Annotated in this window: 54 protein-coding genes (2 of these 54 cut by a window edge); 22 read left to right on the plus strand and 32 right to left on the minus strand. The window is 60.5% G+C overall.

Translation table 11 applies throughout. The features are described from left to right. A protein-coding gene (locus tag AB4P96_RS24755) for a beta-galactosidase (RefSeq protein WP_099548574.1) crosses the window boundary here: on the minus strand, positions 1–1,455 show its 5' portion. Its footprint begins 843 nt before the window's first position; the window shows 1,455 of its 2,298 coding nt (coding positions 1–1,455); it begins with the start codon at positions 1,453–1,455; its stop codon lies beyond the left edge, outside the window. A 114-nt stretch (positions 1,456–1,569) separates the two neighbouring features. Beyond that, the gene (gene dinG, locus AB4P96_RS24760) at positions 1,570–3,714 is read right to left on the minus strand and encodes an ATP-dependent DNA helicase DinG (protein ID WP_017137192.1); all 2,145 of its coding nucleotides are present in this window, start codon (positions 3,712–3,714) and stop codon (positions 1,570–1,572) included. Positions 3,715–3,813: 99 nt separating this feature from the next. Between dinG and AB4P96_RS24765 the strand changes: the two genes are divergently transcribed. After that, positions 3,814–4,278, plus strand: a complete 465-nt coding sequence (locus tag AB4P96_RS24765; RefSeq protein WP_017137191.1) for a CopD family protein — start codon at positions 3,814–3,816, stop codon at positions 4,276–4,278. A gap of 106 nt (positions 4,279–4,384) precedes the next feature. Here the strand turns inward: AB4P96_RS24765 and AB4P96_RS24770 are convergent, their stop codons facing one another. From AB4P96_RS24770 to AB4P96_RS24780, 3 genes are all read right to left on the minus strand, one after another. Next, positions 4,385–5,143 carry a collagen-like protein gene (locus AB4P96_RS24770; protein ID WP_138453675.1) on the minus strand — a complete coding sequence of 253 codons (759 nt, stop codon included), beginning with the start codon at positions 5,141–5,143 and terminating at the stop codon, positions 4,385–4,387. After that, positions 5,136–5,429, minus strand: a complete 294-nt coding sequence (locus AB4P96_RS24775) for a DUF1145 domain-containing protein (RefSeq protein ID WP_017137189.1) — start codon at positions 5,427–5,429, stop codon at positions 5,136–5,138. Before AB4P96_RS24775 ends, AB4P96_RS24770 begins: the two co-directional genes overlap by 8 nt. A gap of 132 nt (positions 5,430–5,561) precedes the next feature. Continuing rightward, positions 5,562–6,257: an OmpA family protein gene (locus AB4P96_RS24780; RefSeq protein WP_169985412.1), complete on the minus strand. Its 696-nt coding sequence runs from the start codon at positions 6,255–6,257 to the stop codon at positions 5,562–5,564. A gap of 190 nt (positions 6,258–6,447) precedes the next feature. Here AB4P96_RS24780 and AB4P96_RS24785 point away from each other — a divergent pair, with 190 nt between their 5' ends. The 4 genes from AB4P96_RS24785 to AB4P96_RS24800 are packed head-to-tail and all read left to right on the plus strand — an operon-like array spanning position 6,448 to position 8,132. Continuing rightward, on the plus strand, positions 6,448–6,945 hold the full coding sequence (locus AB4P96_RS24785) for a DUF6231 family protein (protein ID WP_017137187.1): 498 nt from the start codon (positions 6,448–6,450) through the stop codon (positions 6,943–6,945). Positions 6,946–6,949: 4 nt separating this feature from the next. Then, positions 6,950–7,420, plus strand: a complete 471-nt coding sequence (locus AB4P96_RS24790) for a YchJ family protein (RefSeq protein ID WP_017137186.1) — start codon at positions 6,950–6,952, stop codon at positions 7,418–7,420. Between the two features lie 20 nt (positions 7,421–7,440). Beyond that, positions 7,441–7,923, plus strand: coding sequence for an LEA type 2 family protein (locus AB4P96_RS24795; RefSeq protein ID WP_017137185.1), 483 nt, complete (start codon positions 7,441–7,443; stop codon positions 7,921–7,923). Continuing rightward, positions 7,920–8,132, plus strand: a complete 213-nt coding sequence (locus AB4P96_RS24800; RefSeq protein ID WP_017137184.1) for an SEC-C metal-binding domain-containing protein — start codon at positions 7,920–7,922, stop codon at positions 8,130–8,132. Before AB4P96_RS24795 ends, AB4P96_RS24800 begins: the two co-directional genes overlap by 4 nt. Before the next feature lie 124 nt (positions 8,133–8,256). Here AB4P96_RS24800 and AB4P96_RS24805 read toward each other — a convergent pair whose 3' ends face one another. Continuing rightward, entirely contained in the window at positions 8,257–9,642 is a 1,386-nt protein-coding gene (locus AB4P96_RS24805) for an ATP-binding protein (RefSeq protein ID WP_170036482.1), read from the minus strand. Further along, positions 9,639–10,349 carry a response regulator gene (locus AB4P96_RS24810; protein ID WP_017137182.1) on the minus strand — a complete coding sequence of 237 codons (711 nt, stop codon included), beginning with the start codon at positions 10,347–10,349 and terminating at the stop codon, positions 9,639–9,641. The genes AB4P96_RS24805 and AB4P96_RS24810 overlap by 4 nt, the downstream gene beginning before the upstream one ends. A 197-nt stretch (positions 10,350–10,546) precedes the next feature. Between AB4P96_RS24810 and AB4P96_RS24815 the strand changes: the two genes are divergently transcribed. The 15 genes from AB4P96_RS24815 (at position 10,547) to pdeM (ending at position 30,082) form a co-directional block, all read left to right on the plus strand. Next, positions 10,547–12,931 carry a TonB-dependent receptor gene (locus AB4P96_RS24815; protein WP_395600185.1) on the plus strand — a complete coding sequence of 795 codons (2,385 nt, stop codon included), beginning with the start codon at positions 10,547–10,549 and terminating at the stop codon, positions 12,929–12,931. A 25-nt stretch (positions 12,932–12,956) separates the two neighbouring features. After that, complete coding sequence (locus tag AB4P96_RS24820; RefSeq protein ID WP_395600186.1) at positions 12,957–14,075, plus strand: ABC transporter substrate-binding protein; 1,119 nt, start codon at positions 12,957–12,959, stop codon at positions 14,073–14,075. Positions 14,076–14,287: 212 nt separating this feature from the next. Beyond that, a complete protein-coding gene (locus AB4P96_RS24825) occupies positions 14,288–15,346 on the plus strand; it encodes a FecCD family ABC transporter permease (protein WP_395600187.1) in 1,059 nt (352 codons plus the stop codon). Then, entirely contained in the window at positions 15,343–16,128 is a 786-nt protein-coding gene (locus AB4P96_RS24830) for an ABC transporter ATP-binding protein (protein ID WP_395600188.1), read from the plus strand. Before AB4P96_RS24825 ends, AB4P96_RS24830 begins: the two co-directional genes overlap by 4 nt. 93 nt (positions 16,129–16,221) lie before the next feature. Continuing rightward, positions 16,222–16,866, plus strand: coding sequence for a glutathione S-transferase N-terminal domain-containing protein (locus tag AB4P96_RS24835; protein ID WP_169985402.1), 645 nt, complete (start codon positions 16,222–16,224; stop codon positions 16,864–16,866). Between the two features lie 205 nt (positions 16,867–17,071). Next, complete coding sequence (locus AB4P96_RS24840) at positions 17,072–19,513, plus strand: penicillin acylase family protein (protein WP_395600189.1); 2,442 nt, start codon at positions 17,072–17,074, stop codon at positions 19,511–19,513. A gap of 235 nt (positions 19,514–19,748) precedes the next feature. Next, positions 19,749–20,753: a ligase-associated DNA damage response exonuclease gene (locus tag AB4P96_RS24845; RefSeq protein WP_017137175.1), complete on the plus strand. Its 1,005-nt coding sequence runs from the start codon at positions 19,749–19,751 to the stop codon at positions 20,751–20,753. Next, positions 20,750–22,384 carry an ATP-dependent DNA ligase gene (locus tag AB4P96_RS24850; protein ID WP_395600190.1) on the plus strand — a complete coding sequence of 545 codons (1,635 nt, stop codon included), beginning with the start codon at positions 20,750–20,752 and terminating at the stop codon, positions 22,382–22,384. The genes AB4P96_RS24845 and AB4P96_RS24850 overlap by 4 nt, the downstream gene beginning before the upstream one ends. A gap of 328 nt (positions 22,385–22,712) precedes the next feature. After that, the gene (locus AB4P96_RS24855; RefSeq protein WP_017137173.1) at positions 22,713–23,492 is read left to right on the plus strand and encodes a transporter substrate-binding domain-containing protein; all 780 of its coding nucleotides are present in this window, start codon (positions 22,713–22,715) and stop codon (positions 23,490–23,492) included. A gap of 60 nt (positions 23,493–23,552) precedes the next feature. After that, positions 23,553–24,281 (plus strand): ABC transporter permease, encoded by a 729-nt coding sequence (locus AB4P96_RS24860; RefSeq protein ID WP_017137172.1) that lies wholly within the window; start codon positions 23,553–23,555, stop codon positions 24,279–24,281. Next, entirely contained in the window at positions 24,278–24,988 is a 711-nt protein-coding gene (locus tag AB4P96_RS24865) for an ABC transporter permease (protein WP_017137171.1), read from the plus strand. Before AB4P96_RS24860 ends, AB4P96_RS24865 begins: the two co-directional genes overlap by 4 nt. A gap of 9 nt (positions 24,989–24,997) precedes the next feature. Beyond that, entirely contained in the window at positions 24,998–26,116 is a 1,119-nt protein-coding gene (locus AB4P96_RS24870; protein ID WP_138452018.1) for a succinylglutamate desuccinylase/aspartoacylase family protein, read from the plus strand. A 13-nt stretch (positions 26,117–26,129) separates the two neighbouring features. Beyond that, the gene (locus tag AB4P96_RS24875) at positions 26,130–26,894 is read left to right on the plus strand and encodes an ABC transporter ATP-binding protein (RefSeq protein ID WP_017137170.1); all 765 of its coding nucleotides are present in this window, start codon (positions 26,130–26,132) and stop codon (positions 26,892–26,894) included. 57 nt (positions 26,895–26,951) lie between these two features. Continuing rightward, positions 26,952–29,432 (plus strand): ligase-associated DNA damage response DEXH box helicase, encoded by a 2,481-nt coding sequence (locus AB4P96_RS24880; protein WP_395600191.1) that lies wholly within the window; start codon positions 26,952–26,954, stop codon positions 29,430–29,432. Next, positions 29,432–30,082: a ligase-associated DNA damage response endonuclease PdeM gene (gene pdeM / locus AB4P96_RS24885; RefSeq protein ID WP_017137168.1), complete on the plus strand. Its 651-nt coding sequence runs from the start codon at positions 29,432–29,434 to the stop codon at positions 30,080–30,082. The genes AB4P96_RS24880 and pdeM overlap by 1 nt, the downstream gene beginning before the upstream one ends. Before the next feature lie 26 nt (positions 30,083–30,108). Here the strand turns inward: pdeM and AB4P96_RS24890 are convergent, their stop codons facing one another. Continuing rightward, the gene (locus tag AB4P96_RS24890; RefSeq protein WP_017137167.1) at positions 30,109–30,309 is read right to left on the minus strand and encodes a hypothetical protein; all 201 of its coding nucleotides are present in this window, start codon (positions 30,307–30,309) and stop codon (positions 30,109–30,111) included. A 107-nt stretch (positions 30,310–30,416) separates the two neighbouring features. Beyond that, the gene (gene dcd, locus AB4P96_RS24895; RefSeq protein ID WP_017137166.1) at positions 30,417–30,983 is read right to left on the minus strand and encodes a dCTP deaminase; all 567 of its coding nucleotides are present in this window, start codon (positions 30,981–30,983) and stop codon (positions 30,417–30,419) included. A gap of 389 nt (positions 30,984–31,372) precedes the next feature. Here dcd and AB4P96_RS24900 point away from each other — a divergent pair, with 389 nt between their 5' ends. Further along, positions 31,373–31,582, plus strand: coding sequence for a cold-shock protein (locus AB4P96_RS24900; protein WP_002554837.1), 210 nt, complete (start codon positions 31,373–31,375; stop codon positions 31,580–31,582). Positions 31,583–31,817: 235 nt separating this feature from the next. On the opposite strand, the gene rpoS is transcribed toward AB4P96_RS24900, so the two are convergent. The 8 genes from rpoS to AB4P96_RS24940 form a co-directional block, all read right to left on the minus strand. Then, positions 31,818–32,828, minus strand: coding sequence for an RNA polymerase sigma factor RpoS (gene rpoS / locus AB4P96_RS24905; protein WP_017137165.1), 1,011 nt, complete (start codon positions 32,826–32,828; stop codon positions 31,818–31,820). Between the two features lie 106 nt (positions 32,829–32,934). Then, positions 32,935–33,777 carry a peptidoglycan DD-metalloendopeptidase family protein gene (locus AB4P96_RS24910; RefSeq protein WP_017137164.1) on the minus strand — a complete coding sequence of 281 codons (843 nt, stop codon included), beginning with the start codon at positions 33,775–33,777 and terminating at the stop codon, positions 32,935–32,937. Between the two features lie 209 nt (positions 33,778–33,986). After that, on the minus strand, positions 33,987–34,622 hold the full coding sequence (locus tag AB4P96_RS24915; RefSeq protein WP_169850588.1) for a protein-L-isoaspartate(D-aspartate) O-methyltransferase: 636 nt from the start codon (positions 34,620–34,622) through the stop codon (positions 33,987–33,989). Between the two features lie 41 nt (positions 34,623–34,663). Further along, positions 34,664–35,413 carry a 5'/3'-nucleotidase SurE gene (gene surE, locus AB4P96_RS24920; protein ID WP_017137163.1) on the minus strand — a complete coding sequence of 250 codons (750 nt, stop codon included), beginning with the start codon at positions 35,411–35,413 and terminating at the stop codon, positions 34,664–34,666. Continuing rightward, entirely contained in the window at positions 35,401–36,459 is a 1,059-nt protein-coding gene (gene truD / locus AB4P96_RS24925; RefSeq protein ID WP_169985389.1) for a tRNA pseudouridine(13) synthase TruD, read from the minus strand. The genes surE and truD overlap by 13 nt, the downstream gene beginning before the upstream one ends. Then, positions 36,456–36,929, minus strand: a complete 474-nt coding sequence (gene ispF, locus AB4P96_RS24930) for a 2-C-methyl-D-erythritol 2,4-cyclodiphosphate synthase (RefSeq protein ID WP_012722614.1) — start codon at positions 36,927–36,929, stop codon at positions 36,456–36,458. Before ispF ends, truD begins: the two co-directional genes overlap by 4 nt. A 54-nt stretch (positions 36,930–36,983) precedes the next feature. Further along, positions 36,984–37,829 carry an S-formylglutathione hydrolase gene (fghA, locus tag AB4P96_RS24935; protein WP_017137161.1) on the minus strand — a complete coding sequence of 282 codons (846 nt, stop codon included), beginning with the start codon at positions 37,827–37,829 and terminating at the stop codon, positions 36,984–36,986. 8 nt (positions 37,830–37,837) lie between these two features. Beyond that, positions 37,838–38,950: an S-(hydroxymethyl)glutathione dehydrogenase/class III alcohol dehydrogenase gene (locus AB4P96_RS24940; protein WP_017137160.1), complete on the minus strand. Its 1,113-nt coding sequence runs from the start codon at positions 38,948–38,950 to the stop codon at positions 37,838–37,840. Positions 38,951–39,059: 109 nt separating this feature from the next. Here AB4P96_RS24940 and AB4P96_RS24945 point away from each other — a divergent pair, with 109 nt between their 5' ends. Beyond that, positions 39,060–39,956, plus strand: coding sequence for a LysR substrate-binding domain-containing protein (locus AB4P96_RS24945; protein WP_017137159.1), 897 nt, complete (start codon positions 39,060–39,062; stop codon positions 39,954–39,956). Positions 39,957–40,068: 112 nt separating this feature from the next. On the opposite strand, the gene ispD is transcribed toward AB4P96_RS24945, so the two are convergent. The 15 genes from ispD to bamA all read right to left on the minus strand — a co-directional run. Continuing rightward, positions 40,069–40,776, minus strand: a complete 708-nt coding sequence (gene ispD / locus AB4P96_RS24950) for a 2-C-methyl-D-erythritol 4-phosphate cytidylyltransferase (RefSeq protein WP_017137158.1) — start codon at positions 40,774–40,776, stop codon at positions 40,069–40,071. Then, positions 40,773–41,051, minus strand: coding sequence for a cell division protein FtsB (ftsB, locus tag AB4P96_RS24955; RefSeq protein ID WP_017137157.1), 279 nt, complete (start codon positions 41,049–41,051; stop codon positions 40,773–40,775). Before ftsB ends, ispD begins: the two co-directional genes overlap by 4 nt. A gap of 170 nt (positions 41,052–41,221) precedes the next feature. Then, positions 41,222–42,511 (minus strand): phosphopyruvate hydratase, encoded by a 1,290-nt coding sequence (eno, locus tag AB4P96_RS24960; protein WP_017137156.1) that lies wholly within the window; start codon positions 42,509–42,511, stop codon positions 41,222–41,224. 157 nt (positions 42,512–42,668) lie between these two features. Beyond that, on the minus strand, positions 42,669–43,514 hold the full coding sequence (gene kdsA / locus AB4P96_RS24965; protein ID WP_010212442.1) for a 3-deoxy-8-phosphooctulonate synthase: 846 nt from the start codon (positions 43,512–43,514) through the stop codon (positions 42,669–42,671). Positions 43,515–43,519: 5 nt separating this feature from the next. Continuing rightward, positions 43,520–45,151 carry a CTP synthase gene (locus tag AB4P96_RS24970; RefSeq protein ID WP_078741105.1) on the minus strand — a complete coding sequence of 544 codons (1,632 nt, stop codon included), beginning with the start codon at positions 45,149–45,151 and terminating at the stop codon, positions 43,520–43,522. A 273-nt stretch (positions 45,152–45,424) separates the two neighbouring features. Continuing rightward, positions 45,425–46,744: a tRNA lysidine(34) synthetase TilS gene (tilS, locus tag AB4P96_RS24975; protein ID WP_395600192.1), complete on the minus strand. Its 1,320-nt coding sequence runs from the start codon at positions 46,742–46,744 to the stop codon at positions 45,425–45,427. Between the two features lie 190 nt (positions 46,745–46,934). Next, entirely contained in the window at positions 46,935–47,882 is a 948-nt protein-coding gene (locus AB4P96_RS24980) for an acetyl-CoA carboxylase carboxyltransferase subunit alpha (RefSeq protein ID WP_017137153.1), read from the minus strand. A gap of 129 nt (positions 47,883–48,011) precedes the next feature. Further along, positions 48,012–51,533, minus strand: a complete 3,522-nt coding sequence (gene dnaE / locus AB4P96_RS24985) for a DNA polymerase III subunit alpha (protein WP_017137152.1) — start codon at positions 51,531–51,533, stop codon at positions 48,012–48,014. Between the two features lie 77 nt (positions 51,534–51,610). Further along, complete coding sequence (rnhB, locus tag AB4P96_RS24990; RefSeq protein ID WP_017137151.1) at positions 51,611–52,243, minus strand: ribonuclease HII; 633 nt, start codon at positions 52,241–52,243, stop codon at positions 51,611–51,613. After that, positions 52,240–53,379 carry a lipid-A-disaccharide synthase gene (gene lpxB / locus AB4P96_RS24995; protein WP_099548557.1) on the minus strand — a complete coding sequence of 380 codons (1,140 nt, stop codon included), beginning with the start codon at positions 53,377–53,379 and terminating at the stop codon, positions 52,240–52,242. Before lpxB ends, rnhB begins: the two co-directional genes overlap by 4 nt. A 2-nt stretch (positions 53,380–53,381) precedes the next feature. Then, positions 53,382–54,158: an acyl-ACP--UDP-N-acetylglucosamine O-acyltransferase gene (lpxA, locus tag AB4P96_RS25000; RefSeq protein WP_017137149.1), complete on the minus strand. Its 777-nt coding sequence runs from the start codon at positions 54,156–54,158 to the stop codon at positions 53,382–53,384. Then, positions 54,155–54,595 carry a 3-hydroxyacyl-ACP dehydratase FabZ gene (fabZ, locus tag AB4P96_RS25005; RefSeq protein ID WP_003172281.1) on the minus strand — a complete coding sequence of 147 codons (441 nt, stop codon included), beginning with the start codon at positions 54,593–54,595 and terminating at the stop codon, positions 54,155–54,157. Before fabZ ends, lpxA begins: the two co-directional genes overlap by 4 nt. Before the next feature lie 111 nt (positions 54,596–54,706). Next, positions 54,707–55,762 carry a UDP-3-O-(3-hydroxymyristoyl)glucosamine N-acyltransferase gene (gene lpxD, locus AB4P96_RS25010; RefSeq protein ID WP_017137148.1) on the minus strand — a complete coding sequence of 352 codons (1,056 nt, stop codon included), beginning with the start codon at positions 55,760–55,762 and terminating at the stop codon, positions 54,707–54,709. 3 nt (positions 55,763–55,765) lie between these two features. Then, positions 55,766–56,269 carry an OmpH family outer membrane protein gene (locus AB4P96_RS25015; protein ID WP_003189173.1) on the minus strand — a complete coding sequence of 168 codons (504 nt, stop codon included), beginning with the start codon at positions 56,267–56,269 and terminating at the stop codon, positions 55,766–55,768. Between the two features lie 45 nt (positions 56,270–56,314). After that, a protein-coding gene (bamA, locus tag AB4P96_RS25020; RefSeq protein ID WP_395600193.1) for an outer membrane protein assembly factor BamA crosses the window boundary here: on the minus strand, positions 56,315–56,571 show its final stretch. 2,146 nt of this gene lie beyond the right edge of the window; only the last 257 of its 2,403 coding nucleotides appear in the window; its start codon lies beyond the right edge, outside the window; the stop codon is at positions 56,315–56,317.

Raw genomic sequence — 56,571 nt, forward strand, 5'->3', positions numbered from 1 at the left:
GCCATAGGCCAAGGCGTAACGGGATTTTGGATCATCGCCGGGGCCGGCCCAGGCCAGCTCGTTGTCGGCAAAATAGCCGATCAGCCACGGGTCATCACGGTGGTCGCGGGCGGCAATGGCCACGGCGCGTTCGGTGGCCATGGCAAAGCGCGGGTCGAACGGGTCGGGCATGCCGCCCCACCAGTCGGTGCCAGTGCTGATGCTGGCGTAGTCACCGACAATCGACAGCGGCAAGGTGTAGGGCACACGGTCGGCGCGGGCCAGGTCCTCATCACTCCAGTTGCCCACGGTGTTGAAGCCCCAGGCTTGCAGGCGGTCGAGGGTGTGGCTGACCCAGCGCTTCTGGTCGAAACCTTCGCCGCCATAAGTACGCTGCAAGTTGGCGCCGTAAAAATCGTACCAACGCCCGACATTGAAGCCGCGGCCCTGATCGGCACCGTTGCCGCCCCGGTTATCGCCACTGCCGTAGTACTTGTCGAACGGTTCGCCAGCCTTGGGCAGCGCGGCGAACATCCACTCGCGGCCGGCCACGTAGGTCTGGTTGTTGTCCGGTGCCACGGTGTTAACACCCAACGAATAGAACGGATGGCCTTGCGGCGTCACCAGGTACCAGCGGCCGTCACGCTTCTCGGTACGGAAAAAACCACTGGCGTCGAACGCCGGGCCTTTGTTCCAGCCACCGTATTGGTCCAGAGCGGATTTGTCACGCTCGGCCAGCCAGCCCTTGAGCTGTTGCTGCTCCTTGGCCGCTGCGGCTTTGAGTTGCTCGTCAGTGCTGACCTTTTCCGGCCAGCGTGCACGGGTGGACTGGCCATAAGCGTCCACCAGCTCACTGTAGACCGCCTTCAGCACCGGCTCGCTGTCCTGCACGCCAAAACGCTCAAGCAAAATGCTTTGGGCGGCATTGGGCTTGAGCATCGACAGGGTGACCGAGGCCACCTGGCTGCGGTCGATCTCGCCGGCACTGGCGGCCAGCAATACACGCTGGCCGTCCAGGGTGATCGGCATGGGCGGGCCGGCCTTCATGCCCTGGCTCAGCGGCGAGTTGGCTTGCAACGGGATCAACAGGGTCTGGGCCGGGCCGGCCGGCAGGTCGATACGGCTGACCAGAGTCTTGCCGTCGACGCTCTGTACTTTGACATAGAGGGTCAACGCCCAGTCCATGGCGCTCTGGATACGCAGGCTCATGGCGCCGGATTGCGACCAGTCCCAGCTCCCGGCCTGCGGGCTGAGCACCAGGCTCGGTTCGGCCGCCGGGTTGAAGGTGATGCGGCGCAACACCTCGCCTTCGGGGGTTTGTTCGGCGTTGTATTGCGGCAGGCTGGCGTCCTGAGTCGCCACCTTGACCACATCGGCAGGTCGGACGAAGTTGAACAGCGTTTGTTGCCCGGCAGGCGCGGCCATCAAGGGCGCAGCGAATAACAGGGCAAAAAGAGCAGGCAGCGTGCGAATCATACGAACAAGGTTCTCCCAATCGGCCGATAACTGGCCTGATGACATAAAGCGTTGGCAGTGAGATAAACCACGAAGTGGGCGACTTCGCCCACAGCAGCTTAATAAATGAGTGGCTTAAGAAATTTCGCGCCTGAACGGCGGCAAGGCATTGAGGATAGCTTTGCCATAGCGCTGCGTGACCAAGCGGCGGTCGAGCAAGGTGATGGTGCCCCGGTCTTCCTCGGTACGCAGCAAACGACCGCAGGCCTGGACCAGCTTCAAGGACGCATCCGGCACCGAGATTTCCATGAACGGGTTACCGCCCCGCGCCTCGATCCACTCGGCCAAGGCTGCCTCGACCGGGTCATCCGGTACCGAGAACGGGATCTTGGCAATCACCACGTGCTCGCAATAGGCGCCGGGCAAGTCCACGCCTTCGGCAAAACTGGCCAGGCCGAACAGCACGCTGGAATCGCCGCCATCAACCCGCGCCTTGTGTTTGTTGAGGGTTTCCTGCTTGGACAGGTTGCCCTGGATAAACACCTGTTTGCGCCAGTCACGGTCGAGGCCGTCAAACACGTCCTGCATCTGTTTACGTGACGAAAACAGTACCAGTGTGCCGCGCGAACCTTCGACCAATTCGGGCAGGTCGCGGATGATCGCCGCCGTGTGCGCGGCCGCATCCCGTGGGTCGGCCTTGAGGTCCGGTACGCGCAGCACGCCAGCATCGGCATGGTGGAACGGGCTCGGCACCACGGCCGTCACCGCTTTTTTCGGCAGCCCGGCGCGCATGCGGAAACGGTCGAAAGTGCCCAGGGCCGTCAGCGTGGCCGAGGTCACCAGGCAGCCATAAGCCACGTTCCACAGGTTGCGACGCAGCATTTCGGCGGCGAGGATGGGGCTGGCGTTAACCTCGATATCGAACAGCGCACCGCTTTCCGACAGAGTCAGCCAACGCGCCATCGGCGGGTTGTCTTCCGGGTCTTCGACGGTGAAGGCGGTCCACAGCTCCCAGTTGCCCTGGGAGCGTGACAACAGGCTGCCGAACAGTGGGTACCACTCCTCGGCCTGGTTGCTGGCGATGCCGATATTGACCTCGCCATCCATGCCTTCCTTGAGCAAGTCGGTGAGGCGTGTGAACAGGTCGGTGAGGCGTGAAAAGCCCTTCTTCAGCTCAATACCCATTTCGCGCATATGCTCGGGGATCAACCCGCCAACAAACCGATGGCGCGGCCGCTCACGGCCCTCCACGTCTTCGCCGGGTTTGAAGTCGGCGACCTGTTCACAGGCGCTGAACATGAACTGCTGCTGAGTCTTGATCTCCCGCGCCAGCTCCGGCACTTGCTCGATCAACTTGCCCAAATCGCCGGGCAGCGGATGCTGGGCCAGCAGTTTGGTGAGGTTCTTGGCAGTGGTTTCCAGCCAGTCGGCCGTGGAACGCAGGCGCGTGTAATGGGCGAAGTGGCCAATTGCCTTGTCCGGCAGGTGGTGGCCTTCGTCGAATACGTAGAGGGTGTCGCGCGGGTCCGGCAACACCGCGCCGCCGCCCAGGGCCAGGTCGGCCAGTACCATGTCGTGGTTGGTGACAATCACGTCGACCTTGCCCATGCCTTCGCGGGCCTTGTAAAAGGCGCACTGGCCGAAGTTGGGGCAATGGCGGTTGGTGCACTGGCTGTGGTCGGTGGTCAGGCGTGCCCAGTCCGAATCTTCAAGAGCGGTGGGCCAGCTGTCGCGGTCGCCGTCCCATTTATTGCCGGCCAGCTTCTCGATCATGCTGGTAAACAGCTTCTGGCTGACTTCATCCACCTCGATCTTGAAGCCTTCTTCTTCGAACAAGGAGGCAGTGGCGGTTTGCGCATGGCCTTCCTGCAGCAACACGTCGAGCTTGGACAGGCACATGTAGCGCCCACGCCCCTTGGCCAGGGCGAAAGTGAAGTTCAGACCGCTGTTGCGCATCAGGTCGGGCAGGTCTTTGTAGACGATCTGCTCTTGCAGGGCGACAGTGGCGGTGGCGATCACCAGGCGCTTGCCGGCAGCCTTGGCGGTAGGGATCGCGGCCAGGCTGTAGGCCACGGTCTTGCCGGTGCCGGTGCCGGCCTCGACAGCCACAATCGCAGGGTCGCCACTGCGCCGCCCTTCGTCGTCGGTGTCGATATCCCCGAGGACCTTGGCCACTTCGGCGATCATCAGGCGTTGGCCGTAGCGCGGTTTCAAGCTCTTGGCTTCGAGAAAACGCGAATAGGCGCCCTGGATCGTGGTTTTGAGTTCAGTGCTGATCATGGATAGTCGGGCGCAAAAAACGCTGGATAAATTTTCAGTGGTTCGGATCGGCCGCTATCATACCCCGCTAATTAATCCCGCGCAGAACGGAGTACCACAATGACCGCGTTTAGCCTCGCTTACACCCTGCATGTATTGGCCGCCCTGGTTTGGGTCGGCGGTATGTTTTTCGCCTGGATGATCCTGCGTCCCGCCGCCATGGCGGCACTTGAAGGCCCTGCCCGGCTCAAGCTGTGGGCAAATGTGTTTCAGCGTTTTTTTGTGTGGGTCTGGGTCGCGGTGCTGATTTTGCCGATCAGCGGCATCGGCCTGTTGCAACTGCGCTTCAGTGGTTTTGAGACCGCGCCGCGCTATGTGCAGGTGATGATGGGCCTGTATCTGGTGATGACGGCGCTGTTTATCCGCATCCAGGCACTGAAGTTCCCGGAACTGCGCACAGCGGTGGCGGCTGAGGATTGGCCGGCGGGCGCGGCTGCGCTGGGGCAGATCCGCAAACTGGTGGGGATTAATTTGATCGTGGGGTTGGTGGTGGTGGCGATTGCTTCGGCGCGGCCGATGTTCTGAGGTTGTCTTTCAGGGCCTCATCGCGGGCAAGCCCGGCTCCCACATATGGAATGCATTCCAACCTGTGGGAGCCGGGCTTGCCCGCGATGGCGTCAGATCAGTCGCATCAAAGCCGCTGAATAGTCACAGCACCCGCAGGCCCAGCCGGCCCCGGCTGGCCTTCCAGCCCTGGCCGGCCTTTATCGCCACCGTCGGCGCGGTACACCAGGCACCCTTTGGATTGCCCGCCTTTGCCCGGTTTGCCCGCCGTACCGGCCAAGCCACCCGGCCCGCCGTCGACCCACACTTTGATCTGCTCTGCCGGGAAGCTCTGTGGCAGCTCAACCCGCACAGTCGCCCCCGACGCGCCCGGCAGGCCGTCGCCGCCGTTATCGCCATTGGCACCACGCCCGGCGGAACCCCAGGTGCAGCCTGGGTCCACACCGTTGGCGCCATCGAGGCCGGCATAACCTTGGGCACCGGCGCCGCCACGCGCGTCCACCGACAGCTCTTCGGCGGTCAGCGCGTTAATGCGCAGCACCAGGTCACGCCCGGCCTTGGCCGGCTTTTCGTGGGTACCGGGGGCGCCGCGCGACGTGATCTGGCTGCCATGTTCCAGTTGCGCATTACGCACCTGCAATTGCAGCGCGGTATTGCCGGGGGCGATGGTGATACGCGCCTCGCGACCCAGGTGCAACTCATCCACGGTCACTTGGCTGATGGTCGCCGGCACCAGCAACGTTCCGTAGTCCGCCACATCCAGGCGCTCCAGTTGCAACACGCTGGTGCTGCTGGGCAGGCGCATCAGCGAGTTGGTTTCAACACTGACGCTCTGCGCCATAGCAATGGGGCTGACCAACAGGGCCAACAGAAAAACCTTACGCATGATTGGCCTCCTCGTTCGTTTCATTAACCGCAGCAGGCGCCGACAGGCCCCGCACATGGAACATCCCCACCAGCAGAATCTGCAAGCGGTCACGCCAAGGGTGGGCACGGTGTTTCAAGCTGCTGTTGAACAACAGCAATTCAAGCAGGTGGGTAAGCATCAACAGACTGCCGGCCAGGCTGACCAACAGGTGAAACGGATTCGTCAGCGGCCGGAACAGGTTGACCAGCACCACTACCCAGAACAACAACGTCAGAAACTTTCCCAGCCCCCAAAACACCTTCATCCCGCATGCCCCTGCCTATTATTCTTTGGGCGCACAGTACCGACTTCTGCAGGCGATTTGCCAGTGAAGGATGAAAAAACTTGCCAGGGCTCGCCGGCGATGCCCCTGCGGTGCCCGCAGGGGCAAGGGCTGTCAGCGGTTGATCTGGATTTCCACGCGACGGTTCAACGCACGCCCTTCAGCGGTTTTGTTATCGGCCACTGGGTGGCTTTCGCCAGCACCGGTCACCGAGACAAAGTTGCTGCGAGGCACACCGGAGCTGACCAGGTAATCAGTCACCGAGTGGGCGCGTTTTTCCGAGAGTTTCTGGTTGTAGGCATCTTTACCGACGCTGTCGGTATGCCCACTGACCCGCAGTTGCGCGCCTGGGGCTTCTTTTTTCAGGCGAGTGGCAATGATGTCGAGCTTGGTTTTGTCCGCTGCCGTCAACCTGGCCGAATCGAACTGGAAGTGCACATCGCGAATCACGATGGTTTCTTCCTTGACCACCACCACTTCCTCAACCACGGCGGCCGGCGGTGCGGGTGGGCAACCATTGGCATCGACCTGCACGCCTTTTGGCGTGCCAGGGCACTTGTCGCGGCTGTCCGGCACACCGTCACCATCTTCGTCGCCGTCGCCATGCACCCAGCAATAGGCGCCGGCCATGCCGCCGATCAACAGCGCGCCTGCGCCCGCATAGGCTGAACTTTCAGTGGCGCCAATGGCAGCGCCCGTCACACCACCGACTGCTGCACAGGTGGGCCAATCGGTTTTTTGCAACCCTGCGCAACCTGTCAATACTCCGGTTAGCAGAACCAAGGGTAGAGCTGTCCGCATGATGCTCATGTGATTTCTCCTGAGGGGATCGGCGGGGGCCGACAGGTGGAGTAAAGACCGCTCTTTTCATCTGCGCCAGTACGCCACACCCCCGGTTTCATTGAGGATCGCCGCATTTGTAGGACTTTTCGCTGCCGCCCGCTCTAGGCCCGCACGCTCAGCCGCGCTAGTCTCTAGGGTTCTGATGTGAGGATCTGTGATGACCGCTGGTATTTCTTCCCGTACACCCCAGCAAGCCCTGGCCGCTTTGCTCGACTTGCACCAGCCCAAACGCCTGTTGTTGTTGGGCGCCAGCCAGTTTCCGGCGCTGGAGGCGTTCCAGGCCGAGCACCCGGACACCATCGTGGCCATCGCCCCGCCCGGGCCGTTGCCGGCAGAACTGGCGGCGCAGCGTTTTGACCTGGCGCTGGTGGTCGACTGCCTGGAGCACCTGTCAAAACCGCAAGGCCTGACCTTGCTCGGCGGCATTCGCAACCTTAATAGCAGCCGCATTGCGGTGCTGGTGGACCTGGGCGCCTGCGGCTGGAAAGACACCGACTTCTTCTCCCTGGCCCTGCAAGCCGGCGAGCGTTTCCAGCGCGACGAGCAGGTACTGACACTGTTTACCTATGATCTGCTTGACTACAAACAGGTGCCCGACTGGCTCAACGCCCGTTTCTGGGCCAACCCGGAAAATTTTGGAAAGTATTGGTGGTAACCCGATGAGTACATCCATTTGCCCCTGCGGCAGCGGCAACCTGTTGGATGCCTGCTGCGGCCACTATCACGCCGGCCACCCGGCGCCGTGCGCCACCGCGCTGATGCGCTCGCGCTACAGCGCCTATGTGCTGGGCCTGGTGGACTACCTGGTGGCCACAACCTTGCCCGCGCAGCAAGCCGGCCTGGACCGCATTGCGATCAGCGCCTGGAGCGCGCAGAGCACCTGGCTGGGCCTGGAGGTGGAAAGTTCGGAAGTGTTCGGCGGCCAGCCGGAACATGCATTCGTGACCTTTACCGCACGCTGGCATGACAGCACCGGCGAACACAGCCACCGTGAGCAGTCGTCTTTCGTACAGAATGACGGGCGCTGGTACTTCATCGATCCGACGGTTGAGTTCAAGGCCGGGCGCAATGATGTATGTTTGTGCGGCAGTGGCCAAAAATTCAAGAAGTGCTGTTCCAGCTACCTCTAATCACCCACAGGGAAAACGCCATGCTTCGGATGTACAGCTTGATGCTGGCGTTGACCTTGAGTCTCAGCGGCTGCGCGTCGTGGTTTGAAGACGATGCGCCTACGCCCCACGTCGCCCTGGTGAAAGTCGAGGTGGTACGGGCCAAGCTGCTGGAGCAGAAATTCAAACTGTGGTTTCGCGTGGATAACCGCGACGACGCCGACCTCACGGTGCGCGGCCTGATCTATAAGGTCAGCCTGGGCGGTTTTGTCTTGACCGAAGGCGAGTCCAACGAATGGCTGACCATACCGCCGCGCAGTCATGGTTTTTTTCGGGTGAAGGTGCGCACCAACCTCTGGCCGAAGATCCGCGATGTGGTGCAAATGCTCAAAAACCCGACCAAACCCGTGCCCTATCGCCTGGAAGGCGAGCTGAAAACCGGATTATTCATCGGTAATGACGTGCAGGTCGCCCACAATGGCGAGATAATCCCCGGTGATTTTATTCCGGAGCGACATCGATGACTCAGCAACCCCATGTCCATGGTCCTGACTGCAACCACGATCACGATCAGCATGATCACGGCCATGATCACGACCACGGCCATGTCCACGGCCCGAACTGCGGCCACGCTCACCAGGAGCCGGTGCGCAACGCGTTGAAGGACGTGGGTCGCAACGATCCGTGCCCGTGCGGCAGTGAGAAGAAATTCAAGAAGTGCCACGGGGCGTAAACGCTCAATACGGTCAATGTGGGAGCTGGCTTGCCTGCGATGGCGGTGGGTCAGCTGACACAGGTATAACTGTCAGACCGCTATCGCAGGCAAGCCAGCTCCCACATTTGCTCAGCATTTCAGATCAGAGCTTTCTCTGGAACTGCAACACCACCTCCACCCCCCCGCCTTCCCGATTACTCAAACTCAACCGCCCCTCATGCGCCCGCGCAATCGTGTGCGCAATGCTCAGCCCCAACCCGTAACCGCCCGTGTCGGCATTGCGTGAGCCTTCGATGCGGTAAAACGGTTCCATCACCTGCTCCAGTTGCTCCTGGGGAATCCCTGGGCCACGGTCACTGATGACGATTTTCAAACTGTCCACCTGATCCTCAACCCGCACCACCACCTCTCGGCCATAACGCACCGCATTTTCCAGCAGGTTCTGCACGCAACGCTTGAGGCTGCGTGCATAGCCCGGCAGCGGTTGCCGGGCGCGACCGACAATGGTCACGCTTTCGCCCACGTCTTCAAGGTCGGCCTGCAGGCTTTGCAGCAAGGCATTGATGTCGATGTTCTGCCGCGTCTCGTTGATTTCGCCGCTGCTGACAAAATCCAGGGTGCTGGAGACCATGTGTTCCATTTCTTCCAGGTCACTGCGAAACCGCTCCTTGGTGCGCGTGTCTTCGAGCATCTCGGTGCGCAGGCGCAGGCGTGTGATCGGCGAGCGCAGGTCGTGGGAAATCGCCGCCAGAAAGCGCGTGCGCTCGGCAATATTGGCTATCAACCGTTGCTGCATCGCATTAAACGCCTGGGCGGCGCGGCGCACTTCGGTGGGGCCGTCCAACGCTAACGGCGGGCGCTGGATATCCCGGCCCAGGGCTTCGGCGGCCTTGGCCAAGGCATTGAGCGGGCGGATGGCCAGGCGCACCGCCACCAACGCGATGATCACCAGCACCAGCACGCGCAGCAAATAGATGCGCATCACGTAGTCGAACAGCAAGTCCAGCGGCGACGTGCTGGTCCAGCCCTGCTCCTCACTGGCGTCCACCTGCAACCAGCGCCCATCGGGCAGGCGCAGGTCGATCAGGAACTGCCCGATGACCGGCTTGGAACTGAGCAGGGTCGAGAGCCCGGCGCCTTGCCCTTCGCCATCAACCAGAGACAGGCGCAGCAACATCAGGGTCTGGGCAGAACCGGTTTTCTCCGTCAGCACCTGCTTGATCAGCCGCTCGGTGGGCCGGTCACTGTCGGTCAACGTGCTCGGCGTGTTGCTGGCCTGATCGCTTAAGGTCAGCTGAAAATGCGGCGTATTGAGCAGTTTGATCAACTGGTCGGCCTGCTGCGGGTCGCTGTGTACCAGGCGCACCACGTCTGCCAGGCGTGTGGCGATCAACCGCGCAGGAATCTCCAGCACCTGGCCATGCCGACGGTCGTACCAGATGCTGCTGGTCAGCGCCTGGGCCGCGAGCATGCCGCTGACCAGAATCAGCACCAGCCGCCCGAACAGCGAACGCGGCAGCAGTCTCACGACTCCAGCACCACATCATCGGCGGTCAGCATGTAACCCTCATTGCGCACGGTTTTGATCAGCCCCACCGGCAGCTGCGAGCGCAGGCGGCTGACACACACGTCGATGGAGCGGTCGAACGGCGTGCTGTCCTTGTCGAAGACATGGTTGAGCAAAAAGTCGCGACTCAACGGCCGGTTGGGGTGCTGCAACAGCAGGCGCAGCACACGGTAATCCGAGTTGCCCAGGCTCACCACCACGCCCTCGGGCGTGAGCAATTGCCGCGCCCGTGTGTCGAGTTGCCAGCCGGCAAAACGAATACTCGGTGCTTCATCCAGGCGTGCTCGATCGGGAAAGCTCTGCACCCGGCGCAACACCACCTTGATTCGCACCAGCAACTCACGCGGGTCGAACGGCTTGGGCAGGTAGTCGTCGGCGCCGATTTCCAGGCCGACGATGCGGTCGATCAACGAGCCTTTGGCGGTGAGCATCACCACCGGCGTGTTGGAACTGACGCGCAGTTCGCGGCACAGGCTCAAGCCGTCTTCGCCAGGCAGCATCAGGTCAAGCACGATCAGGTCGATCACATTCAGCGCCAGGCGGCGGCGCATTTCCTTGCCGTCGGCGGCGGTGGACACCTGAAACCCCGCGTCACTCAAGTAGTCGCAAAGCAACTGACGGATTTGCGGGTCATCATCAACGATCAGCAGGTGGTCAAGCTTGGCCATGGGCAGTCAATCCGAAAACTCAAAACGCAGGAGATAGCCGAAAGTTCATCCAGCGATACACGCAAATGTAATGGAATGTTGTGGGAAACCATAATCACGCATCAGCGATACAAAGCCAGGGTATGGCAGGCGGAATCGCTCTTTAGACTACCGAACCTAAATGAGAGTAATTGTAATTTAGACTCGGATCATCACCTATGTCATTGCCCACGCCCCAACGTCACACGCTGCACACAACCCTGGCACCGATGTTCGGTTTCCTCGCCGCCGGCAGTGTTGCGCCGACCGCCTGGGCCGATGCGCCGGCCGCCACGCCGAATGATTCGGTGGTAAGCCTGCCGCAAATCAAGGTCGACGGCCAGGAAGCCACCTCCACCTTCAAAGTCGACCGCGTGACCTCCGCCAAAATCAGCCAGCCGCTGCTCGACGCCCCGCAAAGCGTGACCATCGTGCCGCAGCAGGTGCTCAAGGAGCAGAACGCGCAGACCTTGCAGGAAGTGTTGCGCAACGTGCCCGGCATCACCTTCATGTCCGGCGAAGGCAACCTGGGCTGGGGCGATCTGTTTTCGATCCGTGGGTTTTCCTCCGAGCAAAGCCTGACCGTCGACGGCGTGCGCGACGCGGGCATGTCCACGCGCACCGACACTTTCAACCTGCAACAGGCCGAAGTGTTCAAGGGCACCGGCTCGATCGAGTCCGGCGTTTCCGCCGTGGGCGGCAGCGTCAACCTGGTGAGCAAAGAAGCGCACCTTGGCGATGCCAACAAGGTGTCCGCCGGGATCGGCACCGACAGCTACCGTCGCCTCACCGCCGACCTCAATAAACAGCTGACCGACACCACCGCCGTGCGCATCAACCTGATGAAGCACTACAACCAAGTGGCCGACCGCGACGACGTGGACTACGACCGCTGGGGCATCGCCACCTCGTTCGGCTTCGGCCTGGGCACCGACACGCGCTTTTTCGTCGACACCTTTTACCAGAAAGACACCAATACGCCGGACGGCGGCGTGCCGATCCAACGTGGCACCGACGGCCACCGCATGCCTGGCGTCAAACGCTCCGACTGGTACGGCGACTCCAGCCTTTATACCCAGGAGAACGAAACCACCTCGCTGACCGCCCGCTTCGAGCATGACTTTGACTGGCACGACGCCTACCTGCGCAACCAGACGCGCTGGGAACGCAGCGACAACTTCGCCGTGCTGTCGCCGGCACGCTTCTTCGTCGCCGATGCCAGCGGTAAAAAAACCTGCACCGGCGCCCGCTGTGCGACCTTGGGCTACACCGGCGTAGGGCCTATCAGCCAAGTGCCCGGCAGCACGGTGAATGCCTACACCGACTACGTGAACAACAGCAACACCGGCCACGGCATCCTGCGGGGCGGCGATTTTGGCCTGTCCAAGCGCTACACCATCCTGGATAACCAGACCGACTTCAGCTTCACGTTCAACACCGGCAGCCTGCAGCACGCCGTGGTCAGCGGCCTGGAGTTCTATCACGAGACCTACGGCGGCCTGAAACGCAACGCCGAAGTGCCGGCCGGCGATCTGTTCTTCAACATGAACGACCCCAGCCACAGCTTCGCCAGCACCTACGTGACCAAAGGCGAAGGCGACCCGCGCTCGGTGATCGATAACGCCGGTGTCTACGCGGGCGACACCGTCACCCTCAACGAGCAATGGCAAGTGCTCGGCTCGCTGCGCTACGACAACTGGCGCGCGCAAACCAGCCAGCGCGGCCAGGCCGACATCAGCAGCACCGACGGCGCAGTGAGCGGTCGCGTCGGCGCGGTGTACAAGCCATTGCCGAACGGCAGCATTTACGTGTCCTACAGCGAGGCGGCGCAACCGTCGGCGCTGGGCGCGTCCACCAACAACCAGATCTACGGCGCGTCCACCACCCGCAACTACAGCCCGGCCAAGTCGAAAACCTACGAGATCGGCACCAAGTGGGACATTGCCCACGACAGGCTCAATGTCACGGCGGCGATCTTCCGCACCGAACTGGACAACGCCTGGGAATACCAGGACGGCGAATCCGCCCCGGTGCGCGCCCTGCCCGCCAAGCGTGTGGACGGCATCGAACTCGGCCTGCAAGGCAACATCACCCCGCGCTGGACCGTCTACACCGGCTTCTCGGCGCTCAAAAGCACGCAGACCAAAGGTATCAATAAAGGCGCGGAAGCCAAGAACGTCCCCGACCTGACCGCCAACCTATGGACCACCTACGCCGTCACCGACGCCCTGAGCCTCAGCTACGGCGAGCAATACGTGGGCCGTCGCCGCTACAGCGACAACAAGGATGTCGGCGGTTTGAACAACAACAGCAGCTACGCCAACGGCCCGTCCGGCGTGTATGCGATCTACACCCGCGACCACGAAAAAGCCCCGGGTTACTGGCTGAGCAACCTGGCGGCGCAATACAAGGTGAACAAGGACACCACGGTCAACCTCAACCTCAACAACGTGTTCAACACGTTCTACTACAGCCAGGTTGGCGCGTCCCTTGACGGCTTCCAGCTCTACGGCATCCCAGGTGCCGGTCGCACGCTCACCGCCAGTGTCGATTATGAATTCTGATTGCCCCTCACCCGGAGTCCTTTCCATGTTCAAACCTCGTAACGTGCTTAAGCTCGGCGTGCTGTGCGCCGCGCTGGTCCTCGGCCACGCCGAAACTGCCGCTGCCCATGAAGTCACCGACGTGTTGGGCCGCAAGGTCGAGGTCAAAGACCACGTCAAACGTGTGGTGCTGGGCGAAGGCCGCTTGATTTCGGCGTTTGCCTTGCTCGACAAGGACGCGCCGTTCCAGCGCATCGTCGGCTGGCAGAACGATTTGAAGCTGCTGGACCAGCACACTTACAACGCCTATGTGGCGAAGTTTCCTACGGTCAAAGACATCCCGTTGATCGGGCAAGCGTCGGAGCAGAGTGTCAGTGCTGAGGAGATTCTCTCGCTGAAACCGGATCTGGCGGTGTTCAGCATTTCCGGCCACGGCCCGACCGAACACAGCGCGGTGGCAGACGTGCTGGCCAAAGCCGGCATCCCGGTGTTGTTCGTCGACTTTCGCATCAACCCGGTGCAAGGCACCCACACCAGCATGAACGCGCTGGGCCAGGCCTTGGGCCGTGAAGCCCAGGCCAAGGCGTTCCTGGGTTTCTATGACCAGCACATCAAGGCCATCACCGACGCCGTTGCCACCTTGCCTGCCGCCGGCCCGCGCCCGAGTGTGTTCCTCGAATTGCTCGCCGGTGCCTGGCAGGCACCGGGGCACACCACCGGCAAAAGCGGCATGGGTGAAGTGATCAAGCTGGTCGGCGGGCGCAATATCGCCGCCGAGGTGGTGCCGGGTGCGCTGGGGGATATCAGCGTTGAATACGCGCTCAAGGCCGACCCGGATGTGTACGTGGCCACCGGCAACCATAAGCCTGGGCTGATTCTCGGCGCTGGCGTGAGCACCGATGAAGCCCGTGAGGCGTTTGATCGGGTATTGGCGCGGCCGGAGTTCGCCAGCATCCGTGCCATCCGCGAGGGCAATGCCCACGGCCTGTGGCACGATTTCTACAACTCGCCGTACAACCTGCTGGCGATTGAAGTATTGGCCAAATGGGTGCATCCGGAGCTGTTCGCCAAGCTCGACCCGCAAGCGACTATGGAACAGATCAACCAACAGTTTTTGGGGATGCCGCTGCAGGGTGCTTACTGGATTGACGCCAAAACCAAGTAACCCCTAGCGCCATGCACAAATGCAGGAATGCAGGAATGCAGGAATGCAGGAATGCAGGAATGCAGGAATGCAGGAATGCAGTCAGTGTGGGAGCTGGCTTGCCTGCGATAGCGGTGTGTCAGTCACTGAATTAATCGACTGGCACACCGCAATCGCAGGCAAGCCAGCTCCCACATGTGGATGTTCATTGTTTTTAAGACCTTGTGAGCCCCATGACCACTCAAACCCTCGACCTTGCCAGCGCCACTCACGGCTATCGCCGTTTGCTGGCCCGGCGTACCTGGCTGCTGGCGCTGCTCGGCATCGCGCTGGTCTGCGCCATTCTGGTGGACCTGGCCAGCGGCCCGTCGGGCATGGGCCTGCTGGCGTTGCTCGACGGCATCCTGCATCCGTCGCACCTGAGCACCACCGACCAGGTGATCATCTGGAACGTGCGCCTGCCCTACGCGCTGATGGCGGTGCTGGTGGGTTGCGCGCTGTCGCTGGCCGGGGCCGAGATGCAGGCGATCCTCAATAACCCGCTGGCCAGCCCGTTTACGTTGGGCGTGTCGTCGGCGGCGGCCTTGGGCGCCTCGCTGGTCATCGTGTTTCCGGTGACCACGCTGTGGGTGTCGGCCAACACCGCGATTTCCATCTCGGCGTTTATCTTTGCCGCCGCCTCGGTGTTTTTGCTGCAAGCCATGTCACGCCTGCGCGGTGCGGGCGTGGAAAGCCTGGTGCTGTTCGGCATCGCACTGGTGTTCAGTTGCAACGCCGTGGTGGCTTTGCTGCAACTGGTGGCCACCGAAGACGTGCTGCAACAATTGGTGTTCTGGACCTTGGGCAGCGTGACCCGCGCCAACTGGGACAAGCTCGGCATCCTCGCCTTTGTGGTTGCCGTGGTGCTGCCGTTTTCCTTCGCCGCCGCGCCGCGCCTGACCCTGCTGCGCCTGGGCGAAGACCGCGCACAAAGCTTTGGCGTGGACGTGAAGCGCCTGCGGTTTTTCTCGTTGCTGCGCATCAGCCTGCTGTCGGCCACCGCCGTGGCGTTTGTAGGCACCATCGGCTTTATCGGCTTGGTAGGGCCGCATATCGCGCGGATTCTCGTGGGTGAAGACCAGCGTTTCCTGCTGCCGGCCAGTGCGTTGACCGGCGCGTTGCTGCTGGCGCTGTCGTCGATTGCCAGCAAACTGATCATGCCCGGCGTGATTGTGCCGGTGGGCATTGTCACCGCCTTGGTGGGCGTACCGATTTTTGTGGTGTTGGTGTTCAAGCGCGGGAGGCAGTTATGAGTGCGGGCTTATCGGTACACAACGCCACTATCCGCTACGGGCGTCGGCAGATTGTGCATGAGCTGAGCTTGCCGACCCTGCCCCACGGCAGCCTCACCGCCTTGATCGGCCCGAATGGCGCGGGTAAATCCACGCTGCTGCGGGCCATTGCCGGGCTGGAAAAGATGCAAGGCGTGGTCAGGCTGGGTGACCTCGACCTGTCGGCCATGTCGGTGGCCGAGCGAGCGCGACGCGTGACGTACATGCCGCAAAACCTGCCGCCGGGCCTGAGCCTCAGCGTGATGGAAAGCGTGATCGCCGCGCTGCGTGTGGCCAATGTGGACGGCATTCCATTGTCCAGCGAGGCCTGCCTGGGCGAAGCCTTCGAAGCGTTGCAGCGTATCGGCATCGCGCATTTGGCCGATCAGCTGCTGAGCACGTTGTCCGGCGGCCAGCGCCAATTGGTCGGCCTCGCCCAGCTGATTGCGCGTCGCCCGCAAGTGATGCTGCTCGACGAACCCACCAGCGCGCTCGACCTCAATTACCAATTAAAAGTCATGGACTGCGTGCGCGCGCTGGTGCGCGAACACAATTTGATCGCCGTGGTGGTGCTGCACGATATCAACCTGGCTGCACGCTTCGCCGACCATATTGCCGTGCTGCGCCAGGGCAGGTTGTACGCCAGCGGCGTGGCGGATGAGGTGCTCGACCCGGCGTTGTTTGCCGAGGTCTATGGCGTACAGGTGCGCATTGAGCGGTGCTCGCAGCAGTCATTGCAGGTGTTGGTCGATGGGGCGGTGTGATTGGCTTCTAAGGTTAGACGCAAATGTTTGATTGAATTATTGCCCCTTGATCATCACCTATAGAGACAGGCATTCGCTCATTTGGAGAGCTTCATGATCGACCTGTACTACTGGACCACCCCCAACGGTCACAAAGTATCGCTGTTCCTGGAAGAAGCCGGCCTGCCCTACAAGGTGCACCCGGTCAACATTGGCCAGGGCGAGCAGTTCAAGCCGGACTTCCTGAAGATCGCTCCCAACAACCGCATCCCGGCCATCGTCGATCACAGCCCGACCGACGGCGGCGCGCCGATTTCGCTGTTCGAATCCGGCGCGATCTTGCTGTACCTCGCGGAAAAAACCGGCCAATTCATTCCAAAAGACCTGCGCGGCCGCCAGGAAGCGCTGCAATGGCTGTTCTGGCAAATGGGCGGGCTGGGGCCGATGGCGGGTCAGAATCATCACTTCAGCCAATTCGCACCGGAAAAGATTCCTTACGCGATCAAGCGCTATGTGGACGAAACCGCGCGCCTGTACGGCGTGTTGGACCGACGCCTGGCGGACCGCGCGTTCGTGGCGGGTGAGGACTACAGCATCGCCGACATGGCGATCTACCCGTGGGTCGTTTCCCACAAGTGGCAGAGCCAGCGTCTGGAGGACTTCCCGCACGTGCAGCGCTGGTTCAACAGCATCAAGGAACGGCCGGCGACGGTGCGGGCGTATGAACTGGTGCAGAAAGTGAATCCGCCAAAATCCTGATCTATGTGGGAGCTGGCTTGCCTGCGATAGCATCACCTCGGTGTAACTGACACACCGAGGCGTCAGCATCGCAGGCAAGCCAGCTCCCACATTGTTCTCTACCGGTCTCAAGATCTCACGCTTAACCCAAACTCCTGCTTGCGTCGTTTCGCCGCGCTCACTAACGTAGCGCCTTTAATGACGCTACCCCCGCAGGAGCTTTGCCATGGCCTCGCCAGCCCTCTCACACTTTATCCCCCGGTTCGGCGTTGCCGCGGCAGTGGCCAGTGCTTTAAGCCTGGCCGGTTGCCAGCTCCAGAGCACCCAGGACACCCTGCCGCCGGTGGCCGGTGTGCAACCGATCAAGGGCCTGGCACAGAATGTGTCAGTGCGCCGCAATGCCCAGGGCATGCCGTTGATCGAAAGCAACACCTTCCATGACGCGCTGTTCAGCCTCGGTTATGTACATGCCAGCGACCGCATCACGCAGATGGTCACTTTGCGCCTGTTGGCCCAGGGCCGCCTGGCGGAGATGTCCGGCCCGCAAGTGCTGGATGTCGACCGTTTCATGCGCGCGGTCAACCTGAAAAAAAGCGCCGGCGAGCTGTATAACGCTTCGTCGCCGCGCCTCAAGCGCTTCTTTGAAGTGTATGCCCGTGGCGTCAACGCCTACCTGTTCCGCTACCGCGACAAGCTGCCGCCGGACCTGGCCCAGACCGGCTACAAGCCCGAGTACTGGAAGCCGGAAGATTCGGCGCTGCTGTTCTGCCTGCTGAATTTCAGCGAGTCGAGCAACCTGCAGGAAGAACTCTCGTCGCTGGTGCTGGCGCAGAAAGTCGGGGCCGACAAGCTCGCCTGGCTGACGCCGAGTGCGCCGGACGAGCCGATCCCGATGGACGAAGCCGACAAGCTCAAGGGCGTGAACCTCAGCCAGATCACCGGCCTTGCGGGGCTCGAAAGCATCGGCCAGCAGTTGAACAGCCTCAACGCACTGGCCGTCACCACCTCCAACAACTGGGCCATCGGCCCGCAACGCAGCCGCAGTGGCAAAAGCCTGTTGGCCAGCGACCTGGCGGCCCAGCCACAAGCGCCATCGCCGTGGAACTACGTGCAGATCCGTGCCCCGAAATACCAGGCGGTCGGCGTCTCGATTGCCGGTTTGCCGACCCTGCTGTCCGGCTTCAACGGCAAAGTGGCGTGGAGCATGAGCGCGGTAAAAGGCGACACCCAGGACCTGTTCCTGGAGAAGGTCAAACGCCAAGGCAGCGCGTTGTACTACGAGAACAACGGCAAATGGCTACCGGCCGTCGTGCGCAACGAAACCTACTTCGCCAAGGGCCAGCGGCCGATTCGCGAAGTGGTGTACGAAACCCGCCACGGCGCCCTGCTCAACAGCAGCCAGGCACTCACCACCGGGTTCGGCCTGGCCCTGCAAACCGCCGACCTCAAGGACGACAAGAGCCTGGACGCATTCTTCGACCTGTCCCGCGCCCAAAGCGCCGGCAAGGCCTCGGACGCAACCCGGGAAATCCGCGCCATCGCCCTCAACATGATCTTTGCCGACGCGAGCAGCATTGGCTGGCAAGTCACTGGCCGCTTCCCCAACCGTCGCGAAGGCGAAGGCCTGCTGCCCTCGCCGGGCTGGGACGCGCGCTTTGACTGGGACGGCTACGCCGACGCGATGCTGCACCCTTACGATCAGGACCCGGCCCAAGGCTGGATCGGCACGGCCAACCAGCGCACCGCGCCACGCGGTTATGGCATGCAGTTGTCCAATTCCTGGGACGCCCCGGAGCGCAGCGAGCGCCTGGCACAACTGGCCAACGCCGGCAAGCATGACAGCCGCAGCATGATCGCCATGCAGTACGACCAGACCACCACGTTTGCCGCCAAGCTCAAGACCATGTTCCAGGCGCCGGGTATGGCCCAGCCACTGAAACAGGCAATCGATGCGCTGCCGGCAACCGAAGCTGTGAAGGCACGCGAAGCGCTCAGTCGCTTGATGGCGTTTGATGGCCGCCTGGCACCGACCTCCGCAGACGCGGCGATCTATGAGTTGTTCCTGCAGGAAAGCACCAAGCAGATCTTCCTCGACGAACTCGGCCCGGAAACCAGCGCCAGCTGGAAAGCCTTTGTCAGCAACGCCAACCTGTCCTATTCCGCCAACGCCGACCACCTGCTGGGCCGCGAAGACAGCCCCTTCTGGGACGACGTGCGCACCGCGCAAAAAGAAGACAAACCGGCGATCCTCGCCCGCAGCCTTGCCGCCGCCATCACCGCTGGCGACAGCCAATTGGGTGGCGATCACAAGGCCTGGCAGTGGGGCAAACTGCACACCACCACCTGGAAAAACACCAATGGCCAGGTGATCCGCGGGCCGTTTGCCAGTGGCGGCGACCACAACACCCTGAACCCGGCGCCGTACAGCTGGGGGCAGGATTTTGTCACCACCCAAGTGCCGGCGCTGCGCATGATCGTCGACTTCAGCCAAATCGAACCGATGATGGGTCAAGGTGGCATCGGCCAATCCGGCAACCCGGCCAGCCCGAGTTATGCGAACGGCATCGATGCGTCGCTCAAGGCGCAATACCTGAGCTTCCCGATGCAGCCGCAGAACTTTGACAAGGTGTACGGGAAAACCCGCTTGACCCTCACACCCGGCAAGTAACCCGGTGATCGTTCCCACGCTCTGCGTGGGAATGCATCCTGTGACGCTCCGCGTCACGCCATCAAAATGTGGGAGCTGGCTTGCCTGCGATAACAGTGTGTCAGTCACTAATTAATCGACTGACACACCGCAATCGCAGGCAAGCCAGCTCCCACATTTGATCGCCTGCATTTAGATAGAACTTCTCAAGTCTCGCTCCCCTCATACCTGATAAGCCCACTGCCCCGGCACGCCCATGGACCTTGTCATCGCCCGCCCCGAAGGCCTCTATTGTACTGCGGGAGATTTCTACATCGACCCATGGCGCCCGGTGGACCGCGCCGTCATCACCCACGCCCATGGGGACCACGCCCGCACCGGCAACCAGCATTACCTGGCCGCCGCTCCCGGCGAAGGCATCCTGCGTTCGCGACTGGGCCAGGACATCAACCTGCAAACCCTGGCCTACGGCGAAAAACTCATCCACCACGGCGTCACCCTGAGTTTCCATCCCGCCGGGCATGTGCTCGGTTCCGCGCAGGTGCGCCTGGAATACCAGGGCGAAGTCTGGGTAGCCTCCGGCGACTACAAAGTCGAACCCGATGGCACCTGTGCGCCCTTTGAGCCGGTGCGTTGCCACACCTTTATTACTGAATCCACCTTCGGCCTGCCGATTTACCGCTGGCAACCCCAGGCGCAGATTTTTGCCGGCATCAATGATTGGTGGCAGGCCAATATCGCGGTCGGCAAAGCCAGCGTGTTGTTCTGTTATTCCTTTGGCAAAGCCCAGCGCATCCTGCATGGCATCGACGCCAGCATCGGCCCGATTCTCAGCCATGGCGCGGTGGAACCGCTGAACCGCGTGTACCGCGAGGCCGGCATCTACATCCCCGAAACCTTATATGCCGGGGACTTTAAAAAGACTGACCCATTGCTGCGTCAGGCACTGATCATTGCGCCGCCGTCCGCCGGTGGCAGCAGTTGGATCAAGCGCTTCGGCGACTACAGCGACGCCTTCGCCAGCGGCTGGATGCGCCTGCGTGGCACGCGACGGCGGCGCGGTGTGGACCGAGGCTTTGTGCTCTCGGACCACGCCGATTGGCCCGGACTGCTGTGGGCCATCGCACAGACCGGCGCCGAACGGGTGATGGTCACCCATGGTTCCGTAGGCGTTTTGGTACGCCACTTGCGGGAAAAAGGCCTGGATGCCCAGGGTTTCACCACCGAATACGGCGATGACGAAGAAGAGGCCACGGCATGAAAGCCTTCGCCGAGCTGTACGCCAACCTCGACGCCACCACCTCCAGCAACGCCAAGCTGGCCGCGCTGCAAGCCTACTTCCGCCAGGCGCCACCCGAAGATGCGGCCTGGGCGGTGTACTTCCTCTCCGGCGGGCGGCCCCGGCAATTGGTGCCGACCCGTCTGCTGCGCGACATGGCCACCGCAGCATCGGGCATAGAACCTTGGTTATTCGAAGAAAGTTACCAGTCGGTAGGCGACCTGGCCGAGACCATTTCCCTGTTGTTGCCCGAATCCTCCTATACCTCGGAAGACGGGCTTGCAGTGTGGCTGGAGGAAAAGCTGCTGCCCCTGCGTGGCCTGCCGCCGCTGGAATTGGCCGAACGCCTGCCGGCGTTATGGGCGCAGCTCGATCAGCCGAGCCTGATGGTGTGCATCAAATTGATCACCGGCAGTTTTCGTGTCGGCGTGTCCAAACTGCTGGTCACCCGCGCCCTCGCCGCCATGGCCGACCTGGACAGCAAACGTGTGGCACAACGCTTGGTGGGCTACACCGATTTGTCCAACCGGCCTACGGCCGAAGGCTACCTCAAACTGATCGCCGCCGAATCGTCCGACGAGCATGCGCAACGCGGCGGTCAGCCGTATCCGTTTTTTCTGGCCCATGGGCTGGCGCAACCGGTGGAGCAGTTCGACGCCTTGCTCGGCGCACCCGCCGACTGGCAGGTGGAATGGAAGTGGGACGGCATTCGCACGCAACTGGTCAAGCGCGACGGTCGCCTGTGGGTCTGGTCGCGCGGTGAAGAGTTGGTCACCGAGCGCTTCCCCGAACTGCACAGCCTGGTCAGCGGCCTGCCGGATGGCACGGTGATCGATGGTGAAATTGTCGTGTGGAAAGACGCGGTGCAACCCTTCGCGCTGTTGCAACAGCGCATCGGTCGCAAAACCTTGAGCAAAAAGGTCCTGGAGGATGCGCCCGTCGCGGTCCTGGCCTATGACCTGCTGGAGCATCAGGGCGACGATTGGCGCAACCACACCCAGGCCGAGCGCCGCATCCAGCTTGAGCAAGTGATCGCGCAGTGCAACCAGCCCGTGCTGTTGCCATCGCCCTTGCTGACGGGCAAGAGCTGGAAGGACCTGGCGGAGCAACGCGAAGACTCTCGCCGCCTCGGCGTGGAAGGCATGATGCTAAAAGCCCGCGATGGCCTGTACGGCGTGGGCCGCACCAAGGACATGGGCGTGTGGTGGAAGTGGAAAGTCGACCCGTTCAGTGTCGATGCCGTACTGATTTACGCCCAGCGCGGCCATGGCCGCCGCGCCAGTCTGTACAGCGACTACACCTTTGCAGTGTGGGACGGCCCGCCCGGCACTGAACGCACGCTGGTGCCATTTGCCAAGGCTTATTCAGGGCTGACTGACGAAGAAATGCGCAAGGTCGACACCATCGTGCGCAAGACCACGGTGGAAAAATTCGGCCCGGTCAGCAGCGTAACGCCGAGCATGGTGTTTGAGCTGGGGTTTGAGGGGATTGCCTTGTCCAAACGCCACAAGAGCGGGATTGCCGTACGGTTTCCCAGGATGTTGCGGTGGCGGCAGGATAAGACAGTGGAAGAAGCCGACAACCTCGGCACGTTGCAGGATTTGTTGACCTGACCCCTTCCCCCCAAACACTGCAAAACCCTGTGGGAGCCGGGCTTGCCCGCGATGGCGGTGGGTCAGCTTAGAGAGATTGGGCAGACACACCGCTATCGCGGGCAAGCCCGCTCCCGCATTTTGAATTTCATTTGCTTCAAAATGGTGCGCTGAATTTTCCATGCCCATTTTCGGGCATCTCCTACACTCACATCTCCCTTATCCCACCTTTTAAAACACTCATTCGGAACTATGGTGCAGAAATTGCTACTTGTGATCCGTCTGACACCGTTCAGTAACAGTCCTAACCGCGCCACAAGCGCTTATCTTGGTTTCCAGGGATTACATAATGAAAAAAGCATTGCTGACCCTTTCTGCACTGGCTCTGTGCATGGCTGCTGGTACCGCGCTGGCCAAGGAATACAAGGAATTGCGTTTTGGTGTCGATCCTTCCTACGCGCCATTCGAGTCCAAGGCCGCCGACGGCAGCCTCGTAGGCTTCGATATCGACCTGGGCAATGCGATCTGTGCCGAGCTGAAAGTGAAGTGCAAGTGGGTTGAAAGCGACTTCGACGGCATGATTCCAGGCCTCAACGCCAACAAGTTCGACGGTGTGATTTCCTCGATGACCGTGACCGAAGCCCGTGAAAAGGCGATCGATTTCTCCAGCGAGCTGTTCTCCGGCCCGACGTCCCTGGTGTTCAAAAAGGGCGCGAACTTCTCCACGCCTGAGTCCCTCAAGGGCAAATCCGTGGGCTACGAGCAAGGCACCATCCAGGAAGCCTACGCCAAGGCCGTGCTGGACAAAGCCGGTGTGACCACCAAGGCCTACGCCAACCAGGACCAGGTCTACGCCGACCTGACCTCAGGCCGCCTGGATGCTTCCGTACAGGACATGCTGCAAGCCGAACTGGGCTTTTTGAAGTCGCCAGCCGGCGCTGACTACGAAGTCAGCAAGGCCATCGATGACCCACTGCTGCCATCCAAAACTGCGGTCGGTATCAAAAAAGGTAACAAAGACCTCAAGGCCTTGCTCGATAAAGGTATCAAAGCGTTACACGATGATGGCACCTACGCCACCATCCAGAAGAAACACTTCGGCGACCTGAACCTCTACAGCGGTAAATAACACCCCGGCGCCCACCGGTTTGCGGTGGGCGCTTTTTTATCGCCATTAGGTCCTGAATTCATGTTTGAAGATCTTTTGCAAACCCTGGGGCTGGGTGCCTTCAGCTTGAAGGGGTTCGGCCCGCTGTTGCTGCAAGGTACGTGGATGACCGTGAAACTGTCGGTCGCCTCCCTGGCCGTCAGCGTCCTGCTGGGCCTGCTCGGCGCCAGCGCCAAACTGTCCAGCGTCAGCCTGATCCGCATCCCCGCCCAGCTCTACACCACCTTGATTCGCGGCGTGCCCGACCTGGTGCTGATGCTGCTGATTTTCTACAGCCTGCAAATCTGGCTGACCGGCTTTACCGACTTTATGGAATGGGACTACATCGAGATCGACCCATTCAGCGCCGGGGTCATCACCCTGGGCTTCATCTATGGCGCCTACTTCACCGAGACCTTTCGCGGCGCGATCCTCGCCGTGCCGCGTGGCCAGCTGGAAGCGGCGACCGCCTACGGGCTCACGCGCGGGCAGCGGTTTCGCTTCGTGACCTTCCCGCAGATGATGCGCTTTGCCTTGCCGGGCATCGGCAACAACTGGATGGTGATGCTCAAGGCCACCGCGCTGGTGTCGATCATCGGTCTGGCGGACCTGGTCAAGGCCGCGCAGGATGCGGGCAAGAGTACTTATCAGCTGTTCTATTTTCTGGTCATCGCGGCGCTGATCTACCTGCTGATCACCAGTGCATCCAACGTCGTCCTGCGCTGGCTTGAGCGCCGCTACTCCGCTGGGTCCCGGGAGGCCGTGCGATGATCGAACTTATCCAGCAATACTGGCGGCCTTTCCTTTATAGCGACGGTCAGCACATCACCGGGCTGGCGATGACCATGTGGCTGCTCAGCGCGGCGCTGGTGATCGGCTTTCTGGTCTCGATTCCGCTGTCCATCGCCCGCGTTTCGCGCAAACGCTCCATACGCTGGCCGGTGCAGTTCTACACCTACCTGTTTCGTGGCACGCCGCTGTATATCCAACTGTTGATTTGCTACACCGGCATCTACAGCATCGCCGCCGTGCGCGCGCAACCGGTGCTGGATGCGTTCTTTCGCGATGCGATGAACTGCACCATTCTGGCCTTCGCCCTCAACACCTGCGCATACACCACGGAAATTTTCGCCGGCGCGATCCGCAGCATGGCTCATGGCGAAGTCGAAGCGGCCAAGGCTTACGGCCTGAGCGGTTGGAAGCTGTATGCCTATGTGATCATGCCCTCGGCCCTACGCCGCTCGCTGCCCTACTACAGCAACGAAGTGATCCTGATGCTGCACTCGACCACGGTGGCGTTTACCGCGACGGTGCCGGACATTCTCAAGGTGGCGCGGGATGCCAACTCGGCCACCTACATGACCTTTCAATCATTCGGCATCGCCGCGCTGATCTACCTGACCGTGACCTTCGCGCTGGTCGGGCTGTTTCGTCTGGCGGAACGTCGCTGGCTGGCCTTTCTCGGGCCGAGCCACTAAGGAGTCATCATGCGTCATCAGGTGCATGAACTGATCGCGCCGGTGCCGGGCACGGCGCGGCAGGTTCACAGTTTCCACTTCGGCCCGGAACAGGCTGAAGGCAAGATCTATATCCAGTCATCACTGCATGCCGATGAGCTGCCGGGCATGCTGGTGGCCTGGCACCTGAAGCTGCGCCTGGCGGAGCTGGCGGCGGCTGGGCGCCTGCGCAGTGAGATCGTGCTGGTGCCCATCGCCAATCCGGTGGGACTTGAGCAGGTGTTGATGGACATTCCGTTGGGCCGCTACGAGCTGGAAAGCGGGCAAAATTTCAATCGCCTGTTTGTCGACCTCAGTGAGGAGGTCGGCAATCAGGTCGAAGACCTGCTGGGCGACGACCCCACGCACAACGTCGAGCTTATTCGCGACGCCCTGAGCCTGGCCCTTGCGGCGCAAACGCCTGCTACCCAGCTGCAATCCCAACGCCTGGTGTTGCAACGCCTGGCCTGCGATGCCGACATGGTGTTGGACCTGCATTGCGACTTTGAAGCCGTGGCACATCTGTACACCACCCCCGAGGCCTGGCCGCAGGTGGAGCCGCTGGCGCGCTATATCGGCTCGGAAGCCAACTTGCTGGCGACCGACTCCGGCGGGCAGTCGTTCGACGAGTGCTTCACGCTAGTGTGGTGGCAGTTGCAGCAACGCTTCGGCGAGCGCTTCCCGATCCCGATGGGCAGCTTTTCGGTGACCGTCGAACTGCGCGGCCAGGGCGACGTCAACCACGGCCTGGCGGCGCTGGATTGCCAGGCGATCATCGATTACCTGACTCACTTCGGTGCCATTAAAGGTGACGCGGCGCCCCTGCCCGAGCTGCCCTACCCGGCCACGCCGCTGGCGGGCGTGGAACCGGTGGCCACGCCGGTCGGCGGCTTGCTGGTGTTCAGCGCCCTGCCCGGTGAATACCTGGAAGCCGGGCAACTGATCGCCGAAATCATCGACCCCATTACTGACCGCGTAACGCCTGTGCACTGCAAACATGCCGGCCTGCTTTACGCCCGTTCGCTGCGGCGCATGGCCACTGCCGGCATGGTGATCAGCCATATTGCAGGCACGCAAGCCTACCGCAGCGGCTACCTACTTTCGCCTTGAGGATGCACGCCCCATGTACAAATTGACCGTTGAAGGCCTGCATAAAAGCTATGGCGACAATGAAGTGCTCAAAGGTGTCTCGCTCAAGGCCAACACCGGTGATGTGATCAGCCTGATCGGCGCCAGCGGCTCGGGCAAAAGCACCTTTTTGCGCTGCATCAACTTTCTTGAAACGCCCAACGACGGCGCCATGACCCTTGATGGCCAGCAGATCCGCATGGTCAGCGACCGCCATGGCATGCGCGTGGCCGACGACGCCGAATTGCAACGCCTGCGTACGCGGTTGGCGATGGTGTTCCAGCATTTCAACCTGTGGAGCCATATGAGCGTGCTGGAAAACATCACCATGGCGCCGCGCCGGGTACTGGGTTGCAGCAAGAAGGACGCCGAAGACCGTGCCCGTCGCTACCTGGATAAGGTCGGGCTGCCGGCACGCGTGGCCGATCAATACCCGGCGTTCCTTTCTGGTGGCCAACAGCAACGGGTGGCCATCGCCCGCGCCCTGGCCATGGAGCCGGAGGTGATGCTGTTTGACGAACCCACCTCGGCCCTCGACCCCGAACTGGTCGGCGAAGTGTTGAAAGTGATCCAGGGCCTGGCCGAGGAAGGCCGCACCATGATCATGGTCACCCACGAGATGAGCTTTGCGCGCAAGGTGTCGAACCAGGTGCTGTTCCTGCACAAGGGCCTGGTGGAAGAGCAAGGCACGCCCGAAGATGTGTTGGGCAACCCGAAGAGCGAGCGCCTGCAGCAATTTCTGAGCGGTAACTTGAAGTAAACCTTTGCGACGCCTGGAGGGTCTCTGACATAGAGCCTCCAGAGCGTCAGCTGCCGAATGGCAAAACCCCTCGATTTCGCCAAAACATGGTTTGCCACCAAGGGCTGGAAGCCGTTCGCCTTTCAAAAAGCCGTGTGGGCGGCGGTTAAAGACGGCCAATCAGGCCTGCTGCACGCCAGCACCGGCGCGGGTAAAACCTATGCGCTGTGGTTTGCCGCCCTCAACCGCTTCGCCGTCACTCGCCCGCCCGCCACCGGTAAACGCAAAGCGCCCGCTGAGCCACTGACGGTGTTGTGGATCACGCCCATGCGCGCCTTGGCCGCCGACACGGCGCGCGCCCTGGAGGCGCCACTGGCGGCACTGGAGATTCCATGGAGTGTCGGCCTGCGTACCGGCGACACCAGCAGCAGCGAACGCGCGCGCCAAACCCGGCGTCAGCCCACCGCGCTGGTGACCACGCCGGAAAGCCTGACATTGATGCTTGCGCGTGCCGACAGTGAGACCAGCCTGGCGCACCTGCGCATGGTGATCGTGGATGAGTGGCACGAACTGATCGGCAACAAGCGTGGCGTGCAACTGCAACTGGCGTTGGCGCGCTTGCGGCGCTGGCATCCGGATTTGATGGTGTGGGGGATTTCCGCGACCTTGGGCAATCAGTCTCACGCCCTTGAGGTTCTTGTCCCACAAGGCGGTGGGATCAATGTGCAGGGGCAGACGGCTAAAGAACTGAAGGTCGACACCTTGTTACCGCCGACCACCGAGCGATTTCCCTGGGCTGGCCATATCGGCTTGAAGATGCTCCCGCAAGTGGTGGCCGAAGTGGACGCCAGCAGCAGTTGCCTGGTGTTTACCAATACGCGGGCACAGTCGGAGATCTGGTACCAGGCGTTGCTGGAGGCGCGTCCGGACTGGGCGGGCGTGATTGCCCTGCACCATGGCTCGCTGTCGCGTGAAACACGCGACTGGGTGGAGCGGGCCCTGAAAGACGGCCAGCTCAAGGCCGTGGTGTGTACCTCGAGCCTGGACCTGGGTGTGGATTTCCTGCCAGTGGAGCGCGTGCTGCAAATCGGCTCGGCCAAAGGCGTGGCACGCCTGATGCAGCGCGCCGGCCGCTCTGGTCATGCGCCAGGCAGGCCATCACGGGTGACGTTGGTGCCAACCCATAGCCTGGAACTGGTGGAAGCCGCCGCCGCCCAGGACGCGATAGCGCAGCGGCGCATCGAAGCTCGCGAATCGCCCTACAAGCCATTGGATGTGCTCGTACAACACTTGGTGAGCATGGCCCTGGGCGGTGGTTTTACCCCGGATGCGCTGTTGGCGGAGGTGCGTGATGCCTGGGCTTATCGTGACCTTACTGATGCCGATTGGGCCTGGGCGCTGGGGTTTGTGCGCCATGGCGGCTTGTCGTTGACGGCCTATCCGGATTACCGCCGAGTGGAACCCGACGAGCATGGCATGTGGCGCGTGCCGGATGCACGCCTGGCGCGGCGTCATCGCATGAGCGTGGGCACTATCGTCAGCGATGCGAGTATCCAGTTGAAATTCTGGAGCAAGGGCGGCGGCGGCAAGAATCTGGGCAGTGTCGAGGAAGGTTTTATCGCCCGGCTCAAGCCTGGCGACGGTTTTTTGTTTGCAGGGCGTTTGCTGGAGTTGGTGCGAGTGGAAAACATGACCGCGTACGTACGGCGCAGCACCGCGAAAAAGGCGGCCGTGCCGCGCTGGAATGGTGGGCGCATGCCGCTATCCAATGAATTGGCGCAGGCGGTGGTCGAGCGCTTTGATGCAGCGGCCCACGGGCACTTCGATGGCCCGGAGATGCGGGCGGTGCAACCCCTGTTACAAACCCAGTTGCGCTGGTCTGGCCTGCCGACACGTGCGTACTTGCTGGCGGAAGCCCTGAAGTCGCGGGAAGGCTGGCACCTGTTTCTCTACCCGTTCGCCGGTCGCCAGGTGCATCTGGGGCTGGCGAGCCTGCTGGCGTGGAGGGTCAGCCAAGGCCAGCCGGTGACCTTTTCGATTGCGGTGAATGATTACGGGCTGGAACTATTGAGCGCTACGCCGGTGGACTGGCCGGTTGTGTTGAATCAAGCGTTGCTGAGCCCAACGAACTTACTGTTGGACGTGGCGGCCAGCTTGAATGCCGGTGAGCTGGCGCTGCGCCGCTTTCGCGAAATCGCCCGCATCGCCGGGCTGGTGTTTGCCGGTTACCCTGGCGCGCCGAAAAGCACACGGCAGGTGCAGGCTTCCAGCGGCTTGTTCTTTGAGGTGTTCAAACAATACGACCCAGAGAACCTTTTGCTGACCCAGGCCGGAGAAGAAGTCCTGCGTGATGAGTTGGATATTCGTCGGCTGGAAGAGACATTGCGTCATTTGTCGGCGCTGAAACTCGACCTGCACATGATCGAACGGCCGACGCCGCTGGCTTTTCCACTGCTGGTTGAGCGAATGCGCGAGAGCATGAGTTCGGAGAAGCTGTCCGAGCGTATTGCACGCATGGTCAAGGACCTGGAAAAAGTCGCGGATACCGGGAAACGTTGATGCATTATTCGCTGACGCTTGAGGGTGAGGAGTTGTGGCTGCTGGCGGAAAAGGCGATTTACTGGCCCGCCCGCCAGTGCCTGCTGATCGCCGATGCGCATTTTGGCAAGGCCTCGGCGTATCGCAGCCTCGGGCAACCGGTGCCGCAGGGCACCACTACCGACAACCTGCAGCGCCTGGACCGCCTGTTATCGGCCCTACCGTGCGCGCAGGTGATCTTTCTCGGTGACTTCCTGCACGGCCCGGGTTCGCACGCCAGCGGCACCCTGAGCGCCTTGAGAACCTGGCGCGAGCGCAATCACGCACTGAACCTGACCTTGATTCGCGGCAATCACGATAAACGCGCTGGCGACCCGCCTGCCGACTTGAGGATTGAAGTGGTGGCCGAGCCGCTATTGATGGGGCCATTTGCATTGCAGCATGAGCCGGATGCCCATCCCAGCCAGCATGTGCTGGCCGGGCATGTGCATCCTGTGTACCGGTTGCGCGGCAAAGGTCGGCAGAGTTTGCGTTTGCCGTGTTTCCAGATCGGCTCGAAGATCAGCTTGCTGCCGGCATTCGGAGCTTTTACCGGCGGTTACTCCGTAGAGAAAAGCGACGATCGGCAAGTATTTGTGATCGGCGATCAAGACGTATGGCCGGTGTGCTGAAGCGCCAGCCATGTCTTTTTGATAAGTCAGGCGACAGGCGCGGGAGGCGGCTCATCGGGAAGGACTGGCTCACCGGGCTCGGTGGGCTGCTGCGGCCAATCTTCGTCAGGTTGGCCAGGGATGCCACCCGCATACGCTGGGTCGGCCATCAGGGACCAGGCCAGAACACCAATCTGGTTGGGTTCAAGCCGGGCGAGTTCGGCGCTGATTCGCGGGTCGATCTTCATAAAGTACTCCTCAAGCGTGGCTCGGCGCGTTTTGCACGCACCGAGGCAGTACACCCAATAGAGTCACTTCACGCAGACTAATTCCCTTTGCGTGTAAGACCTTTCGATCAAGCGCGTGGGAGAGTAACGCCACGCTGGCCCTGATACTTGCCGGCGCGGTCTTTATAGGACACTTCACAGGCTTCGTCGGACTGCAGGAACAGCATCTGCGCCACGCCTTCGTTGGCGTAGATCTTTGCCGGCAAGGTGGTGGTGTTGGAGAACTCCAGGGTCACGTGGCCTTCCCACTCCGGCTCAAGCGGCGTCACGTTAACGATGATGCCGCAGCGCGCGTAGGTGCTTTTACCCAGGCAGATGGTCAACACGTCACGTGGAATACGGAAGAACTCCACGGTGCGCGCCAGGGCAAAGGAGTTTGGCGGAATGATGCACACGTCGCTTTTAACGTCGACGAAGCTCTTTTCGTCGAAGTTTTTCGGATCGACGATCGCCGAGTTGATGTTGGTGAACACCTTGAATTCATCGGCACAGCGTACGTCGTAGCCGTAGCTGGAAACACCGTAGGAAATCACGGGAGCCGCGCCTTCGCCACGGATCTGGCGTTCAACGAAAGGTTCGATCATGCCGTGTTCTTGCGCCATGCGGCGAATCCACTTGTCCGATTTGATGCTCATGGCGGGTGTCCTGAATAGCGAGGTGGAAAAATTCTGTTGGGCATCTTACCGGGGCTGGCCCTGGGGTTCAAAGGGCGCAGGGCATTTGTTGATGAATGTGCAGCCGTCTATAAGCGGCAGCCAGCGGGGCCGGGCCCCACATTACAGTGCCAGGCGACTGTAAATACCACCGCCAGTCACGAAAATAGAGAAACCTTCGGAAATACCATTGGCACGTCCCGGAAAAAGGGTTAAGGTGGCGCCACTGTGCTGCTTGTGTCACTGAGAATCTCTACACGATATGTTGAATTTCGATCCAACCATCTCCAAGAATTTTTCCTGCTCTTTGCACTCAGTCTCGGCCAGGGCTTTTCCTGAGTCGCAGTTAACTTTGTCCAAGGAGATACACCATGTCTAATCGCCAAACTGGTACCGTTAAGTGGTTCAACGATGAAAAAGGCTTCGGCTTCATCACTCCACAATCCGGTGACGACCTGTTCGTTCACTTCAAAGCTATCCAATCCGACGGCTTCAAAAGCCTGAAAGAAGGCCAACAGGTTTCTTTCATCGCTACCCGCGGTCAGAAAGGCATGCAAGCTGAAGAAGTTCAAGTTATCTAACTTGTACTGACTTAGTCGAAAAAACCCCGCCTTTAAAAGCGGGGTTTTTTTATGCCTGGGATTTAGTCCCGGCACCCAGGTAATACCAGGCACAAAAAAATGTGGGAGCGAGCTTTATGTGGGAGCTGGCTTGCCTGCGATACTGACACCTCGGTGTATCAGGTACACCGAGGTGATGCTATCGCAGGCAAGCCAGCTCCCACACAAGCCCGCTCCCACATTTTGTACTGCGTCTTTATTGGAACAACGACTCACTCGACAAGCCGTTCTTCTCGAGGATCTCACGCAAGCGCTTGAGGCCCTCCACCTGAATCTGCCGCACCCGCTCACGGGTCAAGCCGATCTCCAGGCCTACATCCTCCAGGGTGCTGCTCTCATGGCCGCGCAAGCCGAAACGGCGAATCACCACCTCGCGCTGCTTGTCCGTGAGTTCGGACAGCCACTGGTCAATGCTTTGGGAAAGATCATCGTCCTGCAACAGCTCACAAGGATCTGTCGGGCGATCATCTGTCAGGGTGTCCAGCAGGGTTTTATCCGAATCCGGACCCAGCGAGACATCGACCGAAGACACGCGCTCGTTCAAGCCGAGCATGCGTTTAACCTCGCCCACTGGCTTTTCCAGCAGGTTGGCGATTTCCTCAGGCGAAGGTTCATGATCGAGTTTTTGTGTCAGCTCACGTGCCGCCCGCAGGTAGACGTTGAGCTCCTTGACCACATGGATCGGCAACCGGATCGTACGGGTCTGATTCATGATCGCCCGTTCGATGGTCTGGCGAATCCACCAGGTGGCATAGGTAGAGAAGCGGAAGCCCCGCTCAGGGTCGAACTTCTCCACTGCCCGGATCAAGCCCAGGTTGCCCTCCTCGATCAGGTCCAACAGCGACAGGCCACGATTGACGTAGCGTCGGGCGATTTTCACCACCAGCCGCAAGTTACTTTCAATCATGCGCTTGCGCCCAGCCGGATCGCCCTTTTGCGACAAGCGCGCAAAATGGACTTCTTCTTCGGGAGTCAGCAAAGGGGAAAAGCCAATTTCATTGAGGTACAACTGCGTAGCGTCGAGCGCCCGCGTGTAGTCAATGTACTTGTGCTGCTTTAACGCGGTGGCGTTTTTGGATTTGGTGCGAACTGAAGGTTTAGCAGCTCCTTCATCATTCGACATCGATTCCTTTTCGGTGAGGATCTCCATTTCAAGGAGAACCTCATCGTCGATGTCAAACTCCGGCGCTTCTTTACTGAGAGCCATTGTTATAGTCCTTTGGTGAGTTCGACCTCAAGCTCAAGCGACGCCTTTATCCTTGGCAACGCTGGAGCCTGTTCCTTCTACGTGAGGGAACAGGCTGTGCAACACATCAACGACGGGGTAGGAATTGCAGCGGATCTACAGGCTTCCCTTGGCGGCGAATCTCAAAGTGCAGTTTCACCCGGTCTGTACCAGTTGACCCCATTTCGGCAATTGTCTGTCCGACTTTGACCTGCTGCCCCTCCCGAACCAACAGCCTGCGGTTATGACCGTAGGCACTGACGTAGGTATCGCTGTGTTTGATGATGACCAGCTCGCCGTAGCCCCGTAAACCACTCCCGGCGTAAACCACTGTCCCATCAGACGCAGCTAAAACAGGCTGTCCCAAATCCCCGGCGATATCAATGCCTTTATTCAAACTACCGTTTGAAGAGAATTTTCCAATCAGCACCCCGTTTGAAGGCCATCCCCAACCGGTCGGCGCCGGCCCGGCAGGTGGCAACGGCGTGGCTGCCGGCTTGCTCGCAACCGTAGGCGCAGCGGTGCCTGCAGGCCTGGTGATGATTGTGGTTTTGCTTGAGGACGAGGCCGAAGATCCGGACTTTGTCACAACTGCCGTAGATGCCGAACCGGTACGCCCATCGAAACGGATGGTTTGCCCGGGATGTATCGTATACGGCACAGGAATATTGTTACGAGCTGCGAGCGCCTTGTAATCCCAGCCGTAACGGAAGGCGATTGAGAACATCGTGTCCCCCTTTCGCACTACATATTGCCCGGTGGTGACTGTCGGTTTTTGCGGCACGGCGCTGGCACCGTTTCGGTCGACAACCCGAGCGCCGCTGGACGGAGAGCTTGAGCAACCCACCAATAAGGAACTCAAGACAAGGCCAAGCACCAGTCGCTGAAAACTTGTTTTACTCATACGCTGCGCTAGACCTGTGAGACTCACCCGCCGCTCCCTTTGTGCTGGCCGAACATGAATGCCTGTATCAGGCTTGAAATATGTCGCAAGTATAACTGGGCATTGGCTTTTTACCGGTACACGACTGAAACGAAAAATTCATCGCGTTTAAACCCGGCTTCCAATCATGTTGACTCAATAAGCCCCGCCGTAAGACACATCCCCATCAACAGAATTCACTGTTTGCAAAGAAATGATCAGGCCAGCGGGCCATTGAGCAGCGGAACGAAGCGCACAGCACCCAGTACATGCCGGGAAAAGCCTTCGTCCTCGCGAATAATGAGCATCAATTGTTGCACTTCGCCAGAGCCCACCGGGATGACCAAGCGCCCGCCAGGGGCGAGCTGATCGAGCAACGCCTGGGGCACATCGGTGGCGACCGCCGTGACGATAATGCCGTTATACGGCGCCAGCGCCGGCCAGCCTTCCCAACCGTCGCCCCAACGGAACACCACGTTGCGCAGGTTGAGCTCCACCAGGCGCTCCTTGGCGCGGTCCTGCAGGACCTTGATGCGCTCCACCGAGAACACCCGTTCCACCAGCTGCGAGAGCACGGCGGTCTGGTAACCCGAACCGGTGCCGATCTCCAGCACCTTGTCCAACGGCCCCGCCGCCAGCAGCAGTTCACTCATGCGCGCGACCATATAAGGTTGCGAGATGGTCTGGTTATGGCCGATTGGCAACGCAGTGTCTTCATAGGCACGATGCGCCAGCGCCTCATCCACGAACAGATGCCGAGGCGTGCGCCGGATGACTTCCAGCACCTGGGCGTTGGACAGGCCTTCTTCATACAGACGCTGGATCAAACGCTCGCGGGTACGCTGGGAGGTCATCCCGATACCACGACGCAACAGGTCGTCTTGTTCACGCGCCATTAACGCAACCCCTCAAGCCAGCCATCCAGACTACTGAAGGCATCACTGAAGGTGCGATCGAGCTGCAACGGGGTAATCGAAACATAACCTTGCATCACCGCATGAAAGTCGGTGCCGGGGCCGCCGTCTTCGGCATCGCCGGCGGCGGCAATCCAGTAACCTTCCTTGCCACGCGGGTCGACCACCTTCAACGGTGCTGCCGCACGAGCGCGATGGCCCAGGCGCGTCAGCTGGATGCCGCGGATATGGTCGAGGGGCAAATTGGGGATATTAACGTTGAGCACCGTGCGCGGTGGCAAGTCCAGCGAGCCGTGGGCCTCCACCAGCTTGCGGGCGAAATACGCCGCCGTCGCCAGGTTATCCAGTTGCCGTGAGGCAAACGAAAAAGCGAATGAGGTGCGCCCCAGGAAACGCCCTTCAAGGGCCGCCGCCACGGTGCCGGAATACAGCACATCATCGCCCAGGTTGGCGCCCAGGTTGATGCCCGACACCACCAGATCCGGCTCCTGGTCCAACAAGCTGTTGATTGCCAGGTGCACGCAGTCGGTGGGGGTGCCGTTCACGCTGATAAAGCCATTGGCCAGAACCTGCGGGTGCAGCGGACGGTCGAGCGTCAGCGAACTGCTGGCGCCGCTCTTGTCCTGGTCCGGGGCAACCACCACACACTCGGCGTAATCCTGCAGCGCAGCATAAAGCGCGGCAAGACCGGGTGCGGTGGCACCGTCATCGTTTGATATCAGAATACGCATGGGTTGTCCGTCGGCCCCACCGGCACCAGATCAACAAGCTCGCGCACCAACACAGTGGCGAAGCATCCGGCCGGCAGGACGAATTCCAATTGCAGAATGTCAGGACCGGGATAATGCCACGTCAACCCGCCAATGGGCAGTCGCAGAATGCGACGTTCCTGGCTCATGCCGGCGTTCACCAGCCAATCGCGCAGCTCTGGCTCGCTCGCGGCAATGGTTTGCTCAAGCGTGTGGGTCGCGCCGCCGGCCGGTGAATCACCCTCGCCCCACTGTGGGCCGGTGGGGTGCAGATCCAGAATCGCCAGGCGCGGGTCGCTGCATTCAGCCTCACCCGCCGGAAAAAAACTGCGACTGTCGGTAAACGCCAGCAGGTCACCGACCTGGGCACGTTGCCAGGAGCCGTCCGCGACCCGCGCCGCCAACACTTTGTTAAACAGAAAGCTGCGCGCGGTCGACAGCAGCCGCGAACGCACATTGCGCTGCTCGGGCAACGCCTTGCGTGCCGCCCACTCACGGGCATCCACCACGTTGCCGCCGTTATGCCCGAAACGCTGGGCACCGAAGTAGTTCGGGATGCCGTGCTGGGCGATCAGTTGCAAGCGTGCGTCGATGGCGGCGGTATCGCCGGCCAATTGCGTCAGGCGCAGGGTAAAGCCGTTGGCCGAATGCGCGCCGCGTTGCAGCTTGCGCTTGTGGCGGCCCATTTTGAGGATCTTGAGGGTGTCGTTTTCGGCCCCGCTCATGTCCGGGTCGGCCTTGCCCGGCAGTTGCACGCTGAACCACTGACGGGTCAACGCCTGACGGTCCTTGAGCCCGGCATAGCTGACGGTGCGCAAGGGCACGCCAGCAGCCTTGGCGATACGGCGCGCAGCCTCTTCGGTATTCAGGCCGCGCTTTTCTACCCACAGCCACAGGTGCTCACCGTCGCCGCTCAGGGGAATGTCCAGCACTTCGTCGACCTGGAAGTCTTCAGCCGTTGCCTTCAAAACCGCGCTGCCCAAGGCCTCGCCATAGGCACGCGGGCCCAGCAATTGCAGATCATTCATGCGCGCAGCAACAAGGCGACGGAGTGCACCGCGATGCCTTCTTCCCGGCCGGTAAACCCGAGCTTTTCGGTGGTGGTGGCTTTCACGTTGACTTGATCCAATTCAATTTGCAGGTCGGCGGCAATCAGCGCGCGCATCGATTCGATGTGGGGTGCCATTTTCGGCGCCTGGGCCACGATGGTGTTGTCGACGTTGCCGACCTTCCAGCCCTTGGCATGGATCAGGCCGACCACGTGGCGCAGCAAGACACGGCTGTCCGCGCCCTTGAAGGTCGGGTCGGTGTCTGGAAAGTGCTTGCCGATATCGCCCAACGCAGCCGCGCCGAGCAAGGCATCGCTCAAGGCATGCAGCACAACGTCGCCGTCGGAATGAGCCAGCAACCCATGGTGGTGTGCAATGCGCACGCCGCCCAAGGTGATGAAATCGCCTTCAGCGAAACGGTGCACATCGTAGCCGTGGCCAATACGCATAAAAAAACGCCCCGATTTAATTCAGGGCGTGATTCTACCTACTTTTGCCTCACATTAACCGAGCAAAGCACGACCATGATGTCGCAAATGATCTTCGATGAAGCTGGCGATAAAGAAGTAACTGTGGTCATAACCCGGCTGCAGGCGCAGTTCAAGCGGATGGTTGGCAGCCTTGGCCGCTTGCTGCAACGCCTCAGGCTTAAGCTGCACGGCAAGGAAATCGTCGCGATCGCCCTGATCCACCAGCAGCGGCAGTTTTTCCGAGGCTTCGCTGATCAGCACGCAGGCATCCCACTCGCGCCATTTGGAGCGCTCTTCGCCCAGGTAACGGGAGAAAGCTTTCTGGCCCCACGGGCAATCCATCGGATTGTTGATCGGCGAAAACGCCGACACCGATTGGTAACGCCCCGGGTTGCGCAAGGCACACACCAGCGCACCGTGACCGCCCATGGAGTGGCCGCTGATGCCGCGCTTGTCTGAAGCCGGGAAATGCGCTTCAACCAAGGCAGGCAATTCCTGCACGACATAATCATGCATCCGATAGTGCTTGGCCCACGGTTCCTGCGTGGCATTCAGGTAGAAGCCGGCACCCAGGCCAAAATCCCAGGCGTTGTCCGGGTCGCCCGGCACACCCGGCCCACGCGGGCTGGTGTCCGGCGCGACAATGATCAACCCAAGCTCGGCGGCCATGCGCTGGGCGCCGGCCTTTTGCATGAAGTTCTCATCGGTGCAGGTAAGCCCCGACAGCCAGTACAGCACTGGCAACTTGCCGCCCTGCTCCGCTTGCGGCGGCAGGTAGACGGCGAAAGTCATGTCGCAACCGAGCACATCGGAATGGTGCTTGTAGCGTTTATGCCAGCCACCGAAGCTCTTCTGGCACGACAGGTTTTCCAGGTTCATGGCCGACCTCAGAAGTGGATGACGGTACGAATGCTCTTGCCTTCATGCATCAGATCAAACGCTTTGTTGATGTCTTCCAGGCCCATGGTGTGAGTGATAAAGGTGTCCAGCGGGATTTCGCCGGTCTGGGCCATTTCCACATAGCTTGGCAATTCGGTACGACCGCGCACACCGCCGAACGCCGAACCGCGCCAGACGCGCCCCGTCACCAGTTGAAATGGGCGGGTGGAGATTTCCTGGCCGGCACCGGCCACACCGATGATGACCGACTCGCCCCAACCTTTGTGGCAGCACTCGAGGGCGGCGCGCATCAGTTGTACGTTGCCGATGCACTCGAAGGAGAAGTCCACGCCGCCGTCGGTCAAGTCGACGATCACGTCCTGGATCGGGCGGTCATAGTCTTTCGGGTTAATACAGTCGGTGGCGCCCAGTTGCTTGGCGATTTCGAACTTGGCCGGGTTGATGTCGATGGCAATGATGCGACCGGCCTTGGCTTTCACCGCGCCAATCACCGCCGACAGGCCGATGCCGCCGAGGCCGAAGATGGCCACGGTGTCGCCCGGCTTGACCTTGGCAGTGTTGATCACTGCACCAATGCCGGTGGTGACGCCGCAGCCCAGCAGGCAGACTTTTTCCAGCGGCGCTTCTTTAGGGATCTTGGCCACGGAGATTTCCGGCAACACGGTGTACTCGGAGAAGGTCGAGGTGCCCATGTAGTGGAAAATCGGCTGGCCCTTGTAGGAGAAACGCGTGGTGCCGTCGGGCATCAGGCCTTTGCCCTGGGTGGAGCGAATGGCCTGGCACAGGTTGGTCTTGCCCGACAGGCAGAATTTGCACTTGCCGCATTCCGGGGTGTACAGCGGGATCACGTGGTCGCCAACCGCTACCGAGGTCACGCCTTCGCCGATCGCTTCAACCACCGCACCGCCTTCGTGGCCGAGGATCGACGGGAAGATGCCTTCCGGGTCGGCGCCCGACAAGGTGTAGGCGTCGGTATGGCACACGCCGGACGCAACCACACGCAACAGCACCTCGCCGGCCTTGGGCATGGCGACATCCACTTCAACGATCTCAAGGGGCTTTTTAGCTTCAAAGGCTACGGCGGCGCGGGACTTGATCATCCGGGTTTCTCCAGGGAGTTAAAAACTGAGGCAGTGAGTGTAAAACATGGCTCACTGATGAATAATCCAGGCAAAAGCAAAACATTATTGCTGCACAGGGACAATCAACATGCTGGAAAACCGCTGGGAAGGCATAGATGAGTTCGTCGCCGTGGCTGAATGCAGCCAGTTCACCGCGGCGGCCGAGCGGCTTGGCGTGTCTTCATCGCATATCAGCCGGCAGGTGGCGCGCCTGGAAGAACGGCTGCAAACGCGCTTGCTGTATCGCAGTACGCGCAAGGTGACGCTCACCGAAGCTGGCCAGACCTTTCTGCAACATTGCCAGCGCTTGCAAGATGGTCGTGAAGAAGCGTTGCGCGCGGTGGGCGACCTCACCAGCGAACCCAAGGGCATGTTGCGCATGACCTGCGCGGTGGCTTACGGCGAGCGCTTCATCGTGCCGTTGGTCACGCGGTTCATGGGGCTGTACCCGCAGTTGCGCGTGGATATCGAATTGAGTAATCGCCAGTTGGACCTGGTGCACGAGGGGCTGGACCTGGCGATTCGCCTGGGGCGCTTGCAAGACTCACGCATGGTCGCCAGCCGCCTGGCACCTCGGCGCATGTACCTGTGCGCATCGCCGTCCTACTTAGCGCGGTATGGTCGGCCACATAGTTTGTCGGAATTGAGTCGGCATAACTGTCTGATCGGCAGCTCGGATATCTGGCAACTGGCTCAGGATGGCCGGGAATTTTCCCAGCGAGTGCAGGGAAACTGGCGCTGTAACAGTGGGCAGGCGGTACTGGATGCGGCGCTGCAAGGGGTTGGGTTGTGCCAACTGCCGGATTATTACGTGCTGGAACATTTGCACACTGGCGCGCTGGTGTCGTTGCTGGAGGCGCATCAGCCGCCGAATACGGCGGTGTGGGCGTTGTATCCGCAGCAGCGGCATTTGTCGCCGAAGGTCAGGAAGCTGGTGGACTTTTTGAAGGCTGGGTTGGCTGAAAGGCCGGAGTACTGTGGCTGATTATTCGGCGCCTTTACCGGCCTCATCGCGGGCAAGCCCGGCTCCCACAGGGGAATGCATTTCAAAGGTGGGAGCTGGCTTGCCTGCGATGAAGTCGACACGGTTTAACTGACTACCTGCGGTTAGCCCACCGTAACCTGAGCCATTCAAGATCCTCTGGCCGGGTCACCTTGATGTTGTCCGCACGCCCCTCGATCAAGCGCGGCGCTTGACCGGACCATTCCATGGCCGAGGCTTCATCAGTGATCACCGCATCGGCCACCAGGCTATCGGCCAAGGCACGATGCAACGCACCCAGACGAAACATCTGCGGCGTATACGCCTGCCAGATCAGGCTGCGGTCGACGGTTTCAACCACACGTCCATGTTTGTCGACGCGCTTGAGGGTGTCGCGCGCCGGCACCGCCAGCAGGCCGCCGATCGGATCATCCGCCAGTTCAGCCAGGAGTGTGTCGAGGTCATCCCGGCTCAGGTTTGGCCGCGCGGCATCGTGCACCAGCACCCAATCATCATCACTGGCGCCCAGGGCATTGAGTTGCAACAGCGCATTGAGCACCGAGCCCGAGCGCTCGTCGCCGCCTTCCGCACGCACGATGCGAGGGTCGTTGGCACACGACAGGTTTGGCCAATAGGGATCATCGACAGCAAGGCTGACCACCAGCCCCTTGAGGCCTGGATGGTCGAGAAAACAGCCAAGGCTGTGTTCCAGAATAGTGCGCCCGCCCAGTTGCAGATACTGCTTGGGACGGTCCGCAGCCATACGGGCACCGACGCCCGCGGCAGGAATCACGGCCCAGAAGGCCGGTAAATCGTTACTCATTGGGCCAACTGGTAGAGGGTTTCACCCTCCTTGACCATGCCCAACTCATGGCGAGCCCGCTCTTCAACGGTCTCCGTACCTTTTTTCAGCTCAAGCACTTCGGCATCGAGGACGCGGTTGCGCTCCAGCAGACGTTCGTTTTCGGCATGCTGGTCGGCAATCTGCTGGGTCAACTCTTTTACCTGCGCAAAGCTGCCATTACCCACCCATAGGCGGTATTGCAGGCCAGCCAGCAACAAGAGCAAGACGAGGAACAACCAATTGGGACTGCGCATCGAAATCCGGGTATCCAGTAAAAAAAGACAGCCATGCAAAACTTCTACAGCAACTGATAGCACGAAGCCTGGAAGACCCAGGCTTGTGCTTGATAGCCATCAGATTAGCGCCGAAATACACACTGTCGTGAACTTTCCGACACAATCCTTAGACTTTTACCACTTAACAATCAGCCGCGAAACTCGCTGCGACCGTTGTACTTGGCTTTACCTGCCAGTTGCTCTTCGATACGCAGCAATTGGTTGTACTTGGACACACGATCGGAACGGCACAGCGAACCGGTCTTGATCTGGCCTGCCGAAGTGCCCACAGCCAGGTCGGCAATGGTCGAATCTTCGGTTTCGCCGGAGCGGTGCGAGATCACGGCAGTGTAGCCCGCAGCCTTGGCCATCTGGATGGCTTCCAGGGTTTCGGTCAGGGTGCCGATCTGGTTGAACTTGATCAGGATCGAGTTGGCGATCTTTTTATCGATGCCTTCTTTCAGGATCTTGGTGTTGGTGACGAACAGGTCGTCGCCCACCAGCTGGATTTTCTCGCCGATCTTGTCGGTGAGGACTTTCCAGCCATCCCAGTCGGACTCGTCCAGGCCGTCTTCGATCGAGATGATCGGGTAGCGCTCGGTGAGGCCTTTGAGGTAATCAGCAAAACCTTCCGACGTAAACACGTGGCCTTCGCCGGACAGGTTGTACTTGCCGTCTTCGTAGAATTCGCTGGCCGCGCAGTCCAGGGCCAGGGTCACGTCGGTGCCCAGCTTGTAGCCAGCGTTGGCCACAGCTTCGGAGATGACTTTGAGTGCATCTTCGTTGGACGCCAGGTTCGGTGCAAAGCCACCTTCGTCACCCACCGCAGTGCTCAGGCCACGGGCCTTCAGCACAGCCTTGAGGTGATGGAAAATCTCGGTGCCCATGCGCAGGCCTTCGGAGAAGGTCTTGGCGCCAACCGGCTGCACCATGAATTCCTGGATGTCGACGTTGTTATCGGCGTGCTCGCCACCGTTGATGATGTTCATCATCGGCACCGGCATCGAGTAAACACCCGGGGTACCGTTCAGGTTGGCGATGTGTGCGTACAGCGGCAGGTCCTGGTCCTGTGCAGCCGCCTTGGCAGCGGCCAGGGACACGGCGAGGATGGCGTTGGCGCCCAGGCTGCCTTTGTTGTCGGTGCCGTCGAGCTTGATCATCGCGTGGTCCAGGGCTTTCTGGTCCAGCGGGTCTTTGCCCAGCAACAGGTCACGGATCGGGCCGTTGATGTTGGCTACAGCTTTGAGTACACCTTTGCCCAGGTAACGGCTCTTGTCGCCATCACGCAGTTCCAGCGCTTCGCGCGAACCGGTAGACGCACCGGACGGCGCGCAAGCGCTGCCGATGATGCCGTTATCGAGAAGCACGTCGGCTTCGACGGTGGGGTTGCCACGGGAGTCGAGAACTTCACGACCTTTGATGTCGACGATTTTTGCCATTGTTGTAAACACTCCAAAGTTGACGAAAACGACGCAGCTGTAGGAAATCTTTTGACCGACCGCAAGGGTGGAACAACAGGGCAGACTTGCAGGCGACAAGGCTCAGGCCCGCAGGCCTGAGCGTTTAGCGTGGGATACTTTACCGGAGAAACGCGGCTTACGCGGTCTCTACCGTCGGAAAACTCTTGACCAGTTCGTCCAACTGCTTCAACTGGGCCAAAAACGGCTCCAGCTTGTCCAGGCGCAGGGCGCAAGGGCCGTCGCACTTGGCGTTGTCCGGGTCCGGGTGAGCTTCCAGGAACAGGCCCGCCAGCGACTGGCTGATGCCCGCCTTGGCCAGGTCCAGCACCTGGGCACGTCGCCCGCCAGCAGAATCGGCGCGACCACCAGGCATTTGCAGCGCGTGGGTCACGTCGAAGAATACCGGGTATTCGAACTGTTTCATGATGCCGAAACCGAGCATGTCCACCACGAGGTTGTTGTAGCCGAAGCTCGAACCACGCTCGCAGAGGATCAACTGGTCGTTACCCGCTTCCACGCACTTGTTCAGGATGTGTTTCATTTCCTGAGGCGCGAGGAACTGGGCTTTTTTGATATTGATCACAGCGCCGGTCTTGGCCATCGCAACGACCAGATCGGTCTGGCGCGACAGGAAGGCCGGCAGCTGGATGATGTCGCACACCTCGGCGACCACGGCAGCCTGTTCAGGCTCGTGGACGTCGGTGATGATCGGCACGCCAAAGGCTTGCTTGATGTCCTGGAAGATCCGCATGCCTTCTTCAAGGCCGGGGCCACGATAGGAGGTCACGGACGAACGGTTGGCCTTGTCGAAGCTGGCCTTGAACACGTAAGGGATACCGAGTTTCTCGGTCACTTTTACGTACTCTTCACAGACCTGCATCGCCATGTCGCGGCTTTCCAGCACGTTCATGCCGCCGAACAGCACCATGGGCTTGTCGTTGGCAATCTCGATGTCGCCTACGCGAATGATCTTCTGGGCCATCAGGTTTACGCCTTCTTCTGATGTTGCGTCAGTGCTGCTTTAACGAAACCGCTGAACAACGGGTGACCATCGCGCGGCGTCGAGGTGAACTCAGGGTGGAACTGGCAGGCCACGAACCACGGATGATCCGGCGCCTCGACCACTTCAACCAGCTTGCCATCACCGGAGCGACCGGAGATTTTCAGGCCGGCTTCTTTGATCTGCGGCAGCAGGTTGTTGTTCACTTCGTAGCGGTGACGGTGACGCTCGACGATCACGTCCTTGCCGTAGCAGTCGTGAACCAGCGAGCCCGGCTCCAGCAGGCAGTCCTGTGCGCCAAGGCGCATGGTGCCGCCCAGGTCGGAGGTTTCGGTACGGGTTTCAACGGCGCCGGTGGCGTCTTCCCACTCGGTGATCAGGCCCACGACCGGGTGGCCGCTGGTGTGATCGAACTCGGTGGAGTTGGCGTCTTTCCAGCCCAGCACGTTACGGGCAAACTCGATAACGGCCACTTGCATGCCCAGGCAGATCCCCAGGTACGGCACTTTGTTTTCACGAGCGTATTGAACCGCGGTGATCTTGCCTTCCACGCCACGCAGGCCAAAACCGCCTGGCACGAGGATCGCGTCAACACCTTCGAGCAGTGCAGTGCCCTGGTTCTCGATGTCTTCGGAATCAATGTAGCGCAGGTTGACCTTGGTACGGTTGCTGATACCCGCGTGGCTCATCGCTTCGATCAGCGACTTGTACGCATCCAGCAGTTCCATGTACTTGCCGACCATGGCGATGGTGACTTCGTGCTCAGGGTTGAGCTTGGCGTCAACCACGGCTTCCCACTCGGACAGGTCCGCGCCATTGCACTGCAGGCCGAAACGCTCGACCACAAAATCGTCCAGGCCTTGCGAGTGCAGGATGCCCGGGATCTTGTAGATGGTGTCGGCGTCTTCCAGCGCGATGACCGCACGTTCTTCAACGTTGGTGAATTGCGCGATCTTGCGACGCGAGGAAATGTCGATCGGGTGATCGGAGCGGCACACCAGCACGTCCGGCTGCAGGCCAATCGAACGCAGCTCTTTTACCGAGTGCTGGGTTGGCTTGGTCTTGGTCTCGCCGGCGGTGGCGATGTACGGCACCAACGTGAGGTGCATCAGCATCGCGCGCTTGGCGCCGACTTCGAAACGCAACTGGCGGATGGCTTCGAGGAACGGTTGGGATTCGATGTCACCCACGGTGCCACCGATCTCGACCATTGCCACGTCGGCATCGCCTGCACCCTTGATGATGCGGCGTTTGATTTCGTCGGTAATGTGCGGGATCACCTGGATGGTTGCACCCAGGTAGTCACCACGGCGCTCTTTGCGCAGCACGTGCTCGTAGACACGACCGGTGGTGAAGTTGTTGTTCTGGGTCATGGTCGTGCGGATGAACCGCTCGTAGTGGCCCAGGTCCAGGTCGGTTTCGGCGCCGTCGTGGGTGACGAACACTTCACCGTGCTGGAACGGGCTCATGGTGCCCGGGTCAACGTTGATGTACGGGTCCAGCTTGAGCATGGTGACCTTAAGTCCCCGCGCCTCCAGGATGGCCGCCAATGAAGCGGAGGCAATGCCTTTCCCCAATGAAGAAACAACACCGCCCGTGACGAATATGTAGCGCGTCATGAAAAACCCTAGAAGTCTGCGTTAAAGCGGTCCGAGCCGCCGGGGAAAGCGAAGGAAGGCCGAAGCCCCCGATCACCTGCATTAATCACAGTGCACCTTTCAAAAAAACCGCCGCGTGGTGACAGACCAGCAATGAAACACCGGTACGTTGATCGCTACACATTTTTTGGAATCGCCCAGCAAAGACTGCTTGGTAATCGGCAACTGCTGCGATTCAGTTGAATCCACAGAAGTTGTATCAAGAAGGGAGCGTAGTCTACCGGAAAGCCTCTATCAGCTCAAACCTTGATCGCACCTCTGTGGCATCCAATGTAATTGCCACTTGCCAGTCGAGCAGGCGCATAGCCCCGCAAGGGTTGGGACAGCCAGCAATTGCTCGCCCTGATAGAGCAGCGGCAATCTGCCACGGATGAAGCCCGGCAAGCTACTTTCATTCAGCAGGCGCTTCAAGTCCCGCCGGCCCCGACCAGGCACATCGATGATTTCGCCGCCCTGGCGATAACGAATCACCAACGGGCCTGCAGGTGCCTCTCCGATAAGTTCAAGCTGACCATTACCCGGTAACTCTAGTGGGTTTTGCGGATGGGGCCAGCTCACCGGCGTGTCGGAAAACGCTGAATAGGTGGAAGGCAGCCACCACACACGCTCGCCGCAGCGGTGCAATTGACCATCGGCCAGGCGCCACAGCGGTTGCGCATCACCCTTGGCATCCCGCAAGGAATACCAACCGGCCCAGTGGTCGCTGTCGGGCAAGCGCGTCAGCGGCGTCAGCCAGTGGCGCAGGGCATTGCGTTGGCGGGCATCGGAAAATTCGCGCAAGGGAGCGAGGGCCAATGACGGCAAGGCCAGCCAGGGAAACGGCGAAGGCTGGTCGGCGGTTTGCAGGTCAATGACGGCCAATTCGTCGAGCAAGCCCTGGGCTTCGCTCAAGTGCTCGGCAGTGCGGGCCAGGCTGGCGACCGCTTGGGGCCAACGCTCGCTCAGCAGCGGGAACACACGATTGCGCAGGTAATTGCGCGAAAATCGGGAATCGGCGTTGGATGGGTCTTCGATCCACTGCAACTGGTGCTGGTGCGCATAGGCTTGCAGCTCGACGCGTGAGACATCCAGCAACGGCCGCAGCAAGTGCCCTCCCCCCAATGGGCGATGCACCGGCATGGCCGCCAAGCCTCGCACCCCCGCGCCACGCAACAGGCGAAACAACAGGGTTTCGGCTTGATCGTCACGATGCTGGCCGGTGAGCATCACCTGCCCTGCCCCGGTCACTTCGGTAAACGCCCGGTAGCGCGCCTCCCGCGCTGCGCGCTCAACGCTGGCACCCGACTGGATTTGCACACGCACCACCTGCAATGGCACGTCCAGCTCGTCACATACGCCCTGGCAATGACTTGGCCAGGCATCGGCGGCAGCTTGCAGACCATGATGGACATGGATTGCGCTGAGGGGCGGCAGGGTTTCGGTGTTTGCCAGGGAGGCCAGGAGGTGCAGCAGGACGGTGGAATCAAGGCCGCCAGAGAAGGCGATATGCCAGGCGGGGGCGTTGCGCCAAGGGGCGAGGTTTTGCAGAAGTTTGGCGGGTAAAGTCGGGCTCATCAAAAATACCGGCGCAGAACTGGAATACGGCAGCCAAGCATACACAAAGCAAATGTGGGAGCGGACTTGTGTGGGAGCCGGGCTTGCCCGCGATGCAGACAACTCGGTTTATCTGTTACACCGAGTTGATGCTATCGCAGGCAAGCCAGCTCCCACACAAGCCAGCTCCCACATTGGGTACTGCGAGGACTTAGAGGCCGTAGCTCATCAGGCGCTCATAACGACGCTTGAGCAGCGCTTCGTTGTCCAGCTTCTTGAGCATCGCCAGTTGCGAACCCAGCTCGGCACGGATAGTCGCAGCAGCGGCAGCCGGATCGCGGTGGGCGCCGCCCAATGGCTCGGCGATAACCTTGTCAACGATGCCCAGGCCTTTCAGGCGATCGGCGGTGATGCCCATGGCTTCGGCAGCGTCCGGCGCTTTTTCGGCGGTTTTCCACAGGATCGAGGCGCAACCTTCCGGCGAAATCACCGCGTAGGTCGAATATTGCAGCATGTTCAGTTGGTCGCAGACGCCAATGGCCAGTGCACCGCCGGAACCACCCTCACCAATCACGGTGGCGATGATCGGGGTTTTCAGACGGGACATGACGCGCAGGTTCCACGCGATCGCTTCGCTCTGGTTGCGCTCTTCGGCATCGATACCGGGGTAAGCACCCGGGGTGTCGATGAAGGTCAGGATCGGCATCTTGAAGCGCTCAGCCATTTCCATCAGGCGGCACGCCTTGCGGTAGCCTTCCGGGCGCGGCATGCCGAAGTTACGGCGAACCTTTTCACGCACTTCACGGCCTTTCTGGTGACCGATCACCATCACTGGCTGGTCGTCCAGGCGGGCAATACCGCCCACGATGGCCGCGTCGTCGGAAAAGTGGCGATCGCCATGCAACTCGTCGAATTCGGTGAAAATGTGCTGAATGTAATCCAGGGTGTACGGACGGCGCGGGTGGCGGGCCAGGCGCGCGATCTGCCAGCTGGTCAGCTTGCCGAAAATGTCTTCGGTGAGCGTGCTGCTCTTGTCTTGCAGGCGAGCGATCTCATCGCCGATATTCAGCGAATTGTCATTGCCGACCAGGCGCAGTTCTTCAATCTTGGCTTGCAGGTCAGCGATCGGCTGTTCGAAATCAAGAAAATTCGGGTTCATAAGCGTCCGTCTTGGGTCGACGGCCAAGGAGTGCCTGGCCAGCCGGTTGTCTATTCGCGCCCTACCTTAAGGGAGAGGCGCGTTTAGGTCGAGATTAAATGTTCAGCCGAGATCAGACGTATCTGACCGTCAGCGGTATTGGAGGAAGACGTTGTCTCGCCCGAACTGGTCACGCAAAGCTTGAATCAAGCCATCAGCGGGATCAATTCGCCACGTCTCACCAAACTGCAGCATCGCCTTGGCGTCATTGCCGGTGTATTCCATGGTCACCGGGCACGCGCCACGGTGACGTTTGAGCAAGTCACCCAACCAGCGTAGCTGATCGCCTTTAAGGGCTTCGGTCTTGACCTTCAAGCGCAGGCTTTCGGCCAGGTTGGTGCGCGCATCTTCCATGCTCATCACCCGCTTGATCCGCAGGCGCAGGCCGCCGGAGAAGTCATCGTTGCTGACCTCGCCTTCCACCACCACCATGGCATCGGTCTGCAGCAGCGACTGCGCGGAGTGAAACGCATCGGCAAACAGCGACGCCTCGATGCGGCCCGAGCGGTCATCGAGGGTGATAAAGCCCATCTTGTCGCCCTTCTTATTTTTCATCACGCGCAGGGCGATGATCATACCGGCGACGGTCTGGGTATCGCGCGCTGGCTTCAGGTCGATGATGCGCTGACGGGCGAAACGGCGTATTTCACCTTCGTACTCGTCGATCGGGTGACCGGTCAGGTACAGGCCCAGGGTGTCTTTCTCACCTTTGAGACGCTCCTTGAGGGTCAGCTCCTTGGCCTTGCGATGGTTGGCATAAACGTCGGCATCTTCCTCGACAAACAGCCCGCCAAACAGGTCGGCGTGGCCACTGTCATGGGTGCGGGCGGTCTGTTCGGCGGCCTTGATCGCTTCTTCCATGGCGGTGAGCAGCACCGCCCGGTTGCGGTCGATGTTCGCCTGGTAAGCCTTCGGTTCATCATGGAAATACGGGCCGAGACGATCGAGCGCGCCACTGCGGATCAAACCATCGAGGGTGCGCTTGTTGATGCGCTTGAGGTCAACCCGTGCGCAGAAGTCGAACAAATCCTCGAACGGCCCATGCTGACGCGCTTCGGTGATTGCTTCAACCGGCCCTTCGCCCACGCCCTTGATGGCGCCCAGGCCATAGATGATGCGGCCTTCGTCGTTCACCGTGAACTTGAACTCCGAGGCGTTCACGTCCGGCGCGTCGAGGCGCAGCTTCATGGTGCGCACTTCCTCGATCAAGGTCACGACCTTGTCGGTGTTGTGCATATCCGCCGAGAGTACCGCTGCCATGAACGGCGCCGGGTAGTGGGCTTTCAGCCAGGCGGTCTGGTACGACACCAGGCCGTAGGCGGCGGAGTGGGATTTGTTGAAGCCGTAACCGGCGAACTTCTCTACCAGGTCGAAAATGTTACCGGCCAGGTCCGCGTCGATATTGTTGGTGGCGCAACCCTCAATGAAACCGCCGCGCTGCTTGGCCATTTCCTCGGGCTTTTTCTTACCCATGGCGCGACGCAGCATGTCCGCACCGCCAAGGGTGTAACCGGCCATGACCTGGGCAATCTGCATCACCTGTTCTTGATACAGGATGATGCCGTAGGTCGGCGCCAGTACCGGTTTTAGGCCTTCATACTGGTAATCGGAGTGCGGGTACGCCAGTTCGGCGCGGCCGTGCTTACGGTTGATAAAGTCATCCACCATGCCCGACTGCAGCGGGCCTGGGCGGAACAAGGCCACCAGTGCGATCAAGTCTTCCAGGCAGTCGGGCTTGAGCTTTTTGATCAGCTCTTTCATGCCGCGCGACTCAAGCTGGAACACCGCGGTGGTTTCGGCTTTTTGCAGCAGCTGGTAGGTAGGTTTGTCATCCAGCGGGATAAACGCGATATCCAGCGGTTCTTCGTCGACCTTGGCGCGCTCGCGGTTAATGGTCTTGAGCGCCCAGTCGATGATCGTCAGGGTTCGCAGGCCGAGGAAGTCGAACTTCACCAGGCCGGCTGCCTCCACGTCATCCTTATCGAACTGGGTGACCAGGCCATCGCCTTCTTCATCGCAATAAATCGGCGAAAAGTCGGTGAGCTTGGTTGGCGCAATCACCACACCACCGGCGTGTTTGCCGACGTTACGCACCACGCCTTCGAGTTTGCGTGCCATGTCCCAGATTTCGGCGGCTTCTTCATCGATCTTGATGAAGTCGCGCAGGATTTCTTCCTGCTCGTAAGCCTTCTCAAGGGTCATGCCGACTTCAAACGGAATCATCTTCGATAGACGGTCCGCCAAACCGTAGGACTTGCCTTGCACCCGCGCCACGTCACGGATTACGGCCTTGGCCGCCATGGAACCGAAGGTGATGATCTGGCTCACGGCGTTGCGGCCATATTTCTCGGCCACGTACTCGATCACACGGTCGCGACCGTCCATGCAGAAGTCAACGTCGAAATCGGGCATGGAAACCCGTTCCGGGTTCAGGAACCGTTCGAACAGCAGGTCGTATTCCAGCGGGTCAAGGTCGGTGATCTTCTGCACATAGGCCACCAGCGACCCGGCACCCGAACCCCGCCCTGGGCCTACCGGCACGCCGTTGCTCTTGGCCCACTGGATAAAGTCCATTACGATCAGGAAGTAACCGGGGAACCCCATCTGGATAATGATATCCAGCTCGAAATTCAGCCGGTCGACGTAGACCTGGCGCTTGGCGTCGTAGTCTTCGGTGGTGTCCTTGGGCAGCAGAACGCTCAATCGCTCTTCCAGACCGTCGAACGACACCTTGCGGAAATACTCATCGATGGTCATGCCATCGGGAATCGGGAAGTTGGGCAGAAAGTGCTTGCCCAGCTTCACTTCGATATTGCAGCGTTTGGCGATTTCGACCGAGTTTTCCAGCGCCTCAGGCAGGTCGCTGAACAGCTCGGCCATTTCATCGGCGCTTTTGAGGTACTGCTCTTCGCTGTAGTTCTTGGAGCGGCGCGGGTCATCCAGTGCCCGGCCTTCGCCAATGCACACGCGGGTTTCGTGGGCCTCGAAATCTTCTTTCTTGATAAAGCGCACATCGTTGGTCGCAACCAGCGGCGCGCCCAGCTTGTCGGCCAGGGCCACGGCGGCGTGCAGGTGTTCTTCGTCATTGGGGCGATTGGTGCGCTGGACTTCCAGATAGAAGCGGTCGGGAAACACGTCCATCCACTCGCGGGCCAACACTTCGGCTTCCTGGGGGTTGCCGCCCAGCAGCGCGATACCGATCTCGCCCTCTTTGGCGGCCGAGAGCATGATCACGCCCTCACTCGCCTCAGCCACCCACTCACGCTCAATGATGATCGAGCCGTTGCGCTGGCCGTCGATAAAACCGCGCGAGATCAATTCGGTGAGGTTGCGATAACCCACGCCATTCATCGCCAGCAGGCTGATGCGGCTCAGGGGGTTATCCGGGTCTTTGTTCGACAGCCACAGGTCGGCGCCGCAAATCGGCTTGATGCCGGCGCCCATGGCGTTCTTGTAAAACTTGACCAGGGAACACATGTTGTTCTGGTCGGTAACCGCCACCGCAGGCATGTTCATGCCCACCAGGGTTTTGACCAGCGGTTTGATCCGTACCAGGCCGTCGACCAGGGAGTATTCAGTGTGCAGGCGCAGGTGAACGAATGAAGCCGGCATAGTGATCCTGTCTAAAAACTTAGAAACAACAAGGCCCGGGATTGTACCGGGCCTTGAGCAAAACATCAGCCTCGCGACTAAACCTCGCTGAGACTCTCACGCGCCTCGTAAGCCTGACGGACCGGGGCGAACGAACGACGGTGGATCGGCGTCGGGCCCAGGCGAGCCAAGGCTTCCAGATGAACGGGCGTCGGGTAACCTTTATGACCACCGATGCCGTAGCCCGGATAGATCAATTCAAACGCCGCCATTTCGCGGTCGCGGCTGACTTTGGCCAGGATCGAGGCGGCGGCAATCGCCGGGACCTTGCTATCCCCCTTGACCACGGCTTCTGAAGGCATCGCCAGTTTGGGGCAGCGGTTGCCGTCGATCATCGCCATTTTCGGTGTGATGTGCAGCCCTTCGACGGCGCGCTGCATGGCCAGCATGGTGGCGTGAAGGATGTTCAGCTCATCGATCTCTTCGACTTCGGCCCGGGCGATGTGCCAGCTCAACGCTTTTTCGCAGATCTCGTCGTAGAGCTTTTCACGGCGCGCTTCGGTGAGTTTTTTTGAGTCATTGAGACCGAGGATCGGGCGATTTGGGTCGAGGATCACCGCCGCCGTCACCACCGCGCCACACAACGGGCCACGCCCCACTTCATCAACACCGGCGACCAGTGCGTCGGCGTGTGCGACCAGACTGAAATCCAGGCCCATTTGCGTGGTCATAAAGCGTCCTGTTTTTGCCCGATCAAGGTCAGTACGGCATCAGCCGCCTGGTTCGATGCATCACGCCGCAGGGTGCGGTGGATGTCGTCAAAACCACGGGTCTGCTCTTCGCCGCCGTCGATCAAGGGTAGTAGAGTTTGTGCCAAGGCTTCGGGCGTTGCATCGTCCTGCAACAACTCCGGTACCAGCAGGCGTTGGGCCAGCAGGTTAGGCAAGGAGATGTAAGGGCTCTTGACCATGCGCTTGAGAATCCAGAACGTCAGCGGCGCCAGGCGATAAGCCACGACCATCGGGCGTTTGTACAGCAGCGCCTCCAGGGTCGCGGTGCCCGAGGCAATCAATACCGCATCACAGGCGGCTAGAGCCAGGTGCGACTGGCCGTCGAGCAAGGTCAACGGCAGATTGCGGCCTTCGAGCAACGTCTCGATTTGCGCACGCCGTTGCGGGCTGGCGCAAGGTAATACGAAACGCACGCCTGGCTTCAAGGCTTGAAGGCGTTCGGCAGCCTCGAAAAACACACTGGCCAGACGCCCGACTTCACCGCCTCGACTGCCCGGCATCAATGCCACCAGCGGACCGTCAGGCAAGCCCAACTGGGCGCGCGCGGCGGCGCGGTCAGCTTGTAGCGGGATGGTGTCGGCCAAGGTATGCCCGACAAACCGCACCGGCACGCCCTTCTCTTCGTAAAACCTGGCTTCGAACGGCAGCAAGGTCAGCATCAAGTCGCAGCCTTCGCGGATCTTCAGCACACGCTTCTGCCGCCACGCCCATACGGACGGGCTGACGTAATGCACGGTCTTGATGCCGGCCTGACGCAACTTGAGTTCGATATTGAGGGTGAAGTCCGGCGCATCGATGCCAATAAAGACGTCGGGCTTTTCTTCGATCAGGGTTTGAATCAGCAGCTTGCGGCGTGCCAGCAACTCACGCAGGCGGCCCAGCACCTCCACCAGCCCCATGACCGACAGGCGCTCCATGGGAAAGTAGGATGTCAGACCTTCGGCCTGCATGAGCGGGCCGCCCACGCCAATAAACTCCACCGCTGGATGCTGGGCCTTGAGCGCCCGCATCAGCCCAGCGCCCAGGATATCGCCGGAAGCTTCACCGGCCACCAGCGCAATACGCAGAGTAGCCATGATCAGCGGGTGATGCCGCGCGTCGATGCCTGGATAGAGTCGCGGAACACCGCGACTTCCGGGAACAACGCTGCTGGCTCGGTCAGTTCAGTCAGTGCCTGCTCAACCGTCAGCCCCTGACGGTAAACCGTCTTATAGGCGCGGCGCAGAGCGTGAATCGCGTCTTCACTGAAACCGCGACGGCGCATGCCTTCGAAGTTCATGCTGCGGGCTTCGGCAGGGTTGCCGAACACCGTGACAAATGCCGGAACATCCTTGCCAATCGCTGTGCCCATGCCGGAAAAGCTGTGGGCGCCGATATGGCAGTACTGGTGGACCAGGGTGAAGCCGGACAGGATCGCCCAATCGTCAACGTGCACATGGCCGGCCAGCGCCGTGTTGTTGACCAGGATGCAATGGTTGCCGATCACACTGTCATGGCCGATATGCGCATAGGCCATGATCAGATTGTGATCACCCAGCGTGGTTTCGGCACGATCCTGCACAGTGCCACGGTGAATGGTCACACCTTCACGGATGATGTTGTGATCACCGATTACCAGGCGTGTTTCTTCACCCTTGTACTTCATGTCCGGGGTGTCTTCGCCTACCGAGGAAAACTGGTAGATACGATTGTGTTTGCCAATGCGGGTCGGACCTTTGAGGATCACGTGTGGCCCGATGACAGTCCCCTCGCCGATTTCAACACCTGCGCCGATGATCGACCAAGGGCCGACCTCAACGTCGGCGGCCAGAACGGCCGACGGATCGATGATTGCGCGAGGGTCAATCAAACTCATAGTTTGCGTTCCGCACAGATGATCTCAGCGGAACACACCGGCTTGCCGTCCACCGAGGCCTGGCATTCGAACTTCCAGATCTGGCGCTTGCAGCTGATGAACTTGGCTTCCAGGATCAACTGGTCACCCGGAGTGACCGGGTTGCGAAAGCGCAGTTTGTCGGAGCCCACGAAATAGTAAAGCGTGCCGTCGGCAGGCTTGAGGTCGAGCATTTTGAAACCAAGGATACCGGCAGCCTGGGCCATCGCTTCGATAATCAGCACGCCCGGCATGATCGGATGCGCGGGGAAGTGACCATTGAAGAACGGTTCGTTGATGCTGACATTCTTGTAGGCACGAATGCGCTTTTCCTCGACATTGAGGTCCACTACACGGTCCACCAGCAGGAACGGGTAACGGTGAGGCAGGTATTCGCGAATCTCGTTGATGTCCATCATTTCGGGGGGAAGCCTGTAATAAAGATTGGGGGCGGGCGAACTAAACGCACGCCCCGCTAGCAAATCAAGGAGGCAGTCTAGCGGCTGTGCACACTTGATATGGAAATGGTATCAGCCTTCTGATGAAGCATTACCGCCAGGGGTCACGTCCTCGACACGCTTTTCGACCTGCTTGAGGCGTCGGGCCATGTCGTCGATCTTGCGCAAACGTGCCGCACTTTTTCGCCATTCAGCCGCAGGCTGCATGGCCGTACCGGAAGAGTAGGCACCCGGCTCGGTAATCGAGTGGGTCACCATGGTCATGCCGGTGATGAAGACGTTGTCGCAAACTTCAATATGCCCCACCAGCCCAACGCCACCGGCGAGCATGCAATGCTTGCCGATCTTGGTACTGCCGGAGATACCCACGCACGCCGCCATGGCGGTGTGATCGCCAATCTGCACGTTGTGGGCGATCTGGATCTGGTTGTCGAGCTTCACGCCGTTACCGAGTACGGTATCGGCCAAGGCCCCGCGATCCACAGCGGTGTTGACACCGATTTCCACGTCGTCGCCGATCAATACGCCGCCGACCTGGGCAATTTTGTGCCAGATGCCTTTGGCGTTGGCAAAACCGAAACCTTCGCCACCGATCACTGCGCCTGACTGAATGACAACCCGCTCACCAATACGCACGTCGTGGTAAAGGGTGACGCGAGGCGCCAGCCAACCATCGGCGCCGATTTCGCAGCGCGCACCGATAAAGCAATGAGCCCCCACCGTGACACCGGCAGCAATGCGCGCACCACTCTCGATCACGGCAAACGCGCCAATGCTGGCCGCAGGGTCAACCTGGGCATCATCGGCAATCACGGCCGACGGGTGAATACCAGCCGCCGCCCTGGGTTTCGGATCGAACAGGTGCGACGCCCGGGCATACGCCAGGTAAGGGTCGGCAACCACCAGCGCATCCCCGTTAAACCCTTCGGCGTCAGCGGCCTTCAGCAACACGGCTGCGGCTTGGCTGTCGACCAGGTATTTACGGTATTGGGGATTTGCGAGGAAGCTCAACTGAGCTGGGCCAGCCTCCTGCAAGGTGGCTAGCCCAGTAATTTCTTTCTCCTTGGAGCCACGCAAGGTGGCCCCCAGGAACTCGGCCAACTCGCCGAGCTTGATAGTCGCGGTCATGGCTTACTTCAGCTGGTTCATGCGCTCGATCACCTGGCGGGTGATGTCGTATTGAGGCTTGACGTCAATCACGGCGCCGCGCTCGAACACCAGGTCAAAGGCACCTTTCTTGATGACTTCTTCCACGGCGCTGTCGAGCTTAGGCTTGAGCTGCTTGAGCATTTCACGGTCAGCAACGGCTTTGGCTTCGTTCAGCTCCTTGGACTGGAACTGGTAGTCGCGGGCCTTTTGCTTGAATTCAAGCTCCAGACGCTCACGCTCGCCTTGCTGCATTTTGTCGCCACCGGCTACCAGACGATCCTGGATACCCTTGGCACTGCTTTCCAGAGTCTTGAGCTTGGTCAGTTGCGGACCGAACTTCTTCTCGGCATCCACGGCGTAACGCTTGGCCGCGTCGGATTCCAGCAGGGCCATCTGATAGTTCAGGACGGCGATTTTCATTTCGGCGAAGGCCGGGGTGGTTACCAGCACGGTGGCCAGCAGAACCAATTGAGTCAACTTACGCACGATGTACTCCTACAGAATCCGTTGTCGTTATCTTGGGTCAGACGCTTAGAACGTCTGGCCGAGGGAGAATTGGAAAATCTGGGTTTCAGCGTTATCCGGTTTCTTGATCGGCATGGCCAGAGCAAAGCTCAATGGGCCAAGTGCAGTCACCCACGTCACGCCAACACCTACGGAGCTGGCGAGGTTGCTCAAGCTGACGTCGTTGCACTGGGTTTGGGACACAGAACCAGGACCAGGAACAGGAGCCGGGTTGTTGACCTGTTGGCACTTGGAGTCAAACACGTTACCCACGTCCCAGAAGA

The sequence above is a fragment of the Pseudomonas sp. B19125 genome (genome assembly GCF_044218855.1).
Classification (GTDB): Bacteria; Pseudomonadota; Gammaproteobacteria; order Pseudomonadales; family Pseudomonadaceae; genus Aquipseudomonas; species Aquipseudomonas edaphica.

What these genes read in the sequence shown, in the direction of transcription:
- AB4P96_RS24915 (WP_169850588.1), bottom strand. Translation starts at nt 34,622, where the DNA reads ATGACCTCCCAGCGTACCCGCGAGCGTTTGATCCAGCGTCTGTATGAA.
- AB4P96_RS24840 (WP_395600189.1), top strand. Translation starts at nt 17,072, where the DNA reads ATGGCCTCGCCAGCCCTCTCACACTTTATCCCCCGGTTCGGCGTTGCC.
- rnhB (WP_017137151.1), bottom strand. Translation starts at nt 52,243, where the DNA reads ATGACCACGCAAATGGGCCTGGATTTCAGTCTGGTCGCACACGCCGAC.
- AB4P96_RS24795 (WP_017137185.1), top strand. Translation starts at nt 7,441, where the DNA reads ATGCTTCGGATGTACAGCTTGATGCTGGCGTTGACCTTGAGTCTCAGC.
- kdsA (WP_010212442.1), bottom strand. Translation starts at nt 43,514, where the DNA reads ATGGCCCAGAAGATCATTCGCGTAGGCGACATCGAGATTGCCAACGAC.
- ispD (WP_017137158.1), bottom strand. Translation starts at nt 40,776, where the DNA reads ATGAGTAACGATTTACCGGCCTTCTGGGCCGTGATTCCTGCCGCGGGC.
- ftsB (WP_017137157.1), bottom strand. Translation starts at nt 41,051, where the DNA reads ATGCGCAGTCCCAATTGGTTGTTCCTCGTCTTGCTCTTGTTGCTGGCT.
- ispF (WP_012722614.1), bottom strand. Translation starts at nt 36,929, where the DNA reads ATGCGTATTGGCCACGGCTACGATGTGCACCGTTTCGCTGAAGGCGAT.
- AB4P96_RS24890 (WP_017137167.1), bottom strand. Translation starts at nt 30,309, where the DNA reads ATGAAGATCGACCCGCGAATCAGCGCCGAACTCGCCCGGCTTGAACCC.
- AB4P96_RS24830 (WP_395600188.1), top strand. Translation starts at nt 15,343, where the DNA reads ATGAGTGCGGGCTTATCGGTACACAACGCCACTATCCGCTACGGGCGT.
- AB4P96_RS24835 (WP_169985402.1), top strand. Translation starts at nt 16,222, where the DNA reads ATGATCGACCTGTACTACTGGACCACCCCCAACGGTCACAAAGTATCG.
- AB4P96_RS24810 (WP_017137182.1), bottom strand. Translation starts at nt 10,349, where the DNA reads ATGGCCAAGCTTGACCACCTGCTGATCGTTGATGATGACCCGCAAATC.
- fghA (WP_017137161.1), bottom strand. Translation starts at nt 37,829, where the DNA reads ATGAACCTGGAAAACCTGTCGTGCCAGAAGAGCTTCGGTGGCTGGCAT.
- fabZ (WP_003172281.1), bottom strand. Translation starts at nt 54,595, where the DNA reads ATGATGGACATCAACGAGATTCGCGAATACCTGCCTCACCGTTACCCG.
- AB4P96_RS24785 (WP_017137187.1), top strand. Translation starts at nt 6,448, where the DNA reads ATGACCGCTGGTATTTCTTCCCGTACACCCCAGCAAGCCCTGGCCGCT.
- AB4P96_RS24860 (WP_017137172.1), top strand. Translation starts at nt 23,553, where the DNA reads ATGTTTGAAGATCTTTTGCAAACCCTGGGGCTGGGTGCCTTCAGCTTG.
- AB4P96_RS24845 (WP_017137175.1), top strand. Translation starts at nt 19,749, where the DNA reads ATGGACCTTGTCATCGCCCGCCCCGAAGGCCTCTATTGTACTGCGGGA.
- truD (WP_169985389.1), bottom strand. Translation starts at nt 36,459, where the DNA reads ATGAATGATCTGCAATTGCTGGGCCCGCGTGCCTATGGCGAGGCCTTG.
- AB4P96_RS24940 (WP_017137160.1), bottom strand. Translation starts at nt 38,950, where the DNA reads ATGATCAAGTCCCGCGCCGCCGTAGCCTTTGAAGCTAAAAAGCCCCTT.
- eno (WP_017137156.1), bottom strand. Translation starts at nt 42,511, where the DNA reads ATGGCAAAAATCGTCGACATCAAAGGTCGTGAAGTTCTCGACTCCCGT.
- lpxD (WP_017137148.1), bottom strand. Translation starts at nt 55,762, where the DNA reads ATGACCGCGACTATCAAGCTCGGCGAGTTGGCCGAGTTCCTGGGGGCC.
- AB4P96_RS24945 (WP_017137159.1), top strand. Translation starts at nt 39,060, where the DNA reads ATGCTGGAAAACCGCTGGGAAGGCATAGATGAGTTCGTCGCCGTGGCT.
- AB4P96_RS24970 (WP_078741105.1), bottom strand. Translation starts at nt 45,151, where the DNA reads ATGACGCGCTACATATTCGTCACGGGCGGTGTTGTTTCTTCATTGGGG.
- AB4P96_RS24765 (WP_017137191.1), top strand. Translation starts at nt 3,814, where the DNA reads ATGACCGCGTTTAGCCTCGCTTACACCCTGCATGTATTGGCCGCCCTG.
- AB4P96_RS24855 (WP_017137173.1), top strand. Translation starts at nt 22,713, where the DNA reads ATGAAAAAAGCATTGCTGACCCTTTCTGCACTGGCTCTGTGCATGGCT.
- lpxB (WP_099548557.1), bottom strand. Translation starts at nt 53,379, where the DNA reads ATGGCTACTCTGCGTATTGCGCTGGTGGCCGGTGAAGCTTCCGGCGAT.
- AB4P96_RS24815 (WP_395600185.1), top strand. Translation starts at nt 10,547, where the DNA reads ATGTCATTGCCCACGCCCCAACGTCACACGCTGCACACAACCCTGGCA.
- tilS (WP_395600192.1), bottom strand. Translation starts at nt 46,744, where the DNA reads ATGAGCCCGACTTTACCCGCCAAACTTCTGCAAAACCTCGCCCCTTGG.
- dinG (WP_017137192.1), bottom strand. Translation starts at nt 3,714, where the DNA reads ATGATCAGCACTGAACTCAAAACCACGATCCAGGGCGCCTATTCGCGT.
- AB4P96_RS24980 (WP_017137153.1), bottom strand. Translation starts at nt 47,882, where the DNA reads ATGAACCCGAATTTTCTTGATTTCGAACAGCCGATCGCTGACCTGCAA.
- rpoS (WP_017137165.1), bottom strand. Translation starts at nt 32,828, where the DNA reads ATGGCTCTCAGTAAAGAAGCGCCGGAGTTTGACATCGACGATGAGGTT.
- AB4P96_RS24780 (WP_169985412.1), bottom strand. Translation starts at nt 6,257, where the DNA reads ATGAGCATCATGCGGACAGCTCTACCCTTGGTTCTGCTAACCGGAGTA.
- AB4P96_RS24880 (WP_395600191.1), top strand. Translation starts at nt 26,952, where the DNA reads ATGGCAAAACCCCTCGATTTCGCCAAAACATGGTTTGCCACCAAGGGC.
- lpxA (WP_017137149.1), bottom strand. Translation starts at nt 54,158, where the DNA reads ATGAGTTTGATTGACCCTCGCGCAATCATCGATCCGTCGGCCGTTCTG.
- AB4P96_RS24870 (WP_138452018.1), top strand. Translation starts at nt 24,998, where the DNA reads ATGCGTCATCAGGTGCATGAACTGATCGCGCCGGTGCCGGGCACGGCG.
- AB4P96_RS24875 (WP_017137170.1), top strand. Translation starts at nt 26,130, where the DNA reads ATGTACAAATTGACCGTTGAAGGCCTGCATAAAAGCTATGGCGACAAT.
- AB4P96_RS24800 (WP_017137184.1), top strand. Translation starts at nt 7,920, where the DNA reads ATGACTCAGCAACCCCATGTCCATGGTCCTGACTGCAACCACGATCAC.
- AB4P96_RS24775 (WP_017137189.1), bottom strand. Translation starts at nt 5,429, where the DNA reads ATGAAGGTGTTTTGGGGGCTGGGAAAGTTTCTGACGTTGTTGTTCTGG.
- AB4P96_RS24770 (WP_138453675.1), bottom strand. Translation starts at nt 5,143, where the DNA reads ATGCGTAAGGTTTTTCTGTTGGCCCTGTTGGTCAGCCCCATTGCTATG.
- pdeM (WP_017137168.1), top strand. Translation starts at nt 29,432, where the DNA reads ATGCATTATTCGCTGACGCTTGAGGGTGAGGAGTTGTGGCTGCTGGCG.
- AB4P96_RS24790 (WP_017137186.1), top strand. Translation starts at nt 6,950, where the DNA reads ATGAGTACATCCATTTGCCCCTGCGGCAGCGGCAACCTGTTGGATGCC.
- AB4P96_RS24865 (WP_017137171.1), top strand. Translation starts at nt 24,278, where the DNA reads ATGATCGAACTTATCCAGCAATACTGGCGGCCTTTCCTTTATAGCGAC.
- AB4P96_RS24825 (WP_395600187.1), top strand. Translation starts at nt 14,288, where the DNA reads ATGACCACTCAAACCCTCGACCTTGCCAGCGCCACTCACGGCTATCGC.
- dnaE (WP_017137152.1), bottom strand. Translation starts at nt 51,533, where the DNA reads ATGCCGGCTTCATTCGTTCACCTGCGCCTGCACACTGAATACTCCCTG.
- dcd (WP_017137166.1), bottom strand. Translation starts at nt 30,983, where the DNA reads ATGAGCATCAAATCGGACAAGTGGATTCGCCGCATGGCGCAAGAACAC.
- AB4P96_RS24850 (WP_395600190.1), top strand. Translation starts at nt 20,750, where the DNA reads ATGAAAGCCTTCGCCGAGCTGTACGCCAACCTCGACGCCACCACCTCC.
- AB4P96_RS24900 (WP_002554837.1), top strand. Translation starts at nt 31,373, where the DNA reads ATGTCTAATCGCCAAACTGGTACCGTTAAGTGGTTCAACGATGAAAAA.
- surE (WP_017137163.1), bottom strand. Translation starts at nt 35,413, where the DNA reads ATGCGTATTCTGATATCAAACGATGACGGTGCCACCGCACCCGGTCTT.
- AB4P96_RS24820 (WP_395600186.1), top strand. Translation starts at nt 12,957, where the DNA reads ATGTTCAAACCTCGTAACGTGCTTAAGCTCGGCGTGCTGTGCGCCGCG.